The organism is Brucella sp. 22210 (genome assembly GCF_052045675.1).
Taxonomy (GTDB): domain Bacteria; phylum Pseudomonadota; class Alphaproteobacteria; order Rhizobiales; family Rhizobiaceae; genus Brucella.
Genome location: NZ_JBQEPD010000014.1, coordinates 5001 through 61061, shown reverse-complemented (window position 1 = coordinate 61061; position 56061 = coordinate 5001). Strand labels below are relative to the sequence as shown.

The following is a 56061-nucleotide window of genomic DNA, read 5'->3' as shown; positions in this document are numbered from 1 at the left end:
GTTCTCACCGTCGTTTTGATGGCCAGCGTCACCTATCTCACCCGCATCGGCGGCTATGTGCTGCTGCGCAATCGCACGCTCAGCAAACGGGCCACGGCTGTGATGGAAGCTGCACCCGGCTGTGTGCTGATATCAGTCATCGCGCCGGATTTCGTCTCCGACAAACCCGCCGATCTTCTGGCGCTGGCGATCACCATTCTTGCCGCCACGCGCTTTTCCATGCTGCCGACCGTGATCATCGGCATCAGCGCTGCCGGTCTTTGCCGCTACCTAATCGGATAGCGGCAACGCACTTCAGTGCAGGTGCTGCAACTTGTCGGGATTGCGGACGACATAGATCGCCGCAATCTTTCCATCTTCGATATCGAGCGCGGTGGTCTGGATCTGACCATCCGATTCAAGCGAGATAAAGCCCGGCAGACCATTGATGAAGGTGGTGCGCAAGAGCTTGGAACCATTGGCTCTGAAATAGCCGGCAAGCTTCTCGTGAATTTCCATGACATCGGTAAAACCGAAAATCGGTTTCGGGAAAGCCGGACGTTTTCCGCCGCCGTCCGCATGCATGTGCACATCGGCGGCCAGCATAGTGCCCAGCGCATTCATATCGCCGCTGCGTGAAGCCGTGAAGAAAGCCTGCGCCAGTTCAAGGCCGCGCTGCTTATCGACCTGAAAACGCGGGCGTTCCTCGCGGACATGTTTGCGCGCGCGGGCCGCGAGCTGGCGGCAGGCCGCTGCATCGCGCTGGATTGTTTTCGAGATTTCATCGAAGTCGAGGCCGAATACGTCGTGCAACAGGAAAGCCGCCCGTTCCAGCGGTGAAAGCCGCTCCAATGCCAGCATCAGCGGCAAGGTAACATCGTCGTCTTCCTCTTCCTCCTCGATCACCGGGTCTGGAATCCACGGGCCGAGATAGGTTTCGCGCTGCCGCTGGCCGGATTTAAGCCGGTCGAGACAAAGCCGCGTGACTGTGCGCCGCAGAAAGGCTTCCGGCTCGCGCACTTCGCTGCGATCGGCGTTCATCCAGCGGATGAACGCCTCCTGCACCATATCTTCCGCATCGGCGACAGAGCCGAGCATGCGATAGGCGACGCGGATCAGTTTCGGACGCAGCGGATCGAAAATTTCCGCTGCGTTGTCATGAGCCTGCTCGCCCACCATCAGGCGACAGCCTCGGCGGCGGGCTTCTGGGCGGTGGCTTTTGCAGCCGCCGGATCGAACCAGAGGCCGAATCCAACGGCCATGCGGTTCCAGCCATTGATAATGTTGATCATCAGCGTGAGATTCACCTGTTCCCCCTCCGTAAACTGCGCCTGTAAGGCCTCGCGCGCTTCGGCAAGATCATGGCCCTGCGAGAGGCGTGTCAGCGCGTCCACCCAGCCAAGCGCAGCGCGCTCGCGTTCAGAATAGCATGGCGCTTCCTGCCAGGCCGAGAGCAAATAAATGCGCTGTTCGGTTTCACCCAGCGAACGGGCCTCAATCGTATGCATATTGATGCAGTTTGCGCAGGCATTGATCTGAGACGAGCGAATTTTGACCAGTTCGATCAGGCTTCCTTCCAGACTGGAAGCGACGGCCTGTGAGGTGTTCATCCAGGACTTCATCAGGGCAGGAGCAACATTGAATGGGTTCAGCGTAGCAGTCATGGTCTCGTTCCTTTCGGGTTTAATTTGGTGGTTCGAAAGACATGACGAGCGAGCAACGCTGAATGTGACATGCAGGCAAAAAAAATTTGCCGATGGCCGCTATTTTCCAAGTTCTCCCAATATCCATGCCCGAAAAGCCCGGATTTTCGGCACGTTACGGCGGGATTCCGGATAGACCAGCCAATACGAACGGCCATCGTCGCAGAGGAGGTCGAAGGGCTGGATCAGCAGACCCGCCGCAACTTCCGCCGTATGAAAAGCTGGTGTGAAGATACCCATGCCAAGGCCTGCCGTGGCTGCACGCCCTTCCAGATGCTGTGCACCCAACCGGTTCTGCGTGTTGCCCCGCACCTGCGGGTCGCGAACGCCAGCGGCTTCGAACCACAGCCGCCACCACGGATCGCTCGCATCAATGGCTGGCAGGCGCAACAGGTCGGCGGGCTCGCGCACCCCGCCAATGCTCGCCGCAAGTTTCGGGCTCAGCATGGGCGTGAATTGCGCCTTGATCAGCTCATGACTGACCAATCCCGGCCAGTTGCCAGTCCCGGTGCGGATCGCCAGATCGACCTCGCTCTGGGTGAAATCGACCAGTCTGTCGTTGGAATCAAGCCGCACCGCCAGAAGCGGATGCTCCATCTGGAACGAGCCAAGGCGCTGAACCAGCCAGTTGGCTGCGAAAGTGGCCACGACGCTGATCGAAAGAACACCTTCCGTATCCTCCCGCAAGGTCGCGAAAGCCGTGCGCATTGTTTCAAAAGCTTCGGTGATGGACGGCGCCAGTCGCTCACCAAGCTCGGTCAGCTTCACCTGTCTCGGCATGCGCAGAAAGAGGGGCGCTCCAACCCGCTCCTCCAGCATCTTGATCTGATAGCTGACGGCAGCCTGCGTCATGCCAAGCTCTTCCGCAGCCTTGGTAAAGCTCGCATGCCGGGATGCGGATTCAAAGACGCGAATGGCGGATAAAGGGGGAAGCGACGACACCATGATGCATAAGTTCTCCTTATGCATGGTAATCGACGTTCAATTGGAAAACAACAGCTTTTCCGGCCATATCTATAGGCAGAATTTAACTGAGCTATCTCCCACGGCTCACAAAAGCAAAGCCGGAACCATGCAAAACATCAAGATCAATGCGCCAACCCTTGCAGGGGTCTGCACCGCGTCTGGCCCTTCCGATAAAGCCGCCACTGGCTGGTATCGCCTGTTCATGCGCCTGTTTCAGCGCAAACCAGCGCCCTATGTCGTCAGCGAACATTCGCCCGATTACCTGCTGCGCGACCTTGGCCTCATGGAAGGGCGTCAGTCACGCTTGCCACGCGGCGGACACAGGCTGCCTGACTGGCGCTAATTCAGGCGCTGATGACCGCAAAGCCGCGGGCCTTCAGGCCGCGACGGTCTTCGTGCAAACTGCTGACGAGACGGTCGCGGCTGCCGCCCAGATGGGCGCTCAACAGCTTTGCCGCCTCGTCGGCATCGCCATTGCGCACCGCATCAAGGATTGCGTGATGCTCGCGCCAGGCACGGGCAAGTGCTGCTTCATCGCGCACTTCCAACCAGCGCGCCCGCGACAGGCGCTGCATTGCATCGCGGACGCCACGGCTTAGAAACTCATTGCCTGATAGGCGCGCCAGTTCGATATGAAAATCCATGCCCACCCGATGCCATTCCTCCCGCGAGGTTTCGGCATCGCAACTGTCCAGCATGGCGCCAATCGGCTCGACACCGCTGCGATCATCAAGCGTCGCAGTCAAACGGATCGCCGCCACTTCCAGCGCCTCACGATAGACGCCGATCTGTTCAATTTCGTTGAGATTGATCGGCGAGACGGTCCAGCCGCGCCCTTCACGACAGACGAGACCCTCCGCTTCCAGCCGCAACAATGCTGCGCGGATCGGCGTGCGGGAAGCGGCAAACTGCGCCTCCACCCAGCGTTCCGTCAGGCGTTCGCCCGGCCCAAGCTCAAGCCCCAGGATCATGTCGCGGAGTTGCTCTTCCACTTGCCTCATCTGTGACATTGCCGACCGGTCTCCTTATTCATCACGCCATGAATGCCTTGCTCCGGCGGGAGTTGACAAGGCGAAGCAACAGGCGCATGCATGTATTCCGTTTTGGTATCCCAAAATGGCATACAAGACAATCCCATTCCCGCATCGCCCATTCACACATCAAGATGCAATCGCAGGACATGACATGAGTACGACCCAAGCTGCCGCCAGGGACGCCGTCGCTTTAGACGGCTCCGCTGGCCCTATGGCTGGCCCGAAACAGGCTGAGGAAAACCACGAGCGTTACTGGAAACAGAACCTGCTCATTTGCCTCCTCGGTTCGTTCACCACGCTGATCGCCATGTCGCTCTTGCTTCCTTTCCTGCCGCTTTACGTGGAACAGCTTGGCGTCTCCGACCATGCGGCCATCGTGCAGTGGTCCGGCATCGCCTATGGCGCCACCTTTCTCGCCGCCGCCTTCGTCGCGCCGCTCTGGGGCAAGCTTGGTGACCGTTATGGCCGCAAGCTGATGCTGATCCGCGCCAGTCTCGGCATGGCTATCGCCATGTCGCTGATCGGCATGGTGACGAGCGTCTGGCAGCTGGTCGCGCTGCGCCTGTTCGTCGGCATTGCGGGCGGCTACTCCTCCGGCTCGATGATCCTCGTCGCGACACAGACCCCGAAAGACAAGACCGGCTGGGCGCTGGGCGCGCTTTCGGCGGGCATCATGGCGGGCAATCTGGCCGGACCGCTGCTCGGCGGTGCTTTGCCGCCATTGATCGGCATCCGCGCCACATTCTGGCTGGCGGGCGGCGTGATCTTCCTGACCTTCCTCGCCACGACTTTCCTGATCCGCGAAGAGCGCAAGCCGCCAAAACCGACCAAGGAGCAGAAGGCGGAATCCATCTGGGCGGCTATTCCCGACAGAAAGCCGGTTCTGGCCATGTTGGTGACGGGCATGCTGCTGCTGTTCGCCAATATGTCGATCGAGCCGATCATCACTGTTTATGTCATGCAGCTGATGGGCGACCAGACCAAGGTCACGTTGATTTCTGGCGTTGTGATGGCTGCGGCTGCACTGGGCAGCATCCTGTCCTCGTCGCGCCTCGGGCGTCTGGCCGACCGCGTCGGGCACAGATATGTCATCATCGGTGCGTTGGCGGTTTCCGCATTGTTGCTGATCCCGCAGGCTTTCGTTACGCAAGCCTGGCAACTGATCGGCCTGCGCTTCCTGATGGGGCTGGCGCTGGGCGGCCTCCTGCCCTGCATCACCAGCGTCATCCGGCACAATGTGCCCGACCGTGTCGCTGGCGGCATCCTCGGCTATTCGGTCTCGGCGCAATATGTCGGACAGGTCGCGGGCCCGGTGGCAGGTGGCTTCGTCGGCGGCCATTTCGGCATGCGGGCCGTGTTTCTCGGCACCTGCCTGATGATGGCATTCGGTGCGCTTTATAACTGGATAGTGCTGCGCCGCGCTTCACAGAACTGACGTAACCAAGGGATACTGGCTGTCACTCCATCACTTCCATGATTCTTTGAGACATTGAATGACAGACCATATCTTCGCGCCCTTCGAAACGCTTGCCGCTGAACTTCTGCCGCATGCATTGGAACATGGTGAGGACGGATCGCACGATTTGTCCCACCTCGCCCGCGTCTGGAAGAATGCCTCGGCCATTCACAGTACCGAAGGCGGCGACGCCGAAATTCTCTGCGCGGCGGCAATTCTGCATGATTGCGTGAGCGTGGAGAAAAATTCACCCGACCGGCACAAGGCCTCGCGTCTTGCTGCCGACAAGGCTTCCGCACTGCTGCGCAGCCTCGGCTGGGACGATGAGCGCATTGCCCGCGTCGCCCATGCGGTTGAAGCGCACAGCTTTTCCGCCAATATCGAGCCCGTGACCATCGAGGCACAGACCTTGCAGGATGCCGACAGGCTCGACGCAATTGGCGTGATCGGTGCAGCACGCTGCTTCTATATTGCAGGCCGTATGGGAAGCGCCCTTTATGACTGGCGCGACCCGCGCGCTGATGACCGCGCGCTTGACGACAAAGCCTATGCGCTCGATCATTTCCGCACGAAGCTGTTCAAGCTTGCCTCCGGGTTCAGAACAGAAACCGGAAGGCGTATGGCCGCGGAACGCCATAAGCGGCTGGAAGCCATTTATGATGACTTCCTCGCTGAAGCAGGTTGCTAAATGGAATAGCCGCCGTCGACACTGAGCGCCGTCCCCGTCACCATCGAGGCGGCGTCGGATGCGAGCCAAAGGGCAGCCTCGGCCACATCGTCCGGCGTCGAAAAACGATCAAGCGGGATGGTCGCCTTCAGAGCCTGACGCGCTTCCGGCGTATCGTCTTCCAGAAACAGCTTCAGCGCTTCACTGTCGCTTTCCGCCGGGCAGATGCAATTGACGCGAATGTTCTTTTCGGCCAGCTCCAGCGCCATCGCCTTGGTGGCGCTGATAATCCAGCCCTTGGACGCGCTATACCAGACCAGCCCCTTGCGCGGACGCAGGGCTGTCGCCGAAGCTGTGTTGATGATGACGCCGCCACCCTGATGCTCCATGATCGGCACAACGATCTGCGTCGAATAATAGAGCGCCTTCATATTGACCGCGCTGATCAGATCGAAATTGTGTTCGTCCACCTCGGTCAGCGGCATGTTGCGATGGGTGAAACCGGCATTGTTGACCATGATATCGATGCGCCCGAAAGCCTCGAAGGCTGCACGCGCCACGCGTTCGACATCATCCTTGCGTGAGACATCCGCCTGCACCGACAGCGCATTCTTGCCGAGACGCGCCAGTTCGTCTTCCACGCGCTTCACATTAACGTCAGCCAGCACGACTTTCGCGCCTTCGGCTGCAAATCGGTGCGCCATGCCTGAACCGAAACCCGATCCGGCACCGGTGATGATTGCGACCTTATCCTGCAGCCTCTTCATGTCATTCTCCTTTGACAAAGTCGTTTCAGACTTTGTGTGCAAATCACTTGAAACACGATTGTTTGTTCCAATATGGCTTTAAGATGAACATGTCATGTGTGCATAAGCGGTTAACCCGACAAAACCGACAGGCTGCCTCCGCGCGCGGTCTAATCCCTGCACTTTGCCGACATTTGCCCCCGAGTTCAAATTCACGAGAATGCGGCAATCGGACGGTTGAATTTAAATCGATTAAATTATAAAGATGGGCCGCGCATATGGCACCGTTGTCATAGTAGGCTATGACTGACAGACTGATTTGCGCGAACGAAAGAAGAGAGCGACAGATGACCAGCCAGACTATTCCGGTAGAGCCTTTCGACTGCATCGTTTTTGGCGGCTCGGGCGACCTAGCCGAACGCAAACTGATCCCGGCATTGTATCAGCGGCAGCGTGCAGGCCAGCTCTCCGACCCGACGCGCATTATCGGCGCGTCACGCAGCGCCATGACCGATGACGAGTATCGCAAGTTTGCGCGCGATGCCATTCATGAGCACGTCAAGCCTGCGGAAGTCGATGAAAAGCAGGTCGAAGAATTTCTGAAGCGTGTCAGCTATGTTGCCGTCGACGCCAAGTCCGAAGAGGGCTGGGATGCGCTCAAGACGCTGATCGGCAAGAAGCCGGAAAAGATTCGCGCCTTTTACCTTGCAGTCAGCCCGACCTTGTTCGGCGACATTGCCACGCGCCTGAAGAGCCATGGCCTCATCACCCGCGACACCCGCATCATCGTTGAAAAGCCGATTGGCCGCGATCTGGATTCGGCAATGGCGCTCAACGACACGCTGGGCAGCGTGTTCCGCGAAGACCAGATTTTCCGTATCGACCACTATCTGGGCAAGGAAACAGTGCAGAACCTGATGGCGCTGCGCTTTGCCAATGCGCTTTATGAGCCGCTTTGGAACTCCGCCCATATCGACCATGTCCAGATCACCGTTGCCGAAGCTGTTGGCCTTGAAGGTCGCGCCGGTTATTACAACACGGCAGGCGCACTGCGCGACATGGTGCAGAACCATATTCTCCAGCTGCTCTGCCTTGTGGCCATGGAACCCCCATCGTCGATTGAAGCGGATGCCGTGCATGACGAAAAGGTCAAGGTGCTGCGCTCGCTGAAGCCCATCACCAATGCCAATGTCGAGGATGTGACTGTTCGCGGCCAGTATCGCGCGGGCGCATCTGCCGGCGGTCCGGTTCGCGGTTATCTCGAAGACCTCGAAAGCGACACCAGCAACACGGAAACCTTCGTGGCGCTGAAAGCCGAAATCGCCAACTGGCGCTGGGCGGGCGTGCCGTTCTACCTGCGCACAGGCAAGCGTCTGGCAACCCGTGTGTCGGAAATCGTCGTGACCTTCAAGCCGATCCCGCATTCGATCTTCGGTGAAAGTGCTGGCAAGGTCATCGCCAACCAGCTCGTCATCCGCCTACAGCCCGATGAGGGCGTCAAGCAGTGGCTGATGATCAAGGATCCGGGCCCGGGCGGCATGCGCCTGCGTCATGTTCCACTCGACATGAGCTTTGCCGAATCCTTCAGCGAACGCAATCCGGATGCCTATGAACGGCTTATCATGGACGTTGTTCGCGGCAATCAGACCCTGTTCATGCGTCGCGACGAAGTCGAGGCCGCATGGCGCTGGGTCGATCCGATCCTCCAGGGATGGGAGTTGAACAGTCAGCCGGTCCAGGGTTACACCGCAGGGACGTGGGGACCATCGTCGTCCATCGCATTGATTGAACGCGACGGTCGCACTTGGCACGAAACGTTGTAAGGACCCTGAAAGGAACGGCATGAACATCGAACGTCACGACTTCACCAGCGGAACGGAACTGGCGCAATCGCTTTCTGAGGCGATTGCAATCAAGCTGGCTGCCGCAATCGCTGAGCGGGGACAGGCCACACTGGCCGTCTCCGGCGGCACCACGCCGCTGAAACTGTTCGAGGTGCTGTCGCGCAAGATGATCGACTGGAACCTCGTCACGATTACCCTCGTTGACGAGCGTTTCGTGGCAACAGACAGCGATCGTTCCAACGAAAAGCTGGTACGGGACCATCTTTTGCGCGATCATGCAGGCGTGGCCCGTTTCATCGGCCTCTATAATCCGGCGGCGACGGCTGAAACGGCGGCGCTTGCTGCCGCCAGCCGCATCGACGCATTGCGCCGTCCTTTCGACGTGGTGGTGCTTGGCATGGGTAATGACGGTCATACCGCATCATTCTTCCCGAATGCCGACCGGCTCGATCAGGCGATCGACCCGGCAACGCGGGCGCTCGTTCTGCCAATCCATGCCGAAGGTGCGGGCGAAAAGCGCCTGACGCTGACTTTGCCGCTGATCGCCGAGGCCGACATGCTCGTGCTTCACATCGAAGGCGCGGCCAAGCAGGCAACGCTTGAAAAGGCGCTGTCCGGCGACGACGAACTTGAAATGCCGGTACGGGCCGTCTTCCACCATGCCCGCACCCCCATCCAGCTTTACTGGACCAGTTTAATTCCATTCAGGCCAGATTGGCACAGGTGATACCCATGCCCATGCAGTCCGCTCACAAACGCATTCAGGAAATCACCGAGCGCATCCGTGAACGCTCCAAACCAACCCGCGAGGCCTATATTGGCCGCGTGCGCGAGGCTGCGTTGAAAAAGCCGAACCGCACGGTGCTGGCCTGCGCCAATCTCGCCCATGGTTTTGCGGCCTGCGGACCGCATGACAAGGCGGCGCTGACCGGCGACGAAGTGCTGAATCTGGGCATCATCACCGCCTATAACGACATGCTCTCGGCGCATCAGCCGTTCGAGACCTTTCCGCAGCTCATCAAGCAGGCTGCGCGCGATGCGGGCGGCGTTGCGCAGGTGGCAGGCGGCGTACCGGCGATGTGCGATGGCGTCACCCAGGGTTTCGCCGGGATGGAACTGTCGCTGTTCTCGCGTGAAGTCATTGCCATGGCCGCTGCTGTCGGCCTGTCGCACGACATGTTCGATGCCGCCGTCTATCTCGGCGTCTGCGACAAGATCGTGCCGGGCCTGATCATTGGCGCGCTGACCTTCGGTCACTTGCCTGCAATCTTCGTGCCTGCCGGTCCGATGACCAGCGGTCTGCCGAATGACGAGAAGGCAAAGACCCGCCAGCTTTATGCGGAAGGCAAGGTCGGGCGCGAGGAACTGCTGATCTCGGAATCCAAGTCCTATCACGGTCCCGGCACCTGCACGTTCTACGGCACCGCCAATTCCAACCAGATGCTGATGGAAATCATGGGCCTGCATCTGCCGGGCGCGTCCTTCATCAATCCGGGCACGCCGCTGCGCGATGCGCTGACACGCGAAGCCGCCAAGCGCGCGCTGGCGATCACGGCCTGCGGTAATGAATATACGCCTGTCGGCGAAATGCTGGACGAACGGTCTTTCGTCAATGGCATCATCGGCCTCAACGCCACCGGCGGTTCGACGAACCATACGATCCATCTGATCGCCATGGCGGCGGCAGCTGGGATCAAGCTGACCTGGCACGATATTTCCGAGATTTCGGACGCGGTGCCGCTGCTCGCCCGTGTCTATCCGAACGGTCTTGCCGATGTAAACCATTTCCACGCCGCTGGCGGCATGGGCTTCCTCATCCGTGAGCTTCTCGACGGCGGCATTCTTCATGAAGATGTGCGCACCGTCTGGGGCGAAGGACTGCGCCCTTACGCCATCGAGCCAAAGCTTGGCGCTGACGGCACCGTCATACGCGAGCCGGTTCCCGAAAAGAGCGGCGACGACAAGGTGCTGGCGAAAATCCATTCGCCATTCCAGCCGAGCGGCGGTCTCAAGGTGCTGACGGGCAATATTGGCAATGCGATCATCAAGGTTTCCGCCGTGAAGCCAGAGCGTCAGGTGATTGAAGCGCCTGCAAAGGTGTTCAACGATCAGGCCGAATTGCAGGCTGCCTTCAAGGCAGGCGATCTGACCGGCGATTTCGTCGCGGTGGTTCGCTATCAGGGGCCGAAAGCCAATGGCATGCCGGAACTGCACAAGCTGATGACCGTTCTCGGCATCCTGCAGGATCGCGGCCAGCGCGTGGCTCTCGTCACCGATGGTCGTTTGTCCGGCGCATCGGGCAAGGTTCCTTCCGCAATCCACGTCACGCCGGAAGCACTCGATGGCGGCGCCATCGGAAAAATCCGCAATGGCGATGTTATCCGCCTGGATGCCGTCAATGGTACGCTGGAAGTTTTGATCAATCACGCGACACTCGACGCCCGACTTCAAGAGCGTCCCGATCTTTCCGCCAACGAACATGGCATGGGTCGCGAACTGTTCCGCGCCTTCCGGCAGATCGCCGGGCGAGCCGATGAGGGCGCATCGGTCTTCTGAAGCAATTAAGGCAAAGCGGGTTTTGCACCGCTTTGCCTCTCAAATCGCACTGGCTTGCGTGAAGAGGCGCAAAAAGCGCCTCTCAATTGTGTCAGAAAACGGGCTTTTTTGCGCCTACACTGCGGCAAGCCGCCGTCAGCGTATTTGCCATCAGCATGGCGATGGTCATCGGGCCGACACCACCCGGAACCGGCGTGATCGCGCCCGCAACCTTCTCCGCATCCGCAAAATCGACATCGCCGACGAGACGGGTTTTGCCCTCGCCCCTTTCCGGTGCCGGAATGCGGTTGATGCCGACATCAATCACCGTCGCGCCGGGCTTTACCCAATCGCCCTTGACCATCTGCGGACGACCAACAGCTGCGACCAGAATATCCGCCGCGCGTGCAATCGCAGGCAGATCCTTGGTGCGGCTATGTGCAACCGTGACCGTTGCATTGGCCGCAAGCAGCAGATTGAACATCGGCTTGCCGACAATGTTGGAACGCCCTATCACCACAGCATTGAGACCGGAAAGATCGCGGCCATGAACACGCTCGATCATGATCATCGCACCGGCTGGCGTGCAGGGAACGAAGGCCGTGTCGACCTCGCCAGTGCCCAGCTTGCCGACATTGATGAAGTGGAAGCCGTCCACGTCCTTGTCCGGTGAAATCGTCTGGATGACGCGGCCTGAATCGATATGCTTCGGCAGCGGCAGCTGCACCAGGATGCCGTGAATGGCCGGATCGTTGTTGAGGCTCTCGATCAGGTCGAGAAGCTCCTGCTCCGACGCCGTGTCCGGCAGATCATACTGAACGGAATGGAAGCCGCATTCCTTGGCCTTGCGGCCTTTGGAGGCGACATAGATCTGGCTCGCCGGGTCTTCACCCACGATCACCACGGCAATACCGGGAACAACGCCGGTCGCTGCAACGAGCTTTTCGGTTTCGGTCTTCACCGTGGAAACCACATCCTCGGCGAGCTTCTTGCCATCGATCAACTGGGCCATAGCGAGCGCTTCTTTCTGTTCGAAATATCGGCTTTGCGAGATAAACGGGCTGCAATGTCTGGGAGATACATCACATCCGTCGGGCATACATGCCAATAAGCGTCATGGCGCGCGATGACAATTGGCGAAAGCGCGACAAAGTGAAAATCGGGACAGGATTTTCAGAAGTTTCAGGAATGGCGTCAGAACCGCGTGCCACGGTTCGCGCGCACATCGTCGATAGTGCGCTGCAACTCGTCCGCTTCTCCGACCGTATCAGCCCGATTGTTCTCGACTTCCCAGCGCTCGTTCGCTTCACGAATGACGGCGGCAAGTCGCGTTTCGCCATAGGTTTCGAGCACATCTTCGGCTTCTGGTTCGTCCGGTGCCTGCGCTTCTCTCGACGGCTCCACCCTGTTCCCAAACAGGCACGAGAACAGACCGAGCCACAGCCCGCCCAGCAATCCGGCCAGAACCGAATTCTGCAAAGAAACGCCGCGCCAGCCAAAAGAATCCCTAGCAGGCGCAACAAAGCGCACAGCAGCACCGGTTCCGGACAATGTGTCTGTTTCACCTCGCGTTGCCCGCATCAGGCCATCGTCATAAAGTGCCTGTCGCGCGGCCAGATCGCGCTCCATCGCCTGTAGGCGATTGCGATCTTCATCTGTCGCCGGGGGCGCGTTCAACCCGGTCAAGGCGGATGCCGCTTTCTGCTCGTTTTGGACGGCTTTCCGCAGATCGGCCTGAATCAGACTGCGCTGATTGGCAATTTCAGCATCGATTGAAGGTACAACTCTCTCACCCACTTCTTGATAAAGTTCAATGAGTTGAGGTAACGGACCCGACCGCATATCTTCCGGTACGCCAGACTTTGCCAGGCTTTCTGCCGTCATGGTACTTAATCGATTGGCTTCCGCACCGATCCGCGCCGTTTCAGCCTTGGCCTCGGCAAAAGCATTCTCAAGGGCGGATTGATCCTCATCGCCAAAATTCCGACTGGTGCGGAACGCTTCAAAAGCCGCTTTCGCTGTTGTCACATCAGCTTCTAGCGCCTGCAATCGTTGGGGCAGAATGGGATCATTACGCATCGCACCGGTGATACCGGTCAACTGACTGCGAAACGCTTCAGCCACCGCATTGATTAGTGAAATCGCCTTTTCTGATCTGGGTGCCCTCGCCTCGACTGTGACGATGCCACTATCGAGCGCCTGCGAAAATTCCAGATGCGGACGCACAATGTCTGCACCCGTTAGTCCCGCGGGTGTAGAGGGCCCGGCCTCGCCTTCCGCTGTGGTGAATCGATCAAGCGCGTGGCGTAACTGGTCAAGAAGTGGTGGAGGCCCGAAATCCTGCGGCGACTGGATACGCGCCAGTTGGGCAGCACGGTTCAGCACCGCCTCGGATGCAATCTCGCTACGACGTTCGGAAGGAAACACCTGCAAGGATGTCGAAGCACTATAATGCTGCGGCTCAAGAGCTGCATAACCAAGCCCCAGCAACCCGCCCAATATGGTGAAGCCCAGAATGCGGCCCCAACGCAGACGCCAGCGCCCGCGGGGCTTGGCAAGCTGCGCCACGGCGGCTGGAGCGACAACGGCAGACACCGCGTGTTCCGGTTCGGCCTGCCTTTGCAGGTCCGGCGCAGGGACCGCCGTTTGCGGGGCTGTTTCCGGCTCAAGCCTGGACTGCAATTCGGCGCGTATGGCGCTCATGCGCTGGCGCATATCGGCAGCGGGGTCATAGACCGTCGAAGGTGCTGTGGGTTCGCCATCCAGCATTTCCTGCTTGCGGCGTAGAAGTTCGTCACGACGCCTGCGATGCTCGCGCTCGGCCAGCAATTCTTCCGCCAGTTCGGCAGTGGTCTTGGTCGGGCTGAGATCGGGCGTGATGCCCTGAGACCGGGCCAGAAACTCGGGAGCATAAGCTAATAAGGGGCGTACAACAGCAGCTTGTCCCTTGTTGTTTTGCTCAACCATCGCTTTTTCCCGATGCCTATCCAAGCCCATCTACCGGTCCGAATGCCCGGACCATCCGCCTATGATCATGCCATAACACAGACCAAGAGAATTATGGCATCCACCATGGCAAACAAACCGTTAAAATTGTAATTTTCCATAATGATTCATACCGATGCGCGACTGGAGGAAGCCAAGATGCAGCCCAAAATGGAACATCCGGTCGATATGGGACGCCTCGAAGGCATTGTTCAGTTCATTCAGGCAGCAGAACGTCTGAAAAGCACATTGCGTTCCGGCCATACCGCCGAAGGCCGCCCGGAAAGTACCGCCGAACACAGCTGGCGGCTCTGTCTTCTGGTCACGCTTTTCGACAAGGAGCTTGGCGATTGCGACCGCCTGCGCCTTCTCAAAATGTGTCTTGTGCATGATTTGGGCGAGGCGATTTCCGGCGATGTCCCGGCCATTCACCAAAGCGCCGACGATGGCCGCGCCGAGCGTGAAAAGGCCGATCTGATCCAACTATGCGCGCCGCTTCCCGACGATCTTCGTGCGGAAATTCTTGACCTGTGGGCCGATTATAATCGCGGCACCTCTCCGGAAGCGATCTTCGCCAAGGGATTCGACAAGATCGAGACCATGCTGCAGCACAATATCGGGCTAAACCCGCCCGATTTCGATTATGCATTCAATCTCGGCTATGGCCTCAAGCAGACCGAGCGCCACCCGCTATTGCGCCAGTTTCGCACCCTTGTGGATGCGCAAACGGCGCGCAATGCGGATAAGCAGAAGCGATCAGTTTAGCGTCGCGAAATGCCGCAGCGTGAAGACAATCTGGTAGAGCAAGGCGAGTGTGGCAAAGACCGCATGATAACGCCGATTATCCCAGAACATGGCGATGACGCTGAACACGATGAAACAGACCGTCTGAATCGGATATTCGATCCCGTAGAGATGATAGTGATCAACACCTTTCAACAAGGTGTCGAGGACGTCCACCACATGGATCAGCGCCAGAATGCCGAAGAACCATTTGCGCCGTGACAGGAAATAATCGCGATAGCCGGTATATTCCTCCATGCTGTCGGGAAAGAGCAACGTGCATTGCAGGAAATAAAGCCCGGCATAGAAGATAACGAAGAGATATTTTTCGAATGTCCATTGAGGAATAATTCTGAGGCCGAACTCGAACCACCAGAAATGCACCACCGACAGCAGCACGAAGGCCACCCAGGCCATATGCACCGGATAGATTCTCTGCTTGCCGGGATGCTGGATGAAACGCGCAACGCCGGTGAGCAGGCGCGAAACGCACAGGCCCAGAATCATGCCGATGATGATGCGGACGTGGCCGAATGCTTCTGCTGGCGGAATACCAGTAGTCAAAGACGGATCCATTGGCCCCTCAATCCAACCGCGCGGATAAACTTAAAAATCCGCAACTTCCATGCAATTTCCTCAAAACATACTGGTTGATATTTTATGAGGCTTCAATAATTCACGGGCAAGAAAGCTATAGTTTCCGCAGTTTTATGTTTTGTCTGCTCGTATCGATCAAATATGGCCCAGCCGCCTTGCGGATCGCGAAGGCAGAGGTTTATACCCTCTGCAAACAACCTTGGCGCTCCAGCGCCGAAACATTCAGACAGGCGGAACAATCAATATGCAGGATACGGTCATTCTCGTCGGTTGCGGCAATATGGGCTTTGCCATGCTCAAAGGCTGGCTCGACAACGGCATTTTGAAAGCTGGCGACGTTCATGTCGTCGAGCCGACGGATGCGCTTCGCGAGCGTGCTGCGGGCGCTGGCGTTCATGCCTATTCCAGCGCGGAAGCGCTGCCTGCCGACCTCAAGCCACGCATGATCCTCGTTGCCGTCAAGCCGCAGGTTATGAACGCTGTGCTGCCTGCCTATAAGCGCTTTGCGCCAGCCGCCACCTTTGTCAGCGTTGCAGCAGGCATCCCGGTTGCGCTGTTCGAGACGCATCTGGGCCACGATGCAGCCATCCTCCGCTGCATGCCCAATACGCCTGCCGCCATCGGCAAGGGCATGATGGTGACCTTCAAGAACGCCAATGTGACTGCCGATAATGAAGCTTTCGTCGCACGCCTGCTCGCCACTTCAGGCAAGGTCGCAAGCGTCGACGAAGAAGCGCTGATGGATGCCGTCACGGCGGTTTCGGGTTCCGGCCCGGCCTATGTGTTCCACTTCATCGAAGCCTTGACCGATGCCGGTGTCACCGCTGGCCTGCCGCGCGAAACGGCAGGGCTTCTTGCCATGCAGACCGTGATGGGTGCAGGCGCGCTTGCCGACGCCAGCACAGACACTCCGTCGAAACTGCGCGAGCAGGTGACGAGCCCGAACGGCACCACGGCGGCGGCTCTGGAAGTGCTGATGGGTGGCGACCGTCTCAAGACGCTTGTTGCCGAAGCGGTTGAAGCAGCGCGCAAGCGTTCCGTGGAACTCGGCAAGGCCTAATCAGCCAGTCTCGGCACCGCTTCGATCAGCGCTCTGGTGACAGGCGCTTGCGGTGTCAGGATCAGCTCCTGCGTCGGGCGGTTTTCAACGATCCGCCCGCACTCCATCACCGCAATGCGATCCGCCATAAGTGCTGCAACCGCAAGATCATGGGTGATGAAGAGATAAGCCGTCTGTTCGGCCCTTTGTATCTCCCGCAACAGGTCGAGAATTGCGCCGCGCACCGTCACATCGAGCGCGGAAACCGCTTCATCCAGCACGATCAGTGAAGGGGATGTCGCAAGCGCGCGAGCAATGGCCACGCGCTGCCGCTGGCCGCCGGAAATTTCGTGCACCCCACGCCGCGCAAGCGCCGGATCAAGCCCGACCTTTTCCAAAAGTCCCGCAATATCGCGTTTGATTCCGTGAATGCGCAGCGGTTCGTGCAGAAGATCGCTGACGCTGGCGCGGGGATTGAAAGCGGATAGTGGGTCCTGAAATACCATCTGCATGTGCGCGCGTTGCCTGCGCAGTACAGCACCTTGCAATGCCAGCCAATCCTCGCCTTCGAAACGGATCGCCCCGCTTTCCAGTGGGTGCAGGCGCAGCAAAGTACGTGCAAGCGTGGATTTGCCGCTGCCCGACGGACCGACCAGCGCCAGCGTTTGACCCTTGGCGATCTCAAGGCCGACATGGTCGAGCACCAATGCACCGCCATAACGCGCCACCAGCCCGTCAGCCTGCAACAAGGTCTCAGCCATGGGGCGTCAACTCCAATGCAGGCACAGCGGCAATCAGCGCGCGCGTATAGTCCGTCTGCGGTGTGTCGATGATCGCGCGCGTTTCGCCGCTTTCCACAAGCGCACCCCGGCGAAAGACTGCGATATGATCCGCAAGCCCCGAGGCGAGTGCAATATCATGCGTGATGAAGATCAGCGTCATGCCGTCTTCACGCACCAGTTTGCGCAGCAGCGCAACGATTTCCTTTTGAACGATGGTGTCGAGCGCGCTTGTCGGCTCGTCAGCGATCAGCACGCGCGGATTGGCAGCAATGGCGAGCGCTATGGCGATACGCTGCTTTTGCCCGCCGGAAAACTGATGCGGATAGCGGTGAAAACTCCGCTCCGCATCGGGGATATGCACGCGCTCAAGCAGGGCGAGCGCCCGCTCCTTTGCAGCAGAACTGTCCAGCTTTTCGTGGGCGCGAATGGTTTCGACCAATTGCGCGCCGATGCTCATCAGCGGGTCGAAGCTCGATGCCGGGTCCTGAAAGACAAAGCCGATATCACGACCGGGCTTCATCGGCCCATCCGCCCATGCGATGCGCCCCGATACCCGCGCATTGGCAGGCAGAAGTCCGGCCAGCGCCAGCGCCAGCGTGCTTTTGCCAGAGCCACTTTCGCCGATAATGGCGAGCGTTTTGCCCGCCTCTATATCAAGCTGGACATTGCCCAGCGCCGTTTCGCGTCCATAGGTGACGGAGAGATTTTCCAGCTGCACAAGCAGGCTCATGATTGCACCTCGCGCCGTGTAGCTGCGGCCGTCACGCCCTCGCCCGCCAGATAGACGCCGACGACGGTTAATGCCAATGCCAGTCCCGGCACAATCGAAAGCCACGGCGCGGAGCGCAGCACCGTCCGGCCTTCCGCAATCATGCCGCCCCAAGTGACCCGGTTCGGATCACCCAGCCCCAGAAAGGACAGTGCCGCCTCGATCAATATGGCCGAAGCGACGATCACCGGCACCAGCGCCAGAACCGGCGGCAAGGCATTGGGCAAGATCTGACGAAAGGCGATCTCCAGCGGATGCATGCCGATGGTGCGAGCCGACGACACATAGTCGCGTTCGCGGATGGATAGTACCTGCCCGCGTGTCAGCCGTGCTGCCTGCGTCCAGCTCGAAAGCACGATTGCCGCCACCAGAACCGGCAATGACGGCCCGGCAAGACTGACCAGCGCCAACGCCAAGAGAAAGCCGGGCACGGTTTGAAACGCCTCGGTGATCCGCATCAGGATTTCATCGACAATCCCGCCTGCAAAGCCTGCCAGCACGCCGACCGCACTGCCGACAAGGATGGAGGCCAAAGCCGCCGCAAGCCCGACAATCAGCGAGGTGCGCCCGCCATGGAAAAGCTCGGCCACCACATCGCGCCCGAGCCGGTCTGTACCGAGCGGAAAGGCGCTATTGTCGAACGGTGACAGCAAGGGGACGGCGACAATCCGGAGTGGATCACCGGGGAAGAGAAGCGGCGCCAGCAGCGCAGCTGCGACGAGGATCGTCAGGATGATCGAACCCGCCAGACCCTCACCGGTTTTGAGGCTGCGCAGAAAAACCTTCATGTGCGGGCCTTTCCTGACGCCCGCTGGGCAATACGCGGATCGAGCCAGACATAGAGAAGGTCGACAAGGAAATTGACCACGATCACCATGATCGCGCTTGTGAGAATGACGCCCAGAAGCAAGGGCGTATCGCGGCTTGCCACGGCTTCCTGCGCCAATCGCCCGAGGCCGGGAACTGCAAAGACGCTTTCAATCACCACGCTGCCGCCCAACATGCTGGCCGCCTGCAATCCGAGCAGGGTGACCAGCGGCAACAGCGCATTGCGCGCCACATGGCGCAACACGATGCGCGGTCGCGAAATGCCGCGCGCGCGCAAAGCCCGCACAAAATCCATACGCCATATGTCAGCCATCGCAGCGCGCATGACACGCAGATAAAGCGCCAGATAAATCAGCGCCAGTGACACAACCGGCAGCAGCAGATGACGCGCTATATCGCCTGCCCGCGCCAAACCCTGCTTGCCCGATGCAATCGTTTCGATACCGCTCGATGGCAACCAGCGCAGCCGGATTGAAAACAGAATGACCAGCACCAGCGCCAGCCAGAAGCCCGGAATGGCATAGAGCACGAGAGAGGTGATCGACAGAAACCGATCCCGGAAACTGCCGGGTCTTGCGCCTGCGACAAGCCCAAGCAAAGTGCCGACGGCAAAGGACAGCGCCGTCGCCGCGCCCATGAGCAGAAGCGTATTGGGCAACCGCTCCAGAATGACGCCAAGGATAGGCCGGTTGAAACTGACCGACCAGCCGAGATTGCCCTGCACGAGAGAGGCGAGATAGGCGGCAAGCCGATGCCAGACCGACTGATCCAATCCCCACCGGGCGCGCATATCCGCTATCTGCGCAGCATCACCGCCAAAGCTGACGGCATAGGCGTCAACCGCATCGCCGGGGGCAAGTTCCAGCATCAGAAAACAGCCGACAACGACAATCAGCAGCACAAGAATGCTGCCGATCAAACGTTTCCGGAGAAGGGTTAGAATCTGCGCCACGCCGCGACGATACAATCAACACGCTGTTTCGTCACCGTTCTATCGCGGTTCAACCCAGGTATCGGCCCAGTTGGAAACAGCCCAGCGCGGATTGTTGGAAACATTCTTCACCCGCTCACTGGCAACCGTGATGAAACCCCATTCGGCAACATTGATAAGCGGCAGGTCCGCTTCCACTTTTTGCTGAAACTGATGGTAAAGCGCCGTGCGTTTCTTCTCATCGATTTCGCGCGCTGCAGCGGCAATCAGGGTATCCAGTTCTGCATTGGCATAGCCACCCTGATTGGAGAATGGCACACCCGCTGGAATGCCGCTTTCAACCAGAATAGTGGTGGAGATAGCCGGATCGCCACGATAGACGGTTGGCGCAATAGCAAGGTCGAAGTCGTGGTCGGTATAGACCGCCTTCTGATGCGCCGCCGCGTCGTTGTTGACGATGCGCGCATCAATGCCAATCGCGGCCAGAGCCTGGCGCAGATAATCACCGAACTGCCTCGTCTCATTGAAATAAGGCGCGGGCAGCAGCTTCAGCGCGAAGCGTGTTCCGCCATCGCCCCGCTTGTAGCCCGCCTCGTCCAGCAGCGCATTCGCCTTGGCCACATCAAACGGATAGGACGGCACATCATCCGTATAGAACTGGCTGTCATAGCGCGGCACCGGGCCGGTCGAAGTCTTGGCATAGCCGAGGAATATGGTGTTGACCACAAAGTCACGATCGATCGCATGAGCAATCGCCTGACGAACCTTCAGATCGGCCAGCTCCTTGCGGCGATGATTGATTTCCACCACGAGCTGATAGGTCAGCGCCTCATAGCCCTTGGAAACAACCGTCAGCCCCGGCACTTTCGAAATGCGGTCAAGGTCGGCCAGCGGCACGGCGGAGAACGCCGCCAGATCAATCTCTTCGGCCTCCAGCGCTCCGGCTGCGGCAGCCCGGTCGGGCAGAACACGATAGACGATCTCGTCGAGATAAGGCTCGCCCTCGCCCCAATAGGCATCGTTCCGGACCAGCCGGTAATATTCGCCGGTCTTGTGCTCCGCATATTTGAACGGTCCCGTGCCGATAAGCTTTTCATTGGCCGGATTGGCCGCAATATCGGTTCCCGCGAAAACATGTTTCGGCAGAACAGCAGTCAGCGCTGGAAGAGCGTTGCGTATGAGCTGGAACGGCGTCGGCTCCGAGAAATGAAAGACGGCAGTATGATCGTCCGGCGTTTCCACCTTTTCCAGCGCCTTGAACACAACGCGACCAAGATTTTGCAATGGCTTCCAGACTTCAAGGGCCGAAAAAGCCACATCTGCCGCCGTAAACGGCGTGCCGTCATGCCATTTCACGCCTTCGCGCAGGCGAAATGTTACCGTCAGCCCGTCAGCCGAGCCGTCCCAGGCCGTGGCCAGACGTGGGTTCAAACCGTTTTCGCCGTCGAAAGAGGCTTCGGCCAAGGGCTCGACGATCTTGCTTGCAACGAAGAACACGCCATTGGAAGCGACGATGGCCGGGTTGAGATTACGTGGTTCGGAGTCCGCAGCCACGACAAGCCGTCCGCCCTTCTGCACGTCGCCAGCTGCCCGCGCCCATTTCGGAATTGCGATTGATGCGGCCAGAAAGGTCGAGCCGACCAGAAAAGCTCTTCGCGACGTGGTGAATTGAGACATGACCCCTCCGGCCTCGCATTTTTCTTCCTGTCGGCATATTTCTATCGCAGCCACCTGCAAATGACAGGGTCAAATCCTGTCACCACGACAATAAATATTGAAAATCATTTCCTTTTTTAAAATTTTGACCAATAGATCAATGCAGTATAATCCAATTATATGCTCGCTGATTGTTCAGTATTACCCAGAATATTGCTGAATTAATTTTTCACATAATGCCTATCTTAAGAAATTCTCCCCTTGCCAAACAGGCGCCTTTGCATAGATCATGGTTAATTATGTGTTGTCGCATTTCGTGAGGAGCGAACACGATCAGCACATGACGACAGGAGAATACCCCACTCCTGTTTCACCCACTTGCAGGCCCGACAGGAAAATCCGGCTGCGAGTTTTTTGAAGCTGAACCACATTGGAAGAGAGGAAACAGAAATGACTAGTTTGCTGCCCCCGCTTCATGACGGTCACGCACCGATCTATCTTCATCATGCATTTCAGGATGCAGTTGACGCTTATGAAGATTGGACTTTGGAATCGGCCGAGCCGGTTGTTCAGGTCAATGGCAAGATTACGCGTATCAGCGTTGTCTTCCGCCGCCTGTGGAGCTGCACCGACATGGTGCCGCGCCACACGCTGGAAGCATTGAAGGATATCGTTCCGTCGACACTGGTGCATGCGGAACGCTGGAAAGAAAACGCAACTTTTTCGGAAGCCGCCCATGTCATGCGCGCGGCTTTGGAACGGCGTAAGGCACGACGGCTCCCTGTCGTGTGCTAATATTTTGAAAACAGCCAGGCGGGCGGGTTCATCCCCGCCCGCTTTTTTGTGCACGAAAGGTCGAACACGGAAAGTATGATCTTTTTCAGCCGGAACGATCCCTTTATTAGCAATCAATAAGCCTCCCAAGCCCCATACAAATCATCTCAGGAGTTCCGATGCGTAAGCTGCTTACCGCCGCCCTCATTCTCGCTTTCTGCACAGCCGGATCGGCGATGGCAAAAACCATACGCGTCGGCGTCACGCCCGGCCCGCATGCCCAGATCATGGAAAAGGTCAAGGAAGTGGCCGCTGCCAAGGGGTTGGAAATCGATATTCAGGAATTTTCCGATTACGTCATTCCAAACATGGCGCTGGCCGACGGCGCGATAGAAGCCAATTCATTCCAGCATCAGCCCTATCTCGACAATCAGGTTGCCGACCGCAAGTTCGACATTGTGAGCGTGGCGCAGTCCGTCAACTTCCCGATGGGCATGTACTCCAAAAAGCTCAAGAACATCTCCGAACTCGCCGATGGTGCAACGGTGGCGATCCCCAACGATCCGACCAATGGCGCTCGCGCCCTTCTGGTTCTGGCCGATAACGGCCTGATCAAGATCGATCCGGCCAAGGGTTTGCGCGCCAGCGTTATCGACGTGACCGAAAACCCGAAGAACCTCAAATTCGTCGAGCTTGATGCAGCACAATTGCCGCGCTCGCTGGAGGATGTCGAGGCCGCCGTCATCAACACCAACTATGCGATGGAAGCTGGCCTTAACCCGGCCAAGGATCCACTGATCCGCGAGGGCGAAAAGGCGCCCTATTTCAACATCATCGCCGTGCGCACCGCCGACAAGGATGCTGACTGGGTCAAGGAACTTGTCAGCGCCTATCACAGCCCTGAAGTGAAGGCCTTCATCGAAGAAACCTTCAAGGGCTCGGTTCAGCCGTCCTGGTAAGCGGCTTCGCCCGACGCTAGAGCGGTTCCGATTAAAATGGAATCGTGGAACCGCTCTATCTATTTGTTTTTACGCATTATCCTACGCAAAACCGCTACGCACTTTTGCTGGAAATGCTCTATCGCAAAAGAAAAACGCCGGCCCGAGAGTATCGGACCGGCGTTTTTCTTTGACGGAATAAATAGATTCAGAGCTTGCGGAACCGCACGCGTGCGCTGCGCTCGATGGCGGCGACGGTCAGTTCGTCCAGCGTCCAGCGGTCGCGCAACATCTGGAGAAACTCAAGCTCTTCCTGCTCGACATGCAGATCGGCGGCGGCGACTTCAACCGCCAGCGCATAGGCCGTGTCGTAGAGCTTTTCCGGCAGTGCGTCGTGGGCAAGGTCGAGGATCTTTTCCAGACCGTCTTCATCGGCCAGCAGCGCATAGCACTCATTGGCGAGGCGCGGCAGCTCGGCCGTATCGAACCCACGGAACACCGGAAGGCGCGTCACCACATTGCCGATGGACTCCAGTTCCGCATCGGTCACGGTTGTATCGGCAGCCGACGTCGTGATCATGATGTAGACGAGCGCATCCTGCGGCGAGATTTTCTTCATCGGGTACTCCTCAGCAACACGAGAGCATTTCCAGCAAAAGTGCGTAGCGGTTTTGCGTAGGATAATGCGTAAAAACAAACAGATAGAGCGGCTCTACGATTCCGTTTTAACCGAAACCGCTCTATGATAGGAATCAGCGTTTCCGGTTACAATTTGCGGGAAAGTTAGGAAGCCTCCTGCGGTTACGCAAGGAAATTCCGCACCAGCCGTTGACGACACGGGGTTGGCGCGCCATAGAGCATAAGCACGAATTTGTGCACCGTTTTTCAAAAATCACGCCCTTCACAGGATATCAGGATAAAACCATGACCTCGCATCGTCTGCCCGAAATCACGCTGACCCCGGAACTGACCGCGGCGGCTGCAGACGTGAAAGCATGGCCCTTTGAAGAGGCGAAGAAAATCCTCAAGCGCTATGCCAAGACCGGCCTGCCGGACACGGTGATCTTCGAAACGGGCTATGGCCCGTCGGGCCTGCCGCATATTGGCACCTTCGGCGAAGTGGCCCGCACCTCGATGGTGCGCCATGCCTTCCGCGTTCTGACGGAAGACAAGGTGAAGACGCGCCTGATCTGCTTCTCCGACGATCTCGACGGCATGCGCAAGATTCCGGACAATGTGCCGGACAAGGCCGCTCTTGAGCCTTATCTGCAAATGCCGCTTTCGTCGGTGCCGAACCCTTTTGGCGGCGAATACAAGAGCTTTGCCGAGCATAACAATGCCATGCTCTGCCGCTTCCTCGACACTTTCGGCTTCGACTATGAATTCGCAAGCGCGACGGAATATTACAAGTCCGGCAAGTTCGATGCCGTGCTGCTCAAGGCCGTCGAGCGCTATGACGACATCATGAAGGTCATGCTGCCGACGCTCGGCGAAGAGCGTCAGGCGACCTATAGCCCGTTCCTGCCGATTTCGCCCAAGTCGGGCCGCGTGCTCTACGTGCCGATGAAGAAGGTCGACGCCAGGGCTGGCACGATCACTTTCGACGATGACGGCGTTGAAACAACCCTTCCCGTCACGGGCGGTAATGTGAAGCTACAGTGGAAGCCGGATTTCGGCATGCGCTGGGCAGCACTCGGCGTCGACTTCGAAATGTTCGGCAAGGATCACCAGACCAATTCGGAAATCTATGACCGTATCTGTGTCATCCTCGGCGGACGTGCGCCAGAACATTTCGTCTACGAACTGTTTCTCGACCAGCTCGGCCAGAAGATTTCCAAGTCCAAGGGCAACGGCATCTCGATCGATGAATGGCTTTCCTATGCACCGACCGAAAGCCTTGCACTTTACAATTTTCAGAAGCCGAAGACGGCAAAGCGCCTCTATTTCGATGTCATCCCGAAGGCGGTGGACGAGTATTTCACCTATCTTTCGGCTTATGACCGTCAGGAATGGAAAGACCGCCTGAACAATCCGGTCTGGCATATCCATTACGGTAACCCGCCCAAGGTCAACCTGCCGGTTACCTTTGCCCTGATGCTCAATCTGGTCAGCGCTTCGAATGCGGAAAGCCCATCGGTTCTGTGGGGTTTCATCTCGCGCCACGCACCGGGCGTCACGCCGGAAAACAATCCGGAGCTGGATGCGCTCGTCGGTTACGCGATCCGTTACTTCAACGATTTCGTCAAGCCGACCAAGCAGTTCCGCGCACCGGACGATGTGGAGCGCGCTGCACTGGAAGCGCTGGATGCCAAGCTCGGAACCCTGCCTGCCGGGACCGATGGCAACGACATCCAGAACGCCATTCTGGACGTCGCCCGCGCCATCGAGCGCTATCAGGATCACACCAAGAAAAGCCCGGAAGGCGGCCCCGGCGTGTCGGTTTCCTTCTTCCAGATGCTCTATGAAGTGCTGATCGGTCAGGAACGCGGGCCCCGCTTCGGCTCCTTCGTCGCGCTTTACGGCATCGACGAAACCCGCGCCCTGATCAAAAAGGCGCTGGCTGGCGAACTGGCCTGATCCGACATCATCAACGAAAAGCCCCGCAGCCACCCGGCGCGGGGCTTTTTCTGTATCTGAAATCATCGCCGTGGTTTGCCCTGATTGACTCTGCTCCTCACAGTAGGTAGTACGGTCTACCTACTGTGAGGAACCCGAGATGACAACCGTTCAAACTCCTTTTCCGGCTTCGACGGAAAGCGCGCGCGAAAAGCTGCTCAACGCCGCTGCCGTCCTTTTCTACAATCATGGGATTGGCGGAACCGGCATCGATGCGATCGTTGAAAAGGCAGGCGTTGCCAAGAAGAGCCTCTATAACAATTTTGCGTCCAAAGCCGATCTCGTGAACCAGTATCTCGAAGTGCGCCATGCCGAATGGCTGGGCCTTTACGATATGCGCCTGCAACAGGCGGTCACGCCACAGGAAAAGGTTCTCGCGATTTTCGACGCCTATCAGGACCACGCCGAATTTGCTTATGAGCACGGGTTTCGCGGGTGCGGTTTGTTGAATGCCGCAGCCGAACTGACCGTTGGCGATATCGGCCGTCAGGCCGTGAAAAATCACAAGCGTGAAGTTGAAGCCTTGCTGGCGGGCCATTTGGCAGAACTGCTGCCGGAAGCGCCCGAGCGGGCGGCGGCACTGGCCCGGACATTATCCTTTCTGCTGGAAGGAGCGATGTCGCGTGCCGGACTTGAGGGAAACAGCACCTGTATTCAGGAAGCGCGGGCAATGGCATCGGACATGCTGGGGACATTATGAGCACTTCATCCCGCAACTATGCGATTGGCGTCGCCGCCATTCTGTTTTCCTCCGCAGTCTGGGGCACGACCGGCACAGCGGCCACCTTTGCCCCGGAAGTGGGTGCTGCTGCCATCGGCGCAGCCGCCATGGGTGTGGGCGGACTGATGCAGGCCGTTCTCGCCGGACGCGGCATTGTGCGCGCATTGCCGCAGCTGGCCCAGCACCGGCGCAATCTCGCCCTGGGCGGACTGGCCGTCGCCATTTACCCGCTCGCATTCTACGCCTCGATGCGCATGGCTGGCGTGACCATTGGAACCGTCGTAACGCTCGGTTCAGCACCACTGCTGTCCGCCTTGATTGAGTATGCGTTCGACGGTTCGCGCTTGTCGCGGCAATGGTTGTGGGGGGCCATCATCGGGCTGCTCGGCATGATCCTCATATCAGTCGCCGAGGGATCGGCGCATAGCGGCATTCAAACCGGAAGCTCTGTGCTGATCGGCATTGGTCTCGGACTGGTCGGCGGTTTGACCTACGCGCTCTATTCATGGACGGCGCGTGGGCTGATCCTGAGCGGTATACATTCATCCGTAGCGATGGGCGCGACCTTCGGCATTGGCGGCCTGTTGTTGATGCCGGTCCTGCTGATGACCGGTGCGCCCTTTCTCGCCTCATGGAACAATGCCGCTGTCGGCATTTACATGGCCGCGGTGCCGATGTTCCTCGGCTATGTCTGCTTCGGCATCGGCCTTGCGCGTGTTCCCGTCAGCATGGCAACGACGATCACACTGGTCGAGCCGGTTATCGCCGCGCTGCTGGCCGTAGTCATCGTGGGAGAACGTCTCCCAGCTATGGGCTGGCTGGGCGTTGCGCTGGTCATCGCGTGCCTGATTGTCATCACCATTCCGCTGAAAACAGTGTCACGCAGGAGCCCGAAGGCAATAGCGGAAGCCTAGTTTGCTGGTGCAGGTGTCGGCGCCGCCGGCGCTGGAGGAAACTCGCCCTGCTGCGGAGAAGGTGAGGACGGTTGCGGCTCCGTTTCTGGCGCGAGCGGCGACGGATTGTTCAGACCATTGCCCGTGTCAGGCTCAAGGCTCTGCAAGGAAGCATCCGGCTTGTCTCCGAAAATGCCGAGACGCGCATCTTCCGCCTTGCGGCCCGCATCAGCATAGGTGCCGTCTGGCGCGGCCTTGGCCCAGCCATTTGTCACCAGCCATTCGGCGGCATCGTCATTGCCCAGTTTGCAGACAGTGGCGATAGCAGCACCGCTGTCATTCTGCGGAAGGCGGCACATAATGGCGCGCGAACGCAGCCATTGCCGGAAAGCGGTCCGCGCCTGCATGCCGCAAGGCCAGCTTTCCCCCGCTGCCGTTTGGCAAGTCTGCTCGACCGGCACAACCTCGATACCCTGCAAATCAATAAGGCGACCCTGACTTTCAAGCCGCCCTGCTGCGACGGCGACGGGGCGTTGCAGAAGCTGCATGTCCTCGTTCTCGCCAACCTGTGCGAGTGGCTGGGTGTTCGTCTCGGTCGGCGCGACGGGTTCCGGCGACTTTGGCGAGGCGGCCAATCCCAGATCGCTGAGCGGCGGGCGCGGCGCTTCACGCTGAAGCCCGTTTGCCTCATCGCTGGAATTGCCTGATGGCGCATCTTGCTGTTCACCCGCAGGCGGGGTCTGGGTCTTTGCGTCGGCGTTGCTATCCGGTTCGTTATAATCGAACTGTTCGACAACGATGCCATTGCCGGAACCGCCATTTGGCTTCGCCGCATCGCCATCACTGGTGATCACCTGAACCGGCCCCTCAAGCGCGCCGTAAAAAGGGGCAATGAAAGCTGCGGCCACCAGCGCGCCGGTCAATGCGGCGAGACTGCCATAAACGATGCGCGAATGGCTTCTCGCGTTTTTCATCTGCGACTGCGCCATTACTGGCTTGCCCATAGAATTCTGGCGATCCATTCCACATCCTTGGTTTCAAAGCTGCGGTTTGAATGCTCTGGATTGAGCGAATGCAATTCGATTGTACGTGGTGTCTGGCGATAAAGGATTTTGGCCATGACTTCTCCATCCTTGGTTCGCACCACCACGCGGTCGCCGCGACGCACCGGCGCATTGGGCGCGACGATCAACGTATCGCCGTCACGGTAAAGGGGCAACATGCTGTCGCCCGAAACTTCCAGCGCATACACACCTTCGCTGTCGCCCACCGGAAATTCCACAATGTCCCAGCCCTGTCCCGCGGGAAAACCGGCATCGTCGAAATAACCGCCTGCACCGGCCTCCGCCATGCCCAGAAGCGGGATCGGCTGCGGGTCCTGCAAATATTCGCCGAAACCCTGGTTCGCAGTACCGCTGCCGCCCATCAGGCGCGTGAGTTCTTCAAAGCTCGCGCCGGTGGCTTCCATCACCTTGGCAAGCGACTCTGTCGAGGGCCAGCGCGCGCGTCCATCGGCAGCGTAACGCTTGGATTTGTTGAAGGTCGTAGGGTCAAGACCTGCACGGCGGGCAAGCCCCGATGCACTCAGGGAATAACGCTCGGCCAACGCGTCTATCGCCGCCCAGATGCTGTCGTGAGAAAACATGGTATGATCCGCCAATTTCGGGTCGGTCTCTTCCCACGACGAACTCGGACCATGGGGGACGCGCCGCTTAGGATTTTAAACCTATAACTTGTGCCGACTTTTGCCAGAACCTACCGAAAATTGGGGTTTTGCGCAAGATGCACGAATTGACAGGGAAAATTTTCTTATTTAGCGGTCGCCGAAAAGTGGGGGCAATAAAAAAGCGCGGTGTTTTCACACCGCGCTTTTCAGATTTTCAGGGATTAAGCGTCAAGCTGCTTTCTTGGTTTCGCCCTTGTAGGGGTTGAACCGCTGGTAGAAGCTTTCGCCGTTCTCGGCCATATCGAGAAGCAGCTTCGGGGCCTTGAACTGCTGGCCGTATTTCTTCTGCAACTCCTTGGCAAGCTTGACGAATTTCTTCGCGCCCATGCCATCGATATAGGACAGCGTGCCGCCCGTATAAGGTGCAAAACCGAAAGCCAGGATCGAGCCGACATCCGCCTCGCGCGGATCGGTGACAATGCCTTCTTCCATCACGCGGGAAGCTTCCAGAGCGATGGTGACGAGGAAGCGTTCCTTCAGCTCCTTCACATCGATCTTGTCCGGGTCTTGCTGCGGATAGAGATCCTTGAGGCCAGCCCAGAGATGCTTCTTGGCAGGTTTGGCCGGATATTCGTAGAATCCCTTGCCATTCTTGCGGCCTTTGCGGTCGAACTCGTTGACGAGCCTGTCCACCAGCTCGACATGGCGCGGATCGACAGCCTTTTCGCCAAGATCGGCAAGCGTTGCCTTGAGGATCTTCTGCGAGAGATCGATGGCGGTTTCGTCATTGAGTGCCAGCGGACCAACGGGCATACCGGCCATGCGGGCGGCATTTTCGATCATCGCAGCCGGAACGCCTTCCACCAGCATGTTGTAGGCTTCCGACATATAGCGCAGCACGCAACGATTGACGTAGAAGCCGCGCGTGTCGTTGACAACAATCGGCGTCTTCTTGATCGCGCGGACATAATCGAGCGCGACGGCCAAAGCCTTGTCGGAGGTCTTCTTGCCGAGGATCACTTCCACCAGCATCATCTTGTCGACCGGCGAGAAGAAGTGAATGCCGATGAAGTTTTTCGGACGCTTCGAGACCTTGGCGAGACCGCTGATCGGCAGGGTCGAGGTGTTCGACGCAAAAATCGCCGAAGACTTCAGCACTTCCTCGGCCTTCTCGGTCGCAACGCGCTTGACTTCGCGGTCTTCGAACACGGCTTCAATCACCAGATCGGCACCGTCGAGTTCAGCATAATCAGGCGTTGCGGTGATGAGCGACAGGAGCTTTTCCTTGTCGGCCTCGGTGGCACGGCCCTTCTGCATTTCCTTGGTCACGAGATCAGCCGTATGGGCCTTGCCCTTGTCGGCGGCTTCCTGATCGCGGTCGATCAGCACCACCGGAATGCCCGCCTTGGCGGTGACATAGGCAATACCCGCACCCATGAAGCCAGCGCCGATGACGCCGATCTTCTTGAGCTTGGTCGGCTTTTCATCCGCCGGGCGGCGTGCGCCCTTGTTCAGTTCTTGCAACGACACGAACAGCGAACGGATCATCATGCCCGCTTCGGTCGTCTGGAGGATTTCGGTGAAATAGCGCTGCTCAATCTTGAGGCCGGTATCGAAAGGCACCAGAAGGCCTTCGTAAACCGACTTCAGAATTGCGAGCGCCGCCGGGTAATTGCCGGAAGTTTCGCGACGCAGAATGGCAGTCGCAGCAGGCCAGAGATTGGCACCGGCAGCCGAATAGATCGCGTCGCCCGGCAGCTTGAAGCCCTTTTCATCCCATGGCTGAACCGGCTTGAGGCCGCCCTTGATGAGCTTCTTGGCGGTTTCAACCAGCTTCTTTGCCGGAGCGACTTCCGTGACGAGACCCATTGCCTTGGCGCGCTGCGCCGTCAGGCTGGAGCCGGTCGTCATCATCTGGAGTGCATCCTGCTGGTTGGCAAGACGCGGAACGCGCTGCGTACCACCAGCGCCCGGGAACAGGCCGACCTTCACTTCCGGCAGCGCCAGCTTGACGCCCGGCGCATCCGACACAACACGCGCATGGCAGGAAAGCGACATTTCAAACGCGCCACCCATGCAGGTGCCATTGATAGCCGAAACCCACGGCTTGCCGCTGGTTTCCAGCTTGCGGAACAGACCACTCATCTTGCCGACATTGTCGAACAGAGACTGGACCGCGCCCTGTGGGTCCTTGGCCTTCTGCTTCTGGAACTCCTTGAACATGCCTTCGAGCATGGTCAGGTCGGCACCGCCGGAGAAGCTTTCCTTGCCGGACGTGATGACCACGCCCTTGATCTTGTCGTCCGCGACCACCGCATCGATGATGGCGTTCAGTTCCTGCATCACCTCGACGGTGAACACATTCATCGACTTTTCAGGCATGTCCCAGGTGACGAGGGCAATGCCGTCGGCGTCGGTCTCAACTTTGAAATTCGTGTAAGCCATTCGTAAAAACCTCCCTCGCTTTATACGCGCTCGATGATCGTCGCCGTGCCCATGCCGGCACCGATGCACAACGTCACCAGCGCGGTGTTGAGATCGCGGCGTTCCAGCTCATCCAGCACCGTACCGAGGATCATCGCGCCGGTTGCACCGAGCGGATGGCCCATAGCAATCGCGCCGCCATTGACGTTGATCTTGTCGTGCGGAATATCGAAGGCCTGCATGTAGCGCAGGACCACAGCGGCGAAAGCTTCGTTGAGTTCGAACAGATCAATATCCGAAATCTTCAGCTTGGCCTGTTTGAGCAGCTTTTCCGTTACATCAACCGGGCCGGTCAGCATCAGCGCCGGGTCGGAGCCGATATTGGCGAAAGCGCGGATACGGGCGCGCGGCTTGATGTCGAATGCCTTGCCAGCCTTCTTGGAGCCAACCAGAACGCCCGCCGCACCGTCGACGATGCCCGACGAATTACCGGCATGGTGGACGTGATTGACGGTTTCGATTTCCGGGTGAGCCTGAATGCCGACAGCATTGAAGCCGCCCATTTCGCCCGGCATCACAAAGGACGGGTTCAACTGTCCAAGCGCCTGCATGTCGGTCGTCGGGCGCATATGCTCGTCATGATCGAGAATGGTCAGACCGTTCTGATCCTTGATCGAAATGACCGAATTCTTGAAATAGCCCTTTTCCCACGACTTGGCGGCGCGCTTCTGGCTTTCGACAGCATAGGCATCGACATCATCGCGGCTGAAACCGTATTTCGTGGCGATCAGATCGGCGGACACGCCCTGCGGCATGAAATAGCCGGGGAAGCCGACCGATGGGTCCATGTACCAGGCACCGCCCGACATGCCCATGCCGACGCGGGACATACTTTCAACGCCGCCAGCAACCACCAGTTCGTCCGCGCCGAAGGCGACCTTCGCGGCAGCCAGATTGATGGCGTCGAGACCGGAGGCGCAGAAGCGCGAAATCTGGATGCCCGGAGCCTTGAAGTCGTAACCGGCTTCGAAAGCGGCAGAGCGCGGAATGACGGCACCGGCTTCACCGACCGGATCGACACAGCCGAAAATAATGTCATCGACCTTTGCGGTATCGATGCCGTTGCGGTCGCGCAGGGATTCCAGAACCTTCGCGCCCAAACGCACGGCAGGCACTTCGTGCAGGCTACCGTCCTTCTTGCCGCGCCCGCGCGGCGTCCGCACGTGATCGTAAATATAAGCCTCAGCCATTTTTTCTCCTTCCCGCCGGGTCCGAAGAACCCGGCCTAACCTTTAAAATGTCAGCAGAAAATCAGAACGCGTCCGCAGGCAGCGCCATCATGCTATCCGCACCCGACTGGATGCGCGCCAGATGAGCGGCACTTTCCGGCATAATACGCTCGAAATAGTACCGTGCAGTGACGAGTTTCGCTTCAAGATAAGCCTTGTTGCCTTCGCCTGCCGCCAGCTTTTCTTCTGCGACCTTGGCCATGCGGCCCCACATCAGCCCCAGCGCGACCAGACCGAACAGATGCATATAATCATTGGACGCAGCACCGGCATTGTCGGGCTTCGCCATTGCATTCTGCATCAGCCACATGGTGGCGGCCTGAAGATCGTTGAGACCTTTCTTCAGATACTTGGTGAAGAAGGACAGCTTTTCATTGTCGCGATTGGCTTCGCAGAATTCGCCCACTTCCTTGAAGAAGGTCGTAACGGCACGGCCGCCATTCAGCGCCAGTTTGCGACCGACGAGATCGAGCGCCTGAATACCGTTGGCACCTTCATAGATCATGGCGATACGCGCATCGCGCACATACTGGCTCATGCCGTGTTCTTCGATATAGCCGTGGCCACCGAAGACCTGCTGCGCCATGACGGCATGTTCAAAACCCTTGTCGGTCAGAACGCCTTTCAGAACCGGCGTGAGCAGACCGACCAGATCGTCGGCGGCCTGACGCTCGGCCTCGTCACCGGAGCGGTGCGCAATGTCGGAGTTGAGCGCCGTCCAGAGGATGAACGCGCGGCCTGCCTCGTTGAAAGCGCGGATCGTCATCAGGTTACGACGGATATCCGGATGCACGATAATCGGATCGGCCTTCTTTTCCGGCTCTTTCGCGCCGGAAAGGGCGCGGCCCTGAATGCGCTCGCGGGCATAGATCGCTGCATTCTGATAGGCGGTTTCGGCAATCGAAAGCCCCTGCAAGGCAACGCCCAGACGCGCTTCATTCATCATGGTGAACATGGCGCGCAGACCCTTATGCGCCTCACCGATCAGAAAGCCGGTCGCCTCGTCATAATTCATGACGCAGGTGGAATTGCCGTGAATGCCCATCTTTTCTTCGATGGAACCACAGGAAACACCGTTGCGTGTGCCTGGATTGCCATTTTCATCCAGAATGAACTTCGGCACGATGAAGAGCGAAATGCCTTTCACGCCTTCCGGTGCACCGTCGATACGGGCGAGCACCAGATGGATGATGTTGTCCGACATGTCGTGTTCGCCAGCCGAGATGAAAATCTTCTGACCGGAAATCTTGTAGGAGCCGTCGCCCTGCGGCGCAGCACTGGTGCGCAGGAGACCCAGATCCGTGCCGCAATGCGGCTCGGTCAGGTTCATCGTGCCGGTCCAGGTGCCTTCCACCATCTTCGGCAGATAGGCATCCTTCTGCTCATCGGTGCCGTGCGCGAGGATTGCGGCAATCGCACCCTGCGTCAGGCCGGGATACATGGTGAGCGCCATATTGGCCGACGACATATATTCGCCAACTGCGGTGTGCAGCAGATAAGGCAGGCCCTGGCCGCCATATTGCTCCGGCACGGCGAGGCCGAGCCAGCCGCCTTCGCGGTAAAGATCGAAGGCTTCCTTGAAACCTTTCGGCGTGGTGACGCTGCCATCGGAGGCGCGCTTGCAGCCTGCGCGGTCACCGCTGTGATTGACCGGAAACAGGGTGCCTTCAGCGAGCTTCGCACCTTCCGACAGGATCGCTTCGACCACGTCGGGCGACGCGTCGGCAAAGCCCGGCAGATTGTTGTAACGCTGATAGTTCAGAACGTCGTTGAGTACGAAATTCGTATCTTCAACGGGCGCGCGATAGCTCGGCATCAAAATCCTCCAAATTCATCACCTGAGCCAGCCCCGCGATAGACGGATACCGGCTCCAAACCGCGTTTCACACCTGCTGCCTGCTTTATTAGAAAAACATCGTGACAGCCGATATGTTGCAACAAAAAAGGATGTTCTCACTCGAAAACCTGCCATTTTTGCAGCATTCTGGCCAGCCTCAACCCAAACTTAGGTCGAGCCGGACCAGTTCGGACTCAAAACTAGCGCAGTTTGACGTTTCCGTAAACGTCAAAATTTCGCGAGCTGTGAGCAGATGTCTGCCATCTGCTTTTGCGATTTGATTTCGTGTTTGGGAAATGTGCGAGATCCGAAGCGCTGATGCTTCCGTTGCGCATACAATAGTCGCGCAATCTGCCTGATTGCGCAACCGAGACATCAACTTCAGATCGGGTTAAGGGATGCCCCCCTAACCCGACCGTTCAGAAGATGTTTTGCTAGTGATGCATCATCTCGTCGGCAATATCTTTGCCGCTCAGCGATGACGGATAATAGGTCGGCCAGTTGGTGACTTCTTTGAGCAACCCTGCGCGATCATTCCCCCAATAGAGGTGATAGTGATCTGCTTTGGCGGGTGCTATGCGATGATCGCTGAACTGCATATATTCAGGCGCAGCCGCATCACCCTCGACCTTCTTGAAAATGAAGCGTACGCCGCGATTGCCCTTGGCGTAATTCAGGATCTCATAGCCGTCGCTTGCATATTTTCCCGACGCAGCTTTATCGCCTGCGTAGAAGGAAACCATATCGCCCTTGATCACAATGCGACCTGTGTCGGTGCGATAACCGGCTTCATAATAATCCCGATATTCCTTGGCGGATTTATCCCCATGCTTTGCCTTATCAGCGAAAACGGCATCAAGCGTACCGTCTTGCAGATAAGAATATACCGACTGCCAGTCCCCTTCCCAATCAGACAGCTTGCGGTCTTTCACCTGATCGTCTTTGAAATAACCTTTATAGATTTCCTGGTCCTGCTTGGTTTCATGGCTGTGGGAATGGCCATGATCCGACGCGGACTTTTCCTTTGTCTCGGCCATTGCCTGACCGGATATCACCATGGCGGCACACAATCCCATCGACACGAGTAGCTTTCTCATAGTCTTCTCTCCAGTTCGATTCGTTATGTAATATCGTAACGTATCTGGCTTAACCACTAACGCTTAGGGATGCAACCACAGGAACGATCTTGCGTTCATCAAATCGCCAGCATTTCATTGCCGCTTCACAAAAGAATAAAATAGAGTGATATTAGTATACATTATTATCAAGATTAACTTCGAGATTTTGGAGAAAATAATGAGCATTACAAAATACATTTCCGGAAAAAATACGGTCGCATTTGAAGAAATATTCAGCGAAATATCTCCCGCTCTATCCAGTTTTGATTTCATCATTCATGATTGCGATGGATTTAGAAAAAACAACGAAAGCGATTCAGAAAATATCGCTCGCAAAAAAGAGAAGAATACAAGCAATCGCTGATATGAAATTGCCAACGACCCTTTGCCGTTTCGCAAAACAATAAAATAAATCAATAATAATCTGCCTTCATATTAAGGCAAATTCTAAAAATTGGGAGAAGTAAAATGCATACTACAAGCAATAATGCGAGTAAATCCGCAGTCGCATTTGAAGACGTATTAAAGGGTCTTTCTTCAACACTCACGGCTCCAGACAATAATGACGACTGCTCAGGATTTGCAAAGAAAAAATAATCAAAAATCTGCTGAAGTTCATTAAAAAATGCTGGATGGAGATTAGGGGGTAATTCACCCCCTTCTTTTTTAATTGGAAGGATGACTTTCATGACGAAACATTTTGAAACACCGGTTATCTTTTCGCTCGCTCCAGAAGCAGCAAATGATTTCTGCGATCAGTATCTGACGAAGAACGGCATCATGATCTCGCTTGCAGACTTGCGCGACAAAGAGCTGACAATGGATCTGGCAAGTCAGGCAGCATACGCCTTCGCCGATTTGATCACAGACCTGCAATTTCAGTTGGATTGTCCTGATATAGGGATCGTCGCGGTCGATATTCCATCCATCCTTGAAGATGCCACATTAGACGCCGTTGCTGGTGCGCTGATAGGTATCTCGCTGATTCAGGCGCTGATGCCGACCCTCTATGATGGTAGAAACCAGACGCCGTTCTCGGTCTTCACAACCTCCGCGGATAGTCGCCAAAGGCTGGAGCGTGTTGGCTTGCAGGATCTGGTTCCATTAAGCCGACTGGAGTTTCACTCTGACAGCTCGGTTACCGGGAAAACATTAGCCGTTCCCGACTATATAGCGCTTTATAATATCGCCATTAATTTTGAAGAGCGCGGCTGTTTCCACTGGGTGCCGACATGTAAAATCGACGGCATTGCCGAGCTTGTGAACAAGGTTGGCTTATCGAAGGAGTATTATTTCAAGCTCAACCCTGCCGTCTACGAAGATGGGCAGAATGATGTGATGGTTATAGAGCATCGCGTCAAAGCGGCCATTTTCAGCAGCGCCCAGAATGGCTCCACCACAACCTATATGAGTGGAAGTTTCGACGGGACCGTCGGCGAAGAACACAGCCAATCCCACGATGTTGTCGCCGACATCGTAAACGCCATATCAGCAAACAAATTTCGCTATTCCATCCCGCAGGAAAGCCGCAGGCTGATCATCGTCAATAATGCCAACGGCTTTCATGCCCGCGATGGTTTTGAAAAGCCCTTGCCTGACGTTTCCGTCAACCGGGTTTATCTGCGCTGCACGTCAGTGGCTGGCAAGGTTGTCGGCGAAGTTTTGGACGAGTGATAAAGCGTTCTCGTCAGTTGGGCACCAGCGGCAGACGATCCACTCAGTGGCTCAGCAGCGTCTGCATTCGGTCCTGATGGTGCAAGCCCACTTCCCGAACGATCTCGGCAATCTGTTTGAGTTGGGACGACAGTGGATTGCTTTTGCGCCAGACCAGACCGATGGTTCGCGACGGACGTGGCTCGGCAAGGCGAAACATGCAGACATTTGCCGCCAGTGTCTCCGTATAGACCGCCATCTCCGGCACAAGCGTGATGCCGATACCTGCGCCCACCATCTGGACAAGGGTAGACAGCGAGCTGCCTTCCATCAATTCGCGCGGCGGCGCATTCGTAATATTGCAGAAGGACAGGGCCTGATCGCGAAAACAATGCCCTTCTTCCAGAAGCAGCAACCGCATTTCATGCAGTTTTTCGGCGCTGGGAACCGGCTTGTCCGCATCTTCCAGCGGACGCATCAGCACAAATTCCTCCTCGAAGAGCGGCACTTCCTGCAAGGCCGGCTCGGAAACCGGCAAGGCGACAATCGCCGCATCCAGCCTCGCCTCCAGCAGGTCTTCGATCAGTTTCTGGGTGATAGCCTCACGCGGGCGAGGCTCCAGCCCCGGATAACGCTGGGTCAGCGTCTTGATCACTTCCGGCAGAAGATAAGGCGCAACTGTCGGGATCACACCGAGACGCAGGCGACCGGTGAACGGGCCATGCGCCGCGCGCGCCAGCTCTTCCAGCTCGTCAACCGAGCGCAAAATGCCACGTACCCTTTCTGCAAATTCCTCACCGAGCCCGGTCAGGCGAATTTGCCTGCCGCCACGCTCCACCAGCGGCGCGCCGATCAGGTCTTCCAGCTCCTTGATCTGCAAGGACAATGCAGGTTGGGAGATGGAACAGGCCGCCGCCGCGCGCCCAAAATGGCTCAATCGCGCCAGCGAGTCGAAGTAGCGGAGGTGTTTCATGGAGAGGCCAATCATAAGCTCAGCATATCGCAGCCTTTAGAATATACAATTGGAATTTATCGAACGCATTGGTTACCGTACCCATACTGACTGCTGGATCCGGAGTGACCGCCTTCATAATGCGGTCGCTTCGGCGTGCCAGTGTCAGCCGCTCGTTCAATTTAGCGAAAGCCATCTTTGGGAAAGCCATCGGAGAGCAATCATGGACGTAAAGACGAAATCGGCCGGAAAATGTCCGGTCATGCATGGCGGCAATACCGCGCTTGGCAACTCTGTCATGGAATGGTGGCCCAATGCGCTGAACCTCGACATTCTGCACCAGCATGACACCAAGACCAATCCGCTGGGCAAGAACTTCGATTACAAGGAAGAGCTGAAGAAGCTCGACGTGGAAGCTCTCAAGACCGATCTGCGCGCACTCATGACGGATAGTCAGGAGTGGTGGCCTGCCGACTGGGGCAGCTATGTCGGCATGATGGCTCGTGTGACCTGGCACGCCGCCGGTTCCTACCGCACCTCTGACGGTCGCGGTGGCGCCAGCACTGGCAACCAGCGTTTTGCTCCGCTCAATTCCTGGCCGGATAACGTCAACACCGACAAGGGCCGCCGTCTGCTGTGGCCGATCAAGAAGAAGTACGGCAACCGGATTTCCTGGGCCGACCTGATCGCGCTTGCCGGTACGATTGCCTATGATGTCGCCGGTCTCAAGACCTTCGGTTTTGCCTTCGGTCGTGAAGATATCTGGGCGCCTGAAAAGGACACCTATTGGGGTGACGAAAAGGAATGGCTGGCGCCAAGCGACGGTCGTTACGGCGATGTGACCAAGCCGAGCACGCTGGAAAACCCGCTTGCTGCGGTCCAGATGGGCCTCATCTATGTCAACCCGGAAGGCGTTAACGGTAAGTCCGATCCGCTGGCAACGGCAGCGCAAATGCGCGAAACCTTTGCCCGTATGGGTATGGACGACGAGGAAACAGTCGCCCTGACCGCGGGTGGCCACACCATCGGCAAAACTCATGGCAATGGCGATCCGGCCAATCTGAGCCCTGATCCGGAAGATGCCGGTCCTGAATATCAGGGACTGGGTTGGATGAACACCAAGGGCCGCGGCATTGGTCGCGACACGGTTGTTTCGGGCCTCGAAGGCGCATGGACCACGGAACCGACCAAGTGGGACAACGGCTTCTTCGAAATGCTGTTCAAGCACGACTGGCATCTGGTGAAGAGCCCGGCTGGCGCGTCGCAGTGGGAACCTGTTTCGATTGCCGAGCAGGACAAGCCGGTTGACGTGGAAGACCCGTCGATCCGTCTGAACCCGATGATGACCGATGCGGATATGGCGTTGAAGGTAGACCCGATCTACCGCGCGATTTCCGAGCGTTTCATGAACGACTTTGACGCGTTCTCGGAAGTCTTTGCCCGCGCATGGTTCAAGCTGACCCATCGCGACATGGGCCCGAAGACCCGTTATATCGGCCCGGATGCGCCGACCGAAGATCTCATCTGGCAGGATCCGATCCCGGCCGGTCGCACCGATTACGACGTCAAGGGCCTCAAGGCCAAGATCGCCGCTTCCGGTCTTTCGGTTTCCGATCTGGTTGCCACCGCCTGGGACAGCGCCCGCACCTATCGCGGTTCGGACTTCCGCGGCGGTGCAAACGGCGCCCGTATCCGTCTCGCTCCGCAGAAGGATTGGGAAGGCAACGAGCCGGAACGGCTGGCCCGTGTTCTCTCGGTTCTGGAACCGATTGCAGCGGCGTCTGGCGCAAGCCTGGCCGATGCCATCGTGCTGGCTGGCAATTACGGTGTGGAACAGGCAGCCAAGGCCGCCGGTGTCGACATTGAAGTGCTATTCGCTCCGGGACGCGGCGATGCAACGGCCGAGCAGACCGATGCTGAAAGCTTCGCTCCGCTTGAACCGCTGGCAGACGGTTTCCGCAATTGGCAGAAGAAGGACTATGTGGTCAGTGCCGAGGAACTGCTCCTCGACCGGGCACAGCTCATGGGCCTCACCGCCCCTGAAATGACGGTTCTTGTCGGCGGCCTGCGCGCCATCGGCACCAACCACGGCGGCACGTCGCATGGCGTCTTCACAGACAAGCTCGGCGCTTTGACGACGGACTTCTTCGTCACGCTCACCGACATGCACAATTCGTGGGTTCCGACGGGCGAAGGCCTCTACGAAATCCGCGATCGCAAGACCGGTGCGCCGAAGTTCACCGCAACACGCGTCGACCTCGTTTTCGGTTCGAATTCGATCCTTCGCGCCTATGCGGAAGTCTATGCCCAGGACGACAGCAAGGAGAAGTTCGTGAAGGACTTCGTTGCCGCCTGGACCAAGGTGATGAACGCCGACCGTTTCGATCTGGCATAAAAGCCGACCTGGAGCATTTCCAGCAAAAGTGCGACGCGGTTTTGCTGGAAATGCGTGAAAACAAATGGATAGAGCGGTTCCAGCGATTCCGTTTTAACTGGAACCGCTCTGACGAAAAAAGCCTCCCCTGAATGTTCGGGGGAGGCCTTTTTATTTACTTCGCCACGTCGATGGCAGCGCTCAGCTCTTCCACCGCCTGATCCGCCGTCAGCTGACCGTTGAACTGGCGAGTGATGACGTCGAACATCGCGTTCTTGATCGCGGTCGGCTGTGCGTGCGACTGCGAGAAGGAGCCGAGCAGCGATCCGCTCTTGTCGGCAGCAGCCAGATCCTTGATCGCTTTCTGTCCGCATTCGTCGAATGCCGTGGTCGGCACATCGGTACGCGCCGGTGCCGAGCCTTTCACCACATTGAAGGCCGACTGGAAATTGACGTCTTCCACAGCGGTCGCGAGCGCAAGCTGCGCCTTGCGCTTGTCCTCACCCACTTCAAAGACGGCAAACTGATCGGCATTGAAAGCCACGGAACCGTCCGTTCCCGGGAAACGACCGCAAACGAAATCCGCACCGGGCTTCTTTCCAGCCTTGGTAAATTCGCCCTTGGCCCAGTCGCCCATGAACTGCACGCCCGCCTTGTCATCGATGACCATGGCAGAGGCAAGATTCCAGTCGCGTCCCGAGAAATTGTCGTCCACATAGGTGCGCAGCTTCGCCATCCGCTCGAAGACTTGCTTCATGGTATCGCTCTTCAGGGCTTCAGGATCGAGATCGATCAGCGCCTTTTTGTAAAAATCCGGCCCGAACGACATCACGACACTGGTGAAGATAAGCGCTTCCTGCCAGGGCTGGCCGCCATGGGCAATCGGCGTGATCCCCTGCGCCTTGAACTTGTCGAGCAGAGCGACAAGCTCATCCCAGTTCTGTGGCACTTTTCCGCCAGCCTTGTCGAGCGCGGCCTTGTTGTACCAGGCCCAATTGGTGGAGTGCACATTGACCGGTGCAGCGATCCAGTGGCCGTCATACTTCGAGAAGTGCTGGATTGCGGGCGGGATCACCTTGTCCCAGCCTTCCTTGTCGGCAACTTCATCCAGATTGCCGAGCACGCCCTGCTGTGCCCAATCCAGAATATCGAAACCCTGCATCTGCACGGCGGCTGGCGGATTGCCTGCCGTCACGCGAGCGCGCAAGGTCGTCATCGCAGCTTCACCCGCGCCACCGGCAACCGGCATATCGACCCAGCCAATACCCTGTTTCTGAAGGTTTTCCTTCAGGAGATTAAGCGCGGCGGCTTCGCCGCCCGAAGTCCAGTAATGCAGGACTTCGACGCTTTCCTCGGCCTGCGCGAAACTTGCCCCACCCAAAATGCTGACACCCGCCAGCAGCATTCCCATCATCAAGCGCATTCTCATATCTCCTCGTTAGAGCGCATCCCGAAAAGTGTGAAACGGTTTTCGGAGAAGATGCGCGTTGAAAAAGAAAAATTAGAGCGCCGATCTGATTCAATCAGATCAAACCGCGCTCTAAGAATGGCGCACACTACCATGTGTCCCGCGAAACAAAATCACTATCACGTAGGCGCGAACATGCTGTTGGCGACCAGTTCACACTTCATCTTTGAGCGTTTCTTTCTGCGTAATGAGGCGCGCCGAATGCTGCCCCGAAATGAAGACCCAGAGCCAGCTGAGCGCCACCGCCAGACGGCTGCGCGTGCCAATGAGAAAATAGATATGGGCAAGCCCCCATATCCACCAGGCGATCCAGCCCTTCAAACGCAATGATCCGAAATCGATAACAGCCGCGCTTGGGCCAATAGTGGCAAGGTTGCCGAGATGCTTGTAACGGAACGGGCCCGGTGCCGCACGATTGGCAAAGCGTGCATTGATCACCTTCGCCACATATTTGCCCTGCTGCTTGGCGGCAGGCGCAATGCCCGGCACCGGCTTGCCATCAGCGGTTTTGACCAGAGCCGTATCCCCGACGATGAAAATTTCGGGATGATCCTTCACCGTCAGGTCAGGCTCCACCACCGCGCGGCCCGCGCGATCCTGTTCCGCGCCCACCCATTCGGCGGCTTTCGATGCCTGAACACCTGCGGCCCAGATAACAGTGCGGCTGGCGACCTGTTCGTCGCCAATCGAGATGCCCTTGGCGTCGCAGGCCGTGACGGGAGTTCCTGTTTTGACCTCAACGCCCATTTTCGTCAGCGATTTCTCCGCATAGTCCGAAAGCGACGGCGGGAAAACCGGCAGGATGCGCGGACCCGCTTCTATGAGGATGATGCGTGCTGTGGACGTATCGATATTGCGGAATTCCTTGACCAGAGTGCGGTGAGCCAGTTCCGCAATGATCCCCGCCAGCTCCACGCCGGTCGGCCCTGCGCCAATGATGCTGAATGTCAGCAGCGCTTTGCGAACCTCGGGATCAGTTTCCAGCTCGGCCTGTTCGAAAGCCAGCAGGAGACGACGGCGAATTGTCGTTGCATCTTCCAGCGCCTTCAGGCCCGGCGCATAGGGCTCCCACTCGTCGCGTCCGAAATAGGCGTGTCGCGCACCCGTCGCCAGAACAAGCGTGTCATAATCGATGCTCGGCCCATCCCTGAGATGGACCTTGCGCGCCTGCTTATCCACGCCGGTTACTTCGGCGAGCAAGGTGGAAACCTCTTCGCGATTGCGAAAAACGGAGCGGATTGGCCAGGCAATTTCCGACGTTGCAAGCACGGTCGTAGCAACCTGATACAACAATGGCTGAAAGAGATGATGATTTCTGCGATCGATGATTGTGATCGATGTATCCGGGCTTTGCAGATCTTTCGCCAGTTGCAAACCCGCAAAACCGCCGCCGACAATCACTACGCGATGCTGAGCCAATTCGCTTTTCCTTTCGCAGTCTGCACCCTGTCGAGGACACACCATACACGCGAGAATTTGATCTGCCTTTCAATAATCAGTGTTAGCATCGGCAGTCAGACACGTCGTGAAAGTAACTAGCGCTCTGGCAAAAAAAGTCAGCCCGCAACCGATGGTCGGATGCGGGCTTTGAGACTCTGAAAAGCATTTTGCGGTGGCGTAGTCTGGCCTCAGCGTAGCAGATAGGCCGGTGTTTTGGGATCGAACCCGACAATGCGCTGCCCCTCGGCAAAAGCGGCAAGCAGCGTCTCGCGCAGTGATAGCCGCGCCGTCATGGCCGCCGCAGGGTTTGTCGCAAGCAGCCGATCAATATCGCCGGGAAATTCCACACGGCGAATATCGGCGGGAAACTCAAGCTTCTGCCCTTGAGCGCGCGCTTCAACACGTGGATCGTCCAACTGCCAGTCGGCCACGATGCGATCCGATGGAAGCCCCGCATTGATGCCGACCATCGGACCATAGTAATCGTTATGATAGGTGGAGGATGTGGCGCCAAGGCTTGCGATATTTAAACCGGCATTGACCGCCCGAATGGGATCGTAGGTCCAGCGTACAAGCGTCACGCCTCTAGCAAGGCACCAGTCGCGCTGAAACCATTTCATGCGCGCACCAAGCTTCAGGCCTCGCGCTTCCGGTAGAACCGCCAGACGATGCGAATGCTGAATACCCGGCGTTGCTGTCGGGAAACCGAAGATGAAACCCATCATCTTCTCGCCCTCGAAAGCACCGGCGACAAGGCCGCCTTCATGCTGGATGGCGAGGAGCAAGTCGGAAGCATCGACAGGATCGTCGTCGCCCCAGACAAGCCGCTGCACATTTTCCGAATCCTTCATCTCGGCGAGAGAGGCGAGTTCACGAATGATGATCTCGCTCATGCGGCAAATTCCTCGCGATGGTTCGTCACCGTTTCGAGGAAGGCGCGGTCGAGGGTCACACCGATACCCGGGCCGTTTTTCGGAACGGCCATGCGACCGTTTTCGGCTTCAAGCGGTTCGTTGACGATGTCACGCGGGAAATAGCGGCTGGCGGATGACGTATCCCCCGGCTTGGTGAAGTTTGCCAGCGTCGACAGGTGAATATTATGCGCCCGCCCGATGCCTGCCTCCAGCATGCCGCCGCACCATACAGGCACATCAAAAGCGGCGCAGACATCATGAATGGCCCGCGAAGCGCTATGGCCGCCGACACGCCCGACCTTGATGTTGATGACGCGGCAAGCGCGCGCAACGAGCGCCTTGCGCGCATCCACCGAAGAGCGAATGCTTTCGTCCAGACAAATGGCCGTCAGCAGTTTTTCCTGCACATGCACATGATCGGTAATATCGTCGAATGCCAGCGGCTGCTCGATATAATCGAGTGCAAAAGCATCCATGGCTTTGAGAAGCGGCAGGTCGGACAGGCGGTAATCCGTGTTGGCATCGACGGTCAGCTTGGCTTCCGGGAAGCGGTCGCGCACGGCTTGCAACATCGCAAGATCATGGCCGCGCTTGATCTTCAGCTTCACGCGCTTGTAACCCGCGTCGAGCGAGGCCGCGACGCGATCAATCGTTGTTGGAATATCGGCAATGCCAAGGCTGACGCCAACGTCGATTGCATCGCGAACGCCGCCAAGCGCAACGCTCAATGGCAGGTTCAGCGCTTTCGCCCACAGGTCCCACACGGCCATTTCAACCATGGCCTTGCTCATTCTGTGTCCACGCCACGGATCGAGAATGGTGGCCAGATCGGCCGGGCCATTGAAATGCTTTCCGACGATCTGCGGCAGCAGCACATCGCGCAGGAAGGAGAGCGAGCCGGAGATGGTTTCTTCCAGATAATCCGGCAAGGGGTCCATCACGCCTTCGGCATAGCCTTCAAGGCCTTCCGCTTTCAGGGTGAGGATCGGTACGATCTTCTCGGTCATTGTGCCGGTGGAGATCACGAAAGGTACAAGCAGCGGCAACCGTATGACTCGTATTTCAGCCGCCTCGATCTTTAATCCGGCGAAAATTGGCGCTGCCTGCATCGGGTATTCCATCCCTGGGTACAAATGATCATCAATCTGGGAACTGCGCGGTGGTAAAACGCCTTCCTTGTTGCTCCCTCGACCGTGTCAAATTCCTCGTGTTTTGTCAAAATTCTAATAGATTTATCAGCGCACTTACTGTTGCCGGTCTGGCAAAGCATCCAGCGGGAAAACCGGACGTCGCAACCGGGAATAAGTGCGTCTCGACAGGTCCGGCGAACTCAGGCCGCCTGCATCGGTGACGATGATCTGCGTTGCAATCGGGCCGAAAGCCCCTTTGAAATGCTGCATCGATTTGACGGCAACAATTGCCTTTTCTTTCGGCTCGATCCCGACAATCCGGAATATGTTCTGATCGAGCATCTGCATCCGTTCGGAGACGATCATGATATCGATCCCGTCCACGCGCAGGCACACGGATTTTCCGGTCGTTCCGGGCAGACCCGTAAACATCGGGCCTTCAAAGACAAAGCTGCCCTCACTGATCGCCATGACACGCCCCGTCACCGTCAGCGGGCCGCCGCCGACCGTTGGGTCGGACTTGCCGCCAATCGTCACCGTGATGGTCTCGCCAATTGCCTTGGCTGCAATCTCGGCCACGGCTTCCGGGTCGAGCAATGCGCCGGCGGCGGCATTGGTCACGCCGGCTTCCAGCATCGCCGCAATCAGCGCGGTGCAATCGCTATAGGCGCCCGAGCCAGGATTATCCGAGAAATCGGCAACGACAATCGTGCCCTCGGCGCCGCGCGCCTCTTTCAACTGCTCGATGCACTCATCAAGAGGCAGAGGCTGCGACCATTGATCCTTATAAGCCCATATTTCGTCGCAGATCTTTTCCGCCACATCGCTGGCAGTTTGCCGCTCGACGCTTTTCGCATCGAAGGTCACGACGACACTCGGTCCTGCCGCCCAAACATCGGCATCGGTGAAACCGGCATTGATCGCGACATTGAGGATACCGGGCCGTTGCATCTCACGGGCCGCGCTTTCAAGAAGGCGGCACATCGGGCCATTATCCGTTGTGCGGCCATCATCGCAGCCAAGCAGCATCGGCGGACGCGAGATGGCGAGAACGGGTTCAATCTCACCCTTCATCGCCCGGTCCAGCAACGTGCAGGCCTCGACCCCAACCTCGTTCATGTCGATATGAGGATAGGTCCTGAATGAAACGGCAATCTGCGCCAGATCGGCCAGTTCATCGAAAATATTCGCGTGCAGATCGAGCGTGATGGCAATCGGCACATCAAACCCAACCACCGAGCGGATTTCGCGCAGGAACTGGCTATCGCCGTCCTGATCCGTTTCCGTCACCATCGCACCATGCAGGGCGACGAAGATTCCGTCGAACGGTCCGGACTCCTTCAGTCGCCGCAAGCATTCACTGGTGATCTCCACACGCGCGCTTTCCAGCACCGCGCCATTCGGTTCCGCATGGGCAGCAGTGATATAGACCGGCGTCCATCCCTTCTCATCTGCGACCCTTATCGCGCCGCCGACTTCCGAACCCGTGCCACGGAAATTGGCCGGAATCTCATCGCCCTTGAAATAATGCGACGCCCTGAAATCGCTGATGCTTGTGCGATTGTGCGTGAAGGTATTACTTTCATTGATGAGTTCGATGATCGCAACGCGATAGGACACGGGTCGACCTTTCTTTTGTCGGCGAAGACCAGTCTGGATTGGTCGAGAATGAAACTGCTGAAGCCGGATCGAACTGTAAAAGCTTTGCCGTCAGGCAAGGCGGACACCTGATCTGATGTGGTGCTTCAAATCAGGCGTCCTGTCGGAACGAATTACTTTCCGAAAATCTCGCTGGCGAATTTCGGCTTCTCTCTAATGTCGAAGTCGAAATACTTCGCGCGGATCTTGTCATAGGTGCCGTCCGCGATGATCTCGGCAAGCGCCTTGTTGACACGCGCGCGCAGCTCTTCGTCATCCTTGCGGAAGGCCATGCCAGCACCCAGTGTGCCATCCAGCAGAAACTCGTTGCCGACGAACTCGCAGCAGCTCGCACCCTTCGAAATCCAGTCGCTGAGCGCGAATTTGGATTCGAGCACGAGGTCCACGCGACCGTTCTCAATATCGAGGAAGGCTTCTTCCAGCGTCGGATAGAGCTTCACCTCATTATCCGGGAAAAAGCGCTGCAATACATCGACTGCGATAGAGCCGGTCTGGGTGCCGATGACCTTGCCCTTGGCGCTTTCCGGTGTCACGTCCTTAAGGCCAAGTTCCTTCAACGCCACAAACCGCATGGTGTTGTAGTAATAAGGATTGGAGAAATTGACCTGCTGCATGCGCGATTCAGTGATCGCCATCGACGACGCCATGACATCGAATTTCTTCGCCTGAAGTGCAGGAATGATCCCGCTCCATTCATTGGCGCTCCAGACGCAATCCGCTTTCAGCTTTTCGCAGATCGCATCGCCAACATCGATATCGAAGCCTTTCAGCTTGCCGTTGGGATCAAGAAAATTAAACGGCGCATAAGCGCCTTCAGCGCCCATGCGAATTTCCTCGGCATGGGTCGGGAAAGCACCGAGCACGGCAATGGCCGCTGCAATCATTCCCATTTTGAATTGCTTATGCATGTTCCGATCTCCTGTTATTGGCCCTTTGCTGGCATCGCAGATCACCGACAATCCATGTCTTCGGGATCGTGAACCGGTGGGAATGCTCCCTTGGGCAACTTTTATTGATTGACGATTATGCTTGTGCCAGCGGTCGATCAATGCAAAAGATCTATTCAATTCTATTAGAAAAATTCATAGGATCATGAGTTCAAGGCCGACCCGCAGAAGACTGCCGAGCTTGAAAGCCTTGCGGGCTTTCGAAGCTGTTTCGCATTGCCAAAGCTTCACTGCAGCGGCGGAAGAGCTTGCGGTCAGTCAGGGCGCTGTCAGCCATCAGATCAAGCTTTTGGAACAGGCTTTGGGCTGCCAATTGCTTATTCGAGGGCCGCGCGGTGTGACCGTTACCGCAGAAGGTGCTCTGTTGACCGAAGTCTGCAGCCGCGCCTTCGATGAAATTGGCGCAGTAACCACCCTGATTGGCCAGGACAATCGAGCACAAATTCTCCGCGTGCGGGCTGGACCTTTCTTCTCAATGGAAGTAATCGCCAGCCGAATAGCCGGGTTCCTGAAACAGAACCCCGGCATCCAGCTTCATCTTAACAATCTCGATATCGATTCCATCGCGCAGGACAGAGAAGATGCGCAGATCAAATATTGTCTGCATGCACCTGCCGGTTCCTACAGCATCGATCTGCTGACCGAAAAGCTTGTACCAGTTTGCAGTCCTTCTCTCCTCGACGGCTTGGCAAACACCGAAGACTTACTCAGCAACCCGGATATCCCTCGCCTGCACTATCGCGACATGAGCGATTGGAAGCGATGGATTGCGTATCACGGCATTGGAGATATAGCCGCGAATTCGAATCTATTTTTCGACGACCAGCACACACTTCTGGCGGCTGCGCGTTCTGGGCAGGGTATCGGGTTTTCTCATCGGTCGCTTCTCGAGAGCGATGTGCAGCGCGGCGGCCTTGGGGTCGTGTCAGAGAAATACTTCCAGCCCAAGGAATCCTACAAGTTTATCTGCAGCCACGAGAGCATTGTCTCGAACACAGCCTTGCAGCTCTTTCGCGACTGGCTGATCGCTGAGGTTTCGACGATCTGCTAGGTCGTTGGGTTTCCAGAGAACATACTTCCTTCAACGCAGTTCCCTTTCTCGTGGGCTAAGCCCCTTAAACGCCGAAAGCCCGCTTTGTTAGCGGGCTTTATGGAATGGTTGTTTGACTGTTTGGTTGCGGGGGCAGGATTTCATCTTAACTTGCGATCTCCGAGAACCCCGAACTGCTTACTCAGGCTTCTAGTTGCCGAGAGCCGCATCGGACTTTTTCGCAGCGCTGCGTAGCGATGGCATCCTAATTCCCATCAATCACTCTGCGTTCAAGATATCTTCAAGGGTTGGCTCCTCGATCTCCGGAAGGCCTGCTACTAGCCTCTGCTTCTTCTTTTCTTGTGCGGCGTCATAGTGGAGAGCCAGTATTGCAGGTGGCCAGTCAGTGGGCGGCTGTCGCTTTGGTTCACCGAAAGAGCGGTCGGAATAGTATGCCGCGTGGTTTGGGTCGATAAGCATCCCTTCCGGCAGATTGTCGAAGAGCTGGTACTCATGAATGTAGAGCCAATAGTTGATGCCGTGTTTGTTCAGGGCCGTATAAAACAGCATCACCAGTTCGTAGTCTGACAGTTGTGCCCTCAGCAGCTTTACGTACGGCCCTCTGTCCTTGATCCCTTTCGCCTCATGCACGAACCTCAGGACATTGTAGAGGTAGCGGTAGTAGTGGGCGAGATCCTGCTGTCGGTACTTCCAGAATGCATCGTAGGCGATCTGCAGACGTTCGCGATCTGGATGGCCCCTGGCTTCCTCGTATTTATCCTTGAAGTTGTCGAAAAACTGGCTGAAGCAGTCGCGCCCTTTCGTTTCGCGCGAGCCCTTATCAACGTCGCCGCTCGCCACGCGGCCGCTGTAGTAGAGGTCGATCGAGTTAACGATGGTATTGTGTAGCGTGAGCATCTGAAAAAACGTGGACTCGAAGTTCTGCCGGTCGGTCGCTTGAAGCTGGTTTTCCAAGGCGGTTGCCGACCGCTCCAGCTCAACTCGCGTGTCTTTCAATTCCGTCTGCTGGAGAACGATGGTGACCAAGAGACCCATAAACGTGAGGAAGGTCAGCAGCGGGTTAAGAGTGCCGCCGATGAAGTCGCCGAACGGCCCCATCTGGCTGACGCTTTTGCTCCATATGATAGCGATACCAAATATAAGGATGGTGAGCCCAACGGCAAAAAGAAACAGGTAAAACAGCCCTGGTGTGCTCTTCTCCCCTTTTTCGACGCCGATGAAACTGTCAAATTTCTGTTTGACCGCATGAAAACACTTCTGCATCAACCCGCCCAGAACACCTTAGAACAAACCGCTTCTGGGAATCTTCGCGCCACCTTGGCACTATAGATCCCCGCAAGAGAATCAACGTGGACCTTCAAAATACGCGGAGCCGGAACTCGCGGCTCTTCGTCCGCGCCACATACCGTCACGATAGTGGCGAATGTTCATCTTCATCCCTTGCCCTTGATGCTCTCCGAAAAGTTGTAACATCCAGTAAAAGCGAACGGCCTACCGTCTTCTAGTTGACATAGTAAGTTGTAGCCGCCGAACTGCGCCGGCGCAAAGAACATGGAGATAGCTCACGTATGAAGTAGAAATGACGGCGTTCGGCGGTGAAAAAGTTCGAGTTGCGCAGCGTGTGACGGCGAATTTGGCACCACTCGGATTGCCTTTCGTTCTTTTTTTGTTCCAAATATCCGCTAAATCCTTTCTTGATAATGCAGTTTGCAATGGAACACCACTTCACACGCCAAGAGCTATATGACCGCGTCTGGTCGAAGCCGATTTCACATCTTGTTGTCGAACTCGGGACCACGACAGGCAATCTCAGCGCTTTGCTGCGACGCGCCGATATTCCAACGCCACCGTCCGGACATTGGATGCGAAAGGAGTTCGGGAAGCCTGTCGAGCAGCCGCCTTTGCCGCCAGCACCAACTGGATGTGTCGAGCCGCTGGTGCTGGATACCGAGAAGCCGAGCGTTAAGCGCAAACTGAAAAATGTCGAAACACACCCAGATGCCGTTTCCGTGTCCGTGAATACACAACAGGTTCTCGCGCCACCTATTGAAGATCTGGTGCAAGTCGCGCTAAAGCCACGTCCGACACAACCCACGACGATGACACGAGAGGAACTCTACGGCGCGGTGTGGACGACACCGATGTCGCGCTTGGCCGAGGACTATGGCATCAGCGGCAATGGTCTTGCCAAAATCTGCGATCGAGAGGATATCCCGTATCCGCCACGCGGATATTGGGCGAAACATGCTGTGGGCAAGGCACCAAAACAGACGCCATTGCCAAAATTGACCAGCGTGAATTCCATTACCATTCGCCCGACACCGTTGCCGCCGCCTTCCATCGAACTGCCGCCGGAGGTCAAACAGCAAGCGGACAAAGTCCGTGCAAGTGAAGCCGCCCTCGTGGTGCCAGAACGCCTTTTGAGACCCCATACAGTTATCGCTTCATGGCTGACGGAGCACGAACAGAAGAAGCGTCAAGCCCGGAGCGAGCGCGATCCATGGAGGCGCAATCTTTATGACCCACATCATTGGCGGCATCGGCGCCGCCGACGGTGCCAAGCGTGGAAGAGCCGCCGGTCGCGCTGAAGCCGTCTTTCACACCTTCGGAAAAATTCGATTTGACACTTTCGGCCGCTCGCCCGACTGCGCGCTTGAGTGGCGAGACGGCGGCGGAGCCTGCACCGCGAGCGACACCGCCGAGACCGGACGCCACGCCCGAAGCGCCGCTCTGTCCCATCGATCCGAGATGATAGGCGGTCGATGCGGCACCCGCCGCCGCGGCTCCACCCCGAACAGCCGCCGCGCCACCGGACAATGCCGCGGCGCCACCCCGCAAGGCCAGACCGGCCGCGCCGCCTGCCGCAAGTGCTGCGCCACCAACCGCAAGGCCGGTGCCGACGGCAGCACCCGCGCCAAGCTGCGGGCCGCCGGAAACGAGACCGTTGGCGATGCCGGGACCGAATATCCCGAGGCCCAGGAGAGAAAGCGCGGCAAGCACGACGGCCATGGCATCGTCGATCGTCGGTGTGGCGCCGCCGAAGCCGGCAGTGAACTGGCTGAACAGGGTGGAGCCAATGCCAATGATGACGGCGAGCACCAGCACCTTGATGCCGGAAGAGACGACATTGCCGAGTACCCTTTCGGCCATGAAGGCCGTCTTCCCGAACAGTCCGAACGGGATGAGGACGAACCCGGCCAAGGTCGTCAGCTTGAATTCGATCAGCGTGACGAACAGCTGGATGGCCAGAATGAAGAACGCCAGCAGGACGAGCGCCCAGGCGAACAGCAGGCATGCGATCTGAATGAAATTCTCGAAGAATGCGACCCAGCCCATGAGGTCGGAAATGGATTCCAGCAGCGGGCGGGCCGCGTCGAGACCGACCTGCGCCACCCGTCCGGGGCGAAGGAGGTCCGCCGTCGAAAAGCCGGTGCCCGACCCTTTGAGGCCGAGGCCGGCAAAGCTCTCGAAGATGATGCGGGCGAGATTGTTCCAGTTCGAGATCAGATAGGCGAAGGCGCCCACGAACAGGGTCTTCTTCACCAGGCGGGCGATGATGTCGTCGTCGGCGCCCCAGCTCCAGAACAGGGCGGCGAGCGTCACGTCGATGACGATCAGCGTGGTGGCGATGAAGGCGACCTCGCCGCCGAGAAGACCGAACCCGCTGTCGATATAGGATGTGAAGACCCCGAGGAAATTGTCGATGACGCCGCTGCCGCCCATGATTCACTGCCCTTCGACGGTCTGTGGGGCGGCCGGCACCGACGTCCTGCCAAGGAAGCGGTCGCGGGTTTCCGACCAGATGCGCAGGCATTCGGGATCGCTCGTGGCAGCCTGCCCAAGCTGCTGGCACCGGCGCTGGCCGAGCCGGAGGGGATCCGCTGGCGATGCGACGGCGGCTGTGGATCGTGTCCATGGCGCGGGAGCCTCTCTCTTTCTGATCATCTCGGTCGCCGTAGCGGTGATCGCGACGGCGACAAAGACGACGGCGCCCAGGCGGGCCAGCATCTTGCCGTCCATGGCCCGCGCCCTCAGTTGAACATCTTGGCGCTGCCGGCCTGATAGCCGGAGCTTGGCGTCAGGAAGCGCTGGCGCTGCACGCGCCCCTGTTCGGCCGCGGCCGCGCGTTCGGCCTCTGTGAGCGCGGTGGACCGGCCATTGGCGGCAAGCAATGCGGTGAGGTCGGAAAGCTGCTGAGACTGAAGGGCAAGAAGCTGGTTGCCTGCCTGCGCGGCCTGAAGCGCGCCGGTCGCGCTCTGGCTCTGACCGACCAGTTGCGACATCTCGGTGCGGTTGGTGTCGATATTGCCGACGACGGTGGCCTGCACGCGCATGGCGTCCTGAAGGCCGCCGACGCTGTTCTTCCAGCGCTCCTTTGCATCGGCGACGAGCTGCACGTCGGTGGCCGAAAGCGAGACATTGGCGTATTTCGACTGGAATGCCTGATCGATCTGGCCGACGTCGAACGCGATGTTCTGCGCCTGGGACAGAAGCTGCTGCGTGCGGCTCACCGATTGCTGAATCTGCTGAAGCGACGAGTACGGCAGGCTGGCGAGATTGCGTGCCTGGTTGATCAGCATCTGCGCTTCGTTTTGCAGGCTTGTGATCTGATTGTTGATCTGCTCCAGCGCACGCGCGGCCGACAGAAGATTCTGCGAATAATTCGTCGGGTCGTAGACGATCCAGGCGGCGAACGCCGGCGGCGCCAGGACGATCGAGGCCGGGCCTGAAACGGTAAGAATGGATGCGGCAAGCAGGGCCGCGCGGAAACGGTAGGTCTTCATGATTGAGCCTCCTTGTCGGGCTGGGGGATGAGATTGGCGAGGTCGGGAATGAGGTCAGCGGCCCAATCGACGCCGCGCAGGCGCAGCCAGGCGGCAAAGAAGCCCTCCCTTCCGTGCTCGGCGAAGACGCGGGCGATGGCGGACTGGTCGGATTTCGAGGAGGCGGCCGTCAGCGCCAGACCCACTTCGGACAGGCCCAGATCGAACAGGCGGTTCCCCCTGCGGCTTTGGCAGTAGTAGTCCTTTTTCGGCGTAGCCCGCGCGAGGATCTCGATCTGGCGCGCGTTCAACCCAAATCGCTGATAGATCGCGGTGATCTGCGGTTCGACGGCGCGCTCATTCGGAAGAAGCAGGCGCGTCGGGCAACTTTCGATGATCGCGGGGGCGATCGCCGAATTGTCGATGTCGGACAGCGACTGCGTGGCGAAGATCACGCTGGCGTTCTTCTTGCGCAGGGTTTTCAACCATTCCCGCAACTGCCCGGAAAAGGCTTCGTCATCGAGCGCCAGCCAGCCCTCATCGATGATGAGCAAGGTGGGCGAGCCGTCGAGCCGGTCGCCGATGCGGTGGAACAGATAGGACAGGACGGCCGGAGCGGCGCCGGTGCCGACCAGCCCCTCGATCTCGAAGGCCTGAACCGGCGCGCTGCCGAGGTGCTCGGTTTCGGCATCGAGCAGCCGGCCATAAGGACCGCCGACGCAATACGGCCTGAGCGCCTGCTTCAGGTCGTTCGATTGCAGCGTGATCCGGTCGCTTGTGAAAGACATCATTCTGACGCCGGAAGACGGCGAGCTGAAGATCGATGTGCGTGGTGATCTTGCGGGGATCCTTGGGATTTCACTCAAAGGCAAACGGCCCGCCGGAGGGGCGGGCCGATCGCAAGTTGAGATGGTTGCGGGGACCGGCATTGGCCAGAACTTGGCCGGTTCCCAAGCTGAGATGGTTGCGAGAGGGCGCAACTATCAGAACTTACGGACGCAAAAAAGCCGCCCGATTGGGGCGGCTGATGTGCGCGATTTGGTATCGCAATTTGAGATGGTTGCGGGGGCAGGATTTGAACCTGCGGCCTTCAGGTTATGAGCCTGACGAGCTACCGGGCTGCTCCACCCCGCGCCAGGGTGTGTATATTATAACCGGTTGGGTATTTTTAGCGTTTTACGCGTATTTGGAGTGTTTTGTATGTTTTAGAGAAGATGGTTTGATTTGTGTGCTTGGCAGACCTGGCAGCGACCTACTCTCCCGCATCTTAAGATGAAGTACCATTGGCGCTGGAGCGTTTCACGGCCGAGTTCGGAATGGGATCGGGTGCAGCCGCTCCGCCATAACCACCAGGTCGGCGAAGAACACAAATTGAGAAGCTGGATTAGGGCAGTAGGGGAATAAGCAAGTCAAGTGAGTATGTTCACTCACTGCTTCATTCACCATGCCGTCTTTCGTGCAGATAATAAAAAGCACACGACTGTGTGCCGCCGGTTTTCCGGCGCGCCCGCGCAGCCGTCTGGCGAAGCCAGACTGGCGTGAGCGATATAGATCATCAAGCTACGCTTGATGGATATTGTAAATGGGAGTGATCAAGTCGATCGAGCTATTAGTACCGGTAAGCTACATGCGTTGCCGCACTTCCACACCCGGCCTATCAACGTGGTGGTCTTCCACGGCTCTGATAGGGAATACTCGTTTTTAGGTGGGTTTCCCGCTTAGATGCCTTCAGCGGTTATCCCGTCCGTATATAGCTACCCTGCTATGCCGTTGGCACGACAACAGGTCCACCAGAGATACGTCCATCCCGGTCCTCTCGTACTAGGGACAGATCCTATCAATATTCCTACACCCACGGCAGATAGGGACCGAACTGTCTCACGACGTTCTGAACCCAACTCACGTACCGCTTTAAATGGCGAACAGCCATACCCTTGGGACCTGCTCCAGCCCCAGGATGCGATGAGTCGACATCGAGGTGCCAAACAACCCCGTCGATATGGACTCTTGGGGGTCATCAGCCTGTTATCCCCGGCGTACCTTTTATCCGTTGAGCGATGGCCCTTCCACGCGGGACCACCGGATCACTATGACCGACTTTCGTCTCTGCTCGACTTGTCAGTCTTGCAGTCAG

The 56061-nt window shown here is 57.8% G+C and carries 50 protein-coding genes, 1 tRNA gene, 2 rRNA genes and 1 pseudogene (2 of these 54 running past the window's edge); 18 read left to right on the top strand and 36 right to left on the bottom strand.

Annotated features, from left to right (window positions below):
* On the top strand, window positions 1-282 hold the 3' portion of the coding sequence (locus ACTJKP_RS17220) for an AzlD family protein (RefSeq protein WP_440631539.1). Its footprint begins 18 nt before the window's first position; the window shows 282 of its 300 coding nt (coding positions 19-300); the start codon falls outside the window, past its left edge; it ends in the stop codon at window positions 280-282.
* A gap of 12 nt (window positions 283-294) precedes the next feature.
* Here ACTJKP_RS17220 and ACTJKP_RS17215 read toward each other — a convergent pair whose 3' ends face one another.
* The 3 genes from ACTJKP_RS17215 to ACTJKP_RS17205 all read right to left on the bottom strand — a co-directional run bounded on the left by ACTJKP_RS17215 (window position 295) and on the right by ACTJKP_RS17205 (window position 2627).
* Window positions 295-1158, bottom strand: coding sequence for a sigma-70 family RNA polymerase sigma factor (locus ACTJKP_RS17215; protein WP_440631538.1), 864 nt, complete (start codon window positions 1156-1158; stop codon window positions 295-297).
* Window positions 1158-1643: a carboxymuconolactone decarboxylase family protein gene (locus ACTJKP_RS17210; RefSeq protein WP_440631537.1), complete on the bottom strand. Its 486-nt coding sequence runs from the start codon at window positions 1641-1643 to the stop codon at window positions 1158-1160. Before ACTJKP_RS17210 ends, ACTJKP_RS17215 begins: the two co-directional genes overlap by 1 nt.
* Window positions 1644-1742: 99 nt before the next feature.
* Window positions 1743-2627, bottom strand: coding sequence for a LysR substrate-binding domain-containing protein (locus ACTJKP_RS17205; RefSeq protein WP_440631536.1), 885 nt, complete (start codon window positions 2625-2627; stop codon window positions 1743-1745).
* Between the two features lie 127 nt (window positions 2628-2754).
* Between ACTJKP_RS17205 and ACTJKP_RS17200 the strand changes: the two genes are divergently transcribed.
* The gene (locus ACTJKP_RS17200; RefSeq protein WP_139364401.1) at window positions 2755-2991 is read left to right on the top strand and encodes a hypothetical protein; all 237 of its coding nucleotides are present in this window, start codon (window positions 2755-2757) and stop codon (window positions 2989-2991) included.
* Between the two features lies 1 nt (window position 2992).
* Here ACTJKP_RS17200 and ACTJKP_RS17195 read toward each other — a convergent pair whose 3' ends face one another.
* Complete coding sequence (locus ACTJKP_RS17195; protein WP_440631535.1) at window positions 2993-3658, bottom strand: GntR family transcriptional regulator; 666 nt, start codon at window positions 3656-3658, stop codon at window positions 2993-2995.
* Window positions 3659-3833: 175 nt separating this feature from the next.
* Here ACTJKP_RS17195 and ACTJKP_RS17190 point away from each other — a divergent pair, with 175 nt between their 5' ends.
* Both ACTJKP_RS17190 and ACTJKP_RS17185 read left to right on the top strand, forming a co-directional pair.
* On the top strand, window positions 3834-5117 hold the full coding sequence (locus ACTJKP_RS17190) for a multidrug efflux MFS transporter (RefSeq protein WP_440631534.1): 1284 nt from the start codon (window positions 3834-3836) through the stop codon (window positions 5115-5117).
* Window positions 5118-5175: 58 nt separating this feature from the next.
* Window positions 5176-5826 carry an HD domain-containing protein gene (locus tag ACTJKP_RS17185; protein WP_078339814.1) on the top strand — a complete coding sequence of 217 codons (651 nt, stop codon included), beginning with the start codon at window positions 5176-5178 and terminating at the stop codon, window positions 5824-5826.
* Here ACTJKP_RS17185 and ACTJKP_RS17180 read toward each other — a convergent pair.
* Window positions 5823-6572 carry an SDR family oxidoreductase gene (locus tag ACTJKP_RS17180; protein WP_440631533.1) on the bottom strand — a complete coding sequence of 250 codons (750 nt, stop codon included), beginning with the start codon at window positions 6570-6572 and terminating at the stop codon, window positions 5823-5825. The genes ACTJKP_RS17185 and ACTJKP_RS17180 overlap by 4 nt on opposite strands.
* 326 nt (window positions 6573-6898) lie before the next feature.
* Between ACTJKP_RS17180 and zwf the strand changes: the two genes are divergently transcribed.
* The 3 genes from zwf to edd are packed head-to-tail and all read left to right on the top strand — an operon-like array spanning window position 6899 to window position 10951.
* Window positions 6899-8374, top strand: coding sequence for a glucose-6-phosphate dehydrogenase (gene zwf / locus ACTJKP_RS17175; RefSeq protein WP_078339816.1), 1476 nt, complete (start codon window positions 6899-6901; stop codon window positions 8372-8374).
* A gap of 19 nt (window positions 8375-8393) precedes the next feature.
* A complete protein-coding gene (pgl, locus tag ACTJKP_RS17170) occupies window positions 8394-9122 on the top strand; it encodes a 6-phosphogluconolactonase (RefSeq protein WP_440631532.1) in 729 nt (242 codons plus the stop codon).
* 5 nt (window positions 9123-9127) lie between these two features.
* Entirely contained in the window at window positions 9128-10951 is a 1824-nt protein-coding gene (gene edd, locus ACTJKP_RS17165) for a phosphogluconate dehydratase (protein WP_440631531.1), read from the top strand.
* A 91-nt stretch (window positions 10952-11042) separates the two neighbouring features.
* Here edd and folD read toward each other — a convergent pair whose 3' ends face one another.
* Window positions 11043-11942, bottom strand: a complete 900-nt coding sequence (gene folD, locus ACTJKP_RS17160; RefSeq protein ID WP_440631530.1) for a bifunctional methylenetetrahydrofolate dehydrogenase/methenyltetrahydrofolate cyclohydrolase FolD — start codon at window positions 11940-11942, stop codon at window positions 11043-11045.
* A gap of 182 nt (window positions 11943-12124) precedes the next feature.
* Window positions 12125-13897: a lipopolysaccharide biosynthesis protein gene (locus ACTJKP_RS17155; RefSeq protein ID WP_440631528.1), complete on the bottom strand. Its 1773-nt coding sequence runs from the start codon at window positions 13895-13897 to the stop codon at window positions 12125-12127.
* 177 nt (window positions 13898-14074) lie between these two features.
* On the opposite strand from ACTJKP_RS17155, the gene ACTJKP_RS17150 reads away from it, so the two are divergent.
* A complete protein-coding gene (locus tag ACTJKP_RS17150) occupies window positions 14075-14680 on the top strand; it encodes an HD domain-containing protein (protein WP_440631527.1) in 606 nt (201 codons plus the stop codon).
* On the opposite strand, the gene ACTJKP_RS17145 is transcribed toward ACTJKP_RS17150, so the two are convergent.
* Window positions 14672-15274, bottom strand: coding sequence for a hypothetical protein (locus tag ACTJKP_RS17145; protein ID WP_078339821.1), 603 nt, complete (start codon window positions 15272-15274; stop codon window positions 14672-14674). The genes ACTJKP_RS17150 and ACTJKP_RS17145 overlap by 9 nt on opposite strands.
* 265 nt (window positions 15275-15539) lie before the next feature.
* Here ACTJKP_RS17145 and proC point away from each other — a divergent pair, with 265 nt between their 5' ends.
* Complete coding sequence (proC, locus tag ACTJKP_RS17140) at window positions 15540-16355, top strand: pyrroline-5-carboxylate reductase (RefSeq protein ID WP_440631526.1); 816 nt, start codon at window positions 15540-15542, stop codon at window positions 16353-16355.
* Here the strand turns inward: proC and ACTJKP_RS17135 are convergent.
* The 5 genes from ACTJKP_RS17135 to ACTJKP_RS17115 are packed head-to-tail and all read right to left on the bottom strand — an operon-like array spanning window position 16352 to window position 21321.
* A complete protein-coding gene (locus tag ACTJKP_RS17135) occupies window positions 16352-17095 on the bottom strand; it encodes an ABC transporter ATP-binding protein (RefSeq protein ID WP_440631525.1) in 744 nt (247 codons plus the stop codon). The two genes, proC and ACTJKP_RS17135, sit on opposite strands and share 4 nt — an antisense overlap.
* Window positions 17088-17846: an ABC transporter ATP-binding protein gene (locus ACTJKP_RS17130; RefSeq protein ID WP_440631524.1), complete on the bottom strand. Its 759-nt coding sequence runs from the start codon at window positions 17844-17846 to the stop codon at window positions 17088-17090. The genes ACTJKP_RS17135 and ACTJKP_RS17130 overlap by 8 nt, the downstream gene beginning before the upstream one ends.
* Complete coding sequence (locus tag ACTJKP_RS17125; RefSeq protein WP_440631523.1) at window positions 17843-18673, bottom strand: ABC transporter permease; 831 nt, start codon at window positions 18671-18673, stop codon at window positions 17843-17845. Before ACTJKP_RS17125 ends, ACTJKP_RS17130 begins: the two co-directional genes overlap by 4 nt.
* Window positions 18670-19665 (bottom strand): ABC transporter permease, encoded by a 996-nt coding sequence (locus tag ACTJKP_RS17120; protein ID WP_440631582.1) that lies wholly within the window; start codon window positions 19663-19665, stop codon window positions 18670-18672. Before ACTJKP_RS17120 ends, ACTJKP_RS17125 begins: the two co-directional genes overlap by 4 nt.
* Window positions 19666-19704: 39 nt before the next feature.
* A complete protein-coding gene (locus ACTJKP_RS17115) occupies window positions 19705-21321 on the bottom strand; it encodes an ABC transporter substrate-binding protein (protein WP_440631522.1) in 1617 nt (538 codons plus the stop codon).
* A gap of 429 nt (window positions 21322-21750) precedes the next feature.
* Between ACTJKP_RS17115 and ACTJKP_RS17110 the strand changes: the two genes are divergently transcribed.
* Together ACTJKP_RS17110 and ACTJKP_RS17105 are read left to right on the top strand one after the other, a co-directional pair.
* The gene (locus ACTJKP_RS17110) at window positions 21751-22095 is read left to right on the top strand and encodes a hypothetical protein (protein ID WP_078339854.1); all 345 of its coding nucleotides are present in this window, start codon (window positions 21751-21753) and stop codon (window positions 22093-22095) included.
* 158 nt (window positions 22096-22253) lie between these two features.
* Window positions 22254-23033 carry a MetQ/NlpA family ABC transporter substrate-binding protein gene (locus tag ACTJKP_RS17105; RefSeq protein WP_078339828.1) on the top strand — a complete coding sequence of 260 codons (780 nt, stop codon included), beginning with the start codon at window positions 22254-22256 and terminating at the stop codon, window positions 23031-23033.
* Between the two features lie 187 nt (window positions 23034-23220).
* On the opposite strand, the gene ACTJKP_RS17100 is transcribed toward ACTJKP_RS17105, so the two are convergent.
* Window positions 23221-23631 (bottom strand): tellurite resistance TerB family protein, encoded by a 411-nt coding sequence (locus tag ACTJKP_RS17100; RefSeq protein ID WP_078339829.1) that lies wholly within the window; start codon window positions 23629-23631, stop codon window positions 23221-23223.
* 305 nt (window positions 23632-23936) lie between these two features.
* On the opposite strand from ACTJKP_RS17100, the gene ACTJKP_RS17095 reads away from it, so the two are divergent.
* The 3 genes from ACTJKP_RS17095 to ACTJKP_RS17085 all read left to right on the top strand — a co-directional run bounded on the left by ACTJKP_RS17095 (window position 23937) and on the right by ACTJKP_RS17085 (window position 27263).
* On the top strand, window positions 23937-25589 hold the full coding sequence (locus tag ACTJKP_RS17095) for a lysine--tRNA ligase (RefSeq protein ID WP_440631521.1): 1653 nt from the start codon (window positions 23937-23939) through the stop codon (window positions 25587-25589).
* Between the two features lie 139 nt (window positions 25590-25728).
* Window positions 25729-26328, top strand: coding sequence for a TetR/AcrR family transcriptional regulator (locus ACTJKP_RS17090; protein WP_151591751.1), 600 nt, complete (start codon window positions 25729-25731; stop codon window positions 26326-26328).
* Entirely contained in the window at window positions 26325-27263 is a 939-nt protein-coding gene (locus ACTJKP_RS17085) for a DMT family transporter (protein WP_440631520.1), read from the top strand. The genes ACTJKP_RS17090 and ACTJKP_RS17085 overlap by 4 nt, the downstream gene beginning before the upstream one ends.
* Here the strand turns inward: ACTJKP_RS17085 and ACTJKP_RS17080 are convergent.
* From ACTJKP_RS17080 to ACTJKP_RS17055, 6 genes are all read right to left on the bottom strand, one after another.
* Entirely contained in the window at window positions 27260-28231 is a 972-nt protein-coding gene (locus ACTJKP_RS17080) for a thermonuclease family protein (protein WP_440631581.1), read from the bottom strand. The two genes, ACTJKP_RS17085 and ACTJKP_RS17080, sit on opposite strands and share 4 nt — an antisense overlap.
* Window positions 28231-28887, bottom strand: a complete 657-nt coding sequence (locus tag ACTJKP_RS17075; RefSeq protein WP_078339834.1) for a S24 family peptidase — start codon at window positions 28885-28887, stop codon at window positions 28231-28233. The genes ACTJKP_RS17080 and ACTJKP_RS17075 overlap by 1 nt, the downstream gene beginning before the upstream one ends.
* Before the next feature lie 249 nt (window positions 28888-29136).
* On the bottom strand, window positions 29137-31353 hold the full coding sequence (locus tag ACTJKP_RS17070; protein ID WP_440631519.1) for an FAD-dependent oxidoreductase: 2217 nt from the start codon (window positions 31351-31353) through the stop codon (window positions 29137-29139).
* A gap of 20 nt (window positions 31354-31373) precedes the next feature.
* A complete protein-coding gene (locus ACTJKP_RS17065) occupies window positions 31374-32582 on the bottom strand; it encodes an acetyl-CoA C-acetyltransferase (RefSeq protein ID WP_280993236.1) in 1209 nt (402 codons plus the stop codon).
* A gap of 61 nt (window positions 32583-32643) precedes the next feature.
* Window positions 32644-34437, bottom strand: a complete 1794-nt coding sequence (locus ACTJKP_RS17060; RefSeq protein ID WP_440631518.1) for an acyl-CoA dehydrogenase C-terminal domain-containing protein — start codon at window positions 34435-34437, stop codon at window positions 32644-32646.
* A 455-nt stretch (window positions 34438-34892) separates the two neighbouring features.
* Window positions 34893-35555 carry a ZinT family metal-binding protein gene (locus ACTJKP_RS17055; RefSeq protein ID WP_440631517.1) on the bottom strand — a complete coding sequence of 221 codons (663 nt, stop codon included), beginning with the start codon at window positions 35553-35555 and terminating at the stop codon, window positions 34893-34895.
* 199 nt (window positions 35556-35754) lie between these two features.
* Between ACTJKP_RS17055 and ACTJKP_RS17050 the strand changes: the two genes are divergently transcribed.
* A complete protein-coding gene (locus ACTJKP_RS17050; RefSeq protein ID WP_440631516.1) occupies window positions 35755-35940 on the top strand; it encodes a hypothetical protein in 186 nt (61 codons plus the stop codon).
* Window positions 35941-35989: 49 nt separating this feature from the next.
* Here ACTJKP_RS17050 and ACTJKP_RS17045 read toward each other — a convergent pair whose 3' ends face one another.
* Complete coding sequence (locus ACTJKP_RS17045; RefSeq protein WP_440631515.1) at window positions 35990-36265, bottom strand: hypothetical protein; 276 nt, start codon at window positions 36263-36265, stop codon at window positions 35990-35992.
* Here ACTJKP_RS17045 and ACTJKP_RS17040 point away from each other — a divergent pair.
* Entirely contained in the window at window positions 36264-37250 is a 987-nt protein-coding gene (locus ACTJKP_RS17040; RefSeq protein WP_440631514.1) for a hypothetical protein, read from the top strand. The two genes, ACTJKP_RS17045 and ACTJKP_RS17040, sit on opposite strands and share 2 nt — an antisense overlap.
* Before the next feature lie 43 nt (window positions 37251-37293).
* Here the strand turns inward: ACTJKP_RS17040 and ACTJKP_RS17035 are convergent, their stop codons facing one another.
* Window positions 37294-38217, bottom strand: coding sequence for a hydrogen peroxide-inducible genes activator (locus ACTJKP_RS17035; protein ID WP_078339840.1), 924 nt, complete (start codon window positions 38215-38217; stop codon window positions 37294-37296).
* Between the two features lie 187 nt (window positions 38218-38404).
* On the opposite strand from ACTJKP_RS17035, the gene katG reads away from it, so the two are divergent.
* Window positions 38405-40576: a catalase/peroxidase HPI gene (gene katG, locus ACTJKP_RS17030; protein ID WP_440631513.1), complete on the top strand. Its 2172-nt coding sequence runs from the start codon at window positions 38405-38407 to the stop codon at window positions 40574-40576.
* 154 nt (window positions 40577-40730) lie between these two features.
* Here the strand turns inward: katG and ACTJKP_RS17025 are convergent, their stop codons facing one another.
* The 6 genes from ACTJKP_RS17025 to ACTJKP_RS17000 form a co-directional block, all read right to left on the bottom strand.
* Window positions 40731-41978 (bottom strand): ABC transporter substrate-binding protein, encoded by a 1248-nt coding sequence (locus tag ACTJKP_RS17025; RefSeq protein WP_440631512.1) that lies wholly within the window; start codon window positions 41976-41978, stop codon window positions 40731-40733.
* A 198-nt stretch (window positions 41979-42176) separates the two neighbouring features.
* Window positions 42177-43442, bottom strand: a complete 1266-nt coding sequence (locus ACTJKP_RS17020) for an NAD(P)/FAD-dependent oxidoreductase (RefSeq protein ID WP_440631511.1) — start codon at window positions 43440-43442, stop codon at window positions 42177-42179.
* A 209-nt stretch (window positions 43443-43651) separates the two neighbouring features.
* Window positions 43652-44356: a GNAT family N-acetyltransferase gene (locus ACTJKP_RS17015; RefSeq protein ID WP_440631510.1), complete on the bottom strand. Its 705-nt coding sequence runs from the start codon at window positions 44354-44356 to the stop codon at window positions 43652-43654.
* Entirely contained in the window at window positions 44353-45486 is a 1134-nt protein-coding gene (gene menC, locus ACTJKP_RS17010) for an o-succinylbenzoate synthase (RefSeq protein ID WP_440631509.1), read from the bottom strand. The genes ACTJKP_RS17015 and menC overlap by 4 nt, the downstream gene beginning before the upstream one ends.
* Before the next feature lie 135 nt (window positions 45487-45621).
* Window positions 45622-47127, bottom strand: a complete 1506-nt coding sequence (locus ACTJKP_RS17005) for a M81 family metallopeptidase (protein WP_440631508.1) — start codon at window positions 47125-47127, stop codon at window positions 45622-45624.
* Between the two features lie 152 nt (window positions 47128-47279).
* The gene (locus ACTJKP_RS17000; protein WP_440631507.1) at window positions 47280-48074 is read right to left on the bottom strand and encodes an ABC transporter substrate-binding protein; all 795 of its coding nucleotides are present in this window, start codon (window positions 48072-48074) and stop codon (window positions 47280-47282) included.
* 220 nt (window positions 48075-48294) lie between these two features.
* Here ACTJKP_RS17000 and ACTJKP_RS16995 point away from each other — a divergent pair, with 220 nt between their 5' ends.
* A complete protein-coding gene (locus ACTJKP_RS16995; RefSeq protein WP_440631506.1) occupies window positions 48295-49164 on the top strand; it encodes a LysR family transcriptional regulator in 870 nt (289 codons plus the stop codon).
* A gap of 258 nt (window positions 49165-49422) precedes the next feature.
* Here ACTJKP_RS16995 and ACTJKP_RS16990 read toward each other — a convergent pair whose 3' ends face one another.
* From ACTJKP_RS16990 to ACTJKP_RS16955, 8 genes and pseudogenes are all read right to left on the bottom strand, one after another.
* Window positions 49423-50427 (bottom strand): putative phage abortive infection protein, encoded by a 1005-nt coding sequence (locus tag ACTJKP_RS16990; RefSeq protein WP_440631505.1) that lies wholly within the window; start codon window positions 50425-50427, stop codon window positions 49423-49425.
* Window positions 50428-51600: 1173 nt separating this feature from the next.
* Window positions 51601-52887, bottom strand: coding sequence for a P-type conjugative transfer protein TrbL (gene trbL / locus ACTJKP_RS16985; RefSeq protein ID WP_440631504.1), 1287 nt, complete (start codon window positions 52885-52887; stop codon window positions 51601-51603).
* Between the two features lie 3 nt (window positions 52888-52890).
* Window positions 52891-53184: a putative entry exclusion protein TrbK-alt gene (trbK-alt, locus tag ACTJKP_RS16980; RefSeq protein ID WP_440631503.1), complete on the bottom strand. Its 294-nt coding sequence runs from the start codon at window positions 53182-53184 to the stop codon at window positions 52891-52893.
* Between the two features lie 11 nt (window positions 53185-53195).
* The gene (gene trbJ / locus ACTJKP_RS16975) at window positions 53196-53948 is read right to left on the bottom strand and encodes a P-type conjugative transfer protein TrbJ (protein ID WP_440631502.1); all 753 of its coding nucleotides are present in this window, start codon (window positions 53946-53948) and stop codon (window positions 53196-53198) included.
* Window positions 53945-54691: pseudogene (locus ACTJKP_RS16970) on the bottom strand (TraG/VirB4 family ATPase); the annotation flags it as partial. The pseudogene ACTJKP_RS16970 and the gene trbJ, both read right to left, overlap by 4 nt.
* Before the next feature lie 293 nt (window positions 54692-54984).
* Window positions 54985-55061, bottom strand: a tRNA-Met gene (locus ACTJKP_RS16965).
* A 105-nt stretch (window positions 55062-55166) separates the two neighbouring features.
* Window positions 55167-55281 (bottom strand): 5S ribosomal RNA (gene rrf, locus ACTJKP_RS16960).
* Between the two features lie 234 nt (window positions 55282-55515).
* Window positions 55516-56061 (bottom strand): 23S ribosomal RNA (locus ACTJKP_RS16955); it runs 2267 nt beyond the window's last position.

What these genes read in the sequence shown, in the direction of transcription:
- ACTJKP_RS17215 (WP_440631538.1), bottom strand. Translation starts at nt 1,158, where the DNA reads ATGGTGGGCGAGCAGGCTCATGACAACGCAGCGGAAATTTTCGATCCG.
- ACTJKP_RS17210 (WP_440631537.1), bottom strand. Translation starts at nt 1,643, where the DNA reads ATGACTGCTACGCTGAACCCATTCAATGTTGCTCCTGCCCTGATGAAG.
- ACTJKP_RS17205 (WP_440631536.1), bottom strand. Translation starts at nt 2,627, where the DNA reads ATGGTGTCGTCGCTTCCCCCTTTATCCGCCATTCGCGTCTTTGAATCC.
- ACTJKP_RS17200 (WP_139364401.1), top strand. Translation starts at nt 2,755, where the DNA reads ATGCAAAACATCAAGATCAATGCGCCAACCCTTGCAGGGGTCTGCACC.
- ACTJKP_RS17195 (WP_440631535.1), bottom strand. Translation starts at nt 3,658, where the DNA reads ATGTCACAGATGAGGCAAGTGGAAGAGCAACTCCGCGACATGATCCTG.
- ACTJKP_RS17190 (WP_440631534.1), top strand. Translation starts at nt 3,834, where the DNA reads ATGAGTACGACCCAAGCTGCCGCCAGGGACGCCGTCGCTTTAGACGGC.
- ACTJKP_RS17185 (WP_078339814.1), top strand. Translation starts at nt 5,176, where the DNA reads ATGACAGACCATATCTTCGCGCCCTTCGAAACGCTTGCCGCTGAACTT.
- ACTJKP_RS17180 (WP_440631533.1), bottom strand. Translation starts at nt 6,572, where the DNA reads ATGAAGAGGCTGCAGGATAAGGTCGCAATCATCACCGGTGCCGGATCG.
- zwf (WP_078339816.1), top strand. Translation starts at nt 6,899, where the DNA reads ATGACCAGCCAGACTATTCCGGTAGAGCCTTTCGACTGCATCGTTTTT.
- pgl (WP_440631532.1), top strand. Translation starts at nt 8,394, where the DNA reads ATGAACATCGAACGTCACGACTTCACCAGCGGAACGGAACTGGCGCAA.
- edd (WP_440631531.1), top strand. Translation starts at nt 9,128, where the DNA reads ATGCCCATGCAGTCCGCTCACAAACGCATTCAGGAAATCACCGAGCGC.
- folD (WP_440631530.1), bottom strand. Translation starts at nt 11,942, where the DNA reads ATGGCCCAGTTGATCGATGGCAAGAAGCTCGCCGAGGATGTGGTTTCC.
- ACTJKP_RS17155 (WP_440631528.1), bottom strand. Translation starts at nt 13,897, where the DNA reads ATGGTTGAGCAAAACAACAAGGGACAAGCTGCTGTTGTACGCCCCTTA.
- ACTJKP_RS17150 (WP_440631527.1), top strand. Translation starts at nt 14,075, where the DNA reads ATGCAGCCCAAAATGGAACATCCGGTCGATATGGGACGCCTCGAAGGC.
- ACTJKP_RS17145 (WP_078339821.1), bottom strand. Translation starts at nt 15,274, where the DNA reads ATGGATCCGTCTTTGACTACTGGTATTCCGCCAGCAGAAGCATTCGGC.
- proC (WP_440631526.1), top strand. Translation starts at nt 15,540, where the DNA reads ATGCAGGATACGGTCATTCTCGTCGGTTGCGGCAATATGGGCTTTGCC.
- ACTJKP_RS17135 (WP_440631525.1), bottom strand. Translation starts at nt 17,095, where the DNA reads ATGGCTGAGACCTTGTTGCAGGCTGACGGGCTGGTGGCGCGTTATGGC.
- ACTJKP_RS17130 (WP_440631524.1), bottom strand. Translation starts at nt 17,846, where the DNA reads ATGAGCCTGCTTGTGCAGCTGGAAAATCTCTCCGTCACCTATGGACGC.
- ACTJKP_RS17125 (WP_440631523.1), bottom strand. Translation starts at nt 18,673, where the DNA reads ATGAAGGTTTTTCTGCGCAGCCTCAAAACCGGTGAGGGTCTGGCGGGT.
- ACTJKP_RS17115 (WP_440631522.1), bottom strand. Translation starts at nt 21,321, where the DNA reads ATGTCTCAATTCACCACGTCGCGAAGAGCTTTTCTGGTCGGCTCGACC.
- ACTJKP_RS17110 (WP_078339854.1), top strand. Translation starts at nt 21,751, where the DNA reads ATGACTAGTTTGCTGCCCCCGCTTCATGACGGTCACGCACCGATCTAT.
- ACTJKP_RS17105 (WP_078339828.1), top strand. Translation starts at nt 22,254, where the DNA reads ATGCGTAAGCTGCTTACCGCCGCCCTCATTCTCGCTTTCTGCACAGCC.
- ACTJKP_RS17100 (WP_078339829.1), bottom strand. Translation starts at nt 23,631, where the DNA reads ATGAAGAAAATCTCGCCGCAGGATGCGCTCGTCTACATCATGATCACG.
- ACTJKP_RS17095 (WP_440631521.1), top strand. Translation starts at nt 23,937, where the DNA reads ATGACCTCGCATCGTCTGCCCGAAATCACGCTGACCCCGGAACTGACC.
- ACTJKP_RS17090 (WP_151591751.1), top strand. Translation starts at nt 25,729, where the DNA reads ATGACAACCGTTCAAACTCCTTTTCCGGCTTCGACGGAAAGCGCGCGC.
- ACTJKP_RS17085 (WP_440631520.1), top strand. Translation starts at nt 26,325, where the DNA reads ATGAGCACTTCATCCCGCAACTATGCGATTGGCGTCGCCGCCATTCTG.
- ACTJKP_RS17080 (WP_440631581.1), bottom strand. Translation starts at nt 28,231, where the DNA reads ATGGCGCAGTCGCAGATGAAAAACGCGAGAAGCCATTCGCGCATCGTT.
- ACTJKP_RS17075 (WP_078339834.1), bottom strand. Translation starts at nt 28,887, where the DNA reads ATGTTTTCTCACGACAGCATCTGGGCGGCGATAGACGCGTTGGCCGAG.
- ACTJKP_RS17070 (WP_440631519.1), bottom strand. Translation starts at nt 31,353, where the DNA reads ATGGCTTACACGAATTTCAAAGTTGAGACCGACGCCGACGGCATTGCC.
- ACTJKP_RS17065 (WP_280993236.1), bottom strand. Translation starts at nt 32,582, where the DNA reads ATGGCTGAGGCTTATATTTACGATCACGTGCGGACGCCGCGCGGGCGC.
- ACTJKP_RS17060 (WP_440631518.1), bottom strand. Translation starts at nt 34,437, where the DNA reads ATGCCGAGCTATCGCGCGCCCGTTGAAGATACGAATTTCGTACTCAAC.
- ACTJKP_RS17055 (WP_440631517.1), bottom strand. Translation starts at nt 35,555, where the DNA reads ATGAGAAAGCTACTCGTGTCGATGGGATTGTGTGCCGCCATGGTGATA.
- ACTJKP_RS17050 (WP_440631516.1), top strand. Translation starts at nt 35,755, where the DNA reads ATGAGCATTACAAAATACATTTCCGGAAAAAATACGGTCGCATTTGAA.
- ACTJKP_RS17040 (WP_440631514.1), top strand. Translation starts at nt 36,264, where the DNA reads ATGACGAAACATTTTGAAACACCGGTTATCTTTTCGCTCGCTCCAGAA.
- ACTJKP_RS17045 (WP_440631515.1), bottom strand. Translation starts at nt 36,265, where the DNA reads ATGAAAGTCATCCTTCCAATTAAAAAAGAAGGGGGTGAATTACCCCCT.
- ACTJKP_RS17035 (WP_078339840.1), bottom strand. Translation starts at nt 38,217, where the DNA reads ATGATTGGCCTCTCCATGAAACACCTCCGCTACTTCGACTCGCTGGCG.
- katG (WP_440631513.1), top strand. Translation starts at nt 38,405, where the DNA reads ATGGACGTAAAGACGAAATCGGCCGGAAAATGTCCGGTCATGCATGGC.
- ACTJKP_RS17025 (WP_440631512.1), bottom strand. Translation starts at nt 41,978, where the DNA reads ATGCGCTTGATGATGGGAATGCTGCTGGCGGGTGTCAGCATTTTGGGT.
- ACTJKP_RS17015 (WP_440631510.1), bottom strand. Translation starts at nt 44,356, where the DNA reads ATGAGCGAGATCATCATTCGTGAACTCGCCTCTCTCGCCGAGATGAAG.
- menC (WP_440631509.1), bottom strand. Translation starts at nt 45,486, where the DNA reads ATGCAGGCAGCGCCAATTTTCGCCGGATTAAAGATCGAGGCGGCTGAA.
- ACTJKP_RS17000 (WP_440631507.1), bottom strand. Translation starts at nt 48,074, where the DNA reads ATGCATAAGCAATTCAAAATGGGAATGATTGCAGCGGCCATTGCCGTG.
- ACTJKP_RS16990 (WP_440631505.1), bottom strand. Translation starts at nt 50,427, where the DNA reads ATGCAGAAGTGTTTTCATGCGGTCAAACAGAAATTTGACAGTTTCATC.
- trbL (WP_440631504.1), bottom strand. Translation starts at nt 52,887, where the DNA reads ATGGGCGGCAGCGGCGTCATCGACAATTTCCTCGGGGTCTTCACATCC.
- trbK-alt (WP_440631503.1), bottom strand. Translation starts at nt 53,184, where the DNA reads ATGGACGGCAAGATGCTGGCCCGCCTGGGCGCCGTCGTCTTTGTCGCC.
- trbJ (WP_440631502.1), bottom strand. Translation starts at nt 53,948, where the DNA reads ATGAAGACCTACCGTTTCCGCGCGGCCCTGCTTGCCGCATCCATTCTT.